Here is a 57,671-nt window from a genome sequence, read left to right as displayed (position 1 = left end):
AGTAATAATACCGCCTGCTTTGCGAATTGCTTCCACAAAATCGGCATTAGTGCGAGGTGCAACCAGAATATCCCCAGGATTAAAGTTACTCGCATCCATGCCAGTGTGAGCTACTCTGGCTCTACCGCTAACAGAACCTTGTCCGAGTCCAATTCCTTGACCGAGTACTGCTGTTACGACTTCTACCTTGATTAAATCTGTCGAGCCGGAAATGCCTTGCAGAGTACCTGCCGTCATTACCACCAAATCTCCCTCACATACCAGCTGATTCTCCAAAGCAACATTAATAGCTGCTTGGAAAGTCTGACCGGTAGAAGGCAATTCCAATACTAGTAGCGGTTTGACTCCCCATACCAATTGTAGTTGTCTGGCGACATTCACATGGGGTGTAACAGCCAAAATCGGCGTGTGGGGACGAAACTTAGAAACATTGCGGGCAGTGGCTCCAGTTTGTGTCAAGCTCATAATAGCTGCTGCTCCCAACTGTTCGGAAATTTGCCCGACTGCTTGGCTAATAGCGTTGGGAATAGAACGTTTACTGTCTTTTGCCTGACTGGCGTTTGTATTTTGTGCTGCTTCCTGCTCGATTCTTTCGGCAATACGCGCCATAGTTGCTACAGCTTCTACCGGGAACTTGCCCACAGCCGTTTCATTGGAGAGCATGACAGCATCAGTGCCATCGATAATCGCATTGGCTACATCCGATACCTCGGCACGTGTGGGACGGGGGTTGTTAACCATACTATCCAACATTTGGGTGGCGGTGATAATTGGAATCCCCAAGCGATTGGCAGTGGCTATTAGCTGTTTTTGCAATATGGGTACATCTTCGGCTGGAAGTTCTACGCCTAAATCCCCTCTGGCAACCATAACGCCATCACACAAAGCCAAAATTGCTTCCATTTGTTCAATGGCTTCGTGTTTTTCAATTTTGGCAATGACTGGCACTTGCTTACCTGTGCTGGAAATAAGTTCTTTGATTTCGATGACGTCTTGCGGATTGCGAACAAAGGAAAGTGCTACCCAGTCTACACCTTGATCTAAACCGAACATGAGATCCTCACGATCTTTGTCGGTCATGGCTTTGACAGAAAGATATACTCCGGGAAAGTTCACACCTTTATTGTTAGAAAGTGTCCCACCGACAGTGACACGACAATGCAAATCGCCTTTGTCTCGGTTCACCTCCTCTACCTGCATTTCTACTCGTCCATCATCAAGAAGGATTTTTGCTCCGGTGGGAACTTCGTCTGCTAGATATTCGTAGGTAACGCAGCTAATATCCTGTGTGCCAACGACTGGACGATTTGTTAAGGTAAAGCGATCGCCACGAACTACCACTATCGATCCATTTTCAAATTTCCCCAAGCGAATTTTCGGCCCTTGCAAATCTTGGAGAATACCGACTGGTTGATTCAATTCAAAGGCTATTTGCCGAATTAAACGAATATTGCGTTGATGATCGGCATGAGAACCGTGAGAAAAGTTTAGCCGCAACGTGGTGGCACCAGCTTCAATAATTGCTTTGAGCATTTCTGGGCTACTGGTGGCAGGGCCGATCGTGGCGACAATTTTTGTCCGACGTACAGAATCTCTTAGTTGCATAGGGGCTGAAACTTAGGAGCTACTCAGGGAATTATCGTAATTTGAAAGTCTACCTGTTGTCTGTGCCTGCTGAATCAGTCATTTCAGCTGACTGTTGCTTGGCATGGAGGGAATGTTGTAAGGAGACTGGTTGTACAGGTATCTGTGAGGAGGGGATGAGGGACAAAATCGAAAAATTATGGAAGGGGCTTTAAACCCCTCCCAAATTTTGCAACATTTCCCAGTACCCAGTACTGAGTACCCAGTCCCCTTTACACATCCGATTAATCAACAAAAGCTTAGAGTCTCGTCTGGAATCATACCTTTAATTAGCCCCTGATATGCGAAGATAATCGATAAATCTTGCTATACAAAACTTCAAATCTCTATAATCTTTCAGAGCGGATTGTAATTTATCTAAGGATGCGATCAAGATTGAATTTGTTTATTTGCAGCTATCATCTTTTCAGTAGAGTAGTTCAGACAGTCACTGCTGTTCTATATTATTGGCTGGTGAAGTTAATCTACTGTAAAGTTCAAGCGCTTGGGATCCCTGCAACCACCCATGGGGAACTCTACACAGTTCAATGGGCAGCTCTTGACCAAGAACCAATTGCCAAGGAGGATAACTATGTAGGGAAAATCAAGCGCAGGCTAATCAGAATTGCTTCTGAGTCGTCCATTTTTCTTGATGGCAATACTTCCCTAAATCATTGACTCCAAAGAAGTCATTAATCGGTTTATCCCACTTTCAGGGAAGCTGCGACTCTCACTGTCAGCTGCCTTCTAGGGATTTTACGTGTCTACGCCCTCACATTAATTAATCACATTTGAGTAAGTAAGGAGTTTGCGATGCTCGTGTCGGAGGCACGGAAGCCACTGACAGTCCCCCCAAAAGAATTATTAGCGCCTCCTGGTGGATTGAATCCAACACTGCTGATGTTTTTGGCGGCTGTGGGAATCGTTGTGCTATCTTGCTTGGGTTACTGGGTTTGGCATTGGCCGCACTGGTTATCTTTTGTCATGAACATTATTGCTTTACATATTTCTGGTACGGTGATTCATGATGCCTGCCACCAAGCTGCTCATCGCAATAAGGTAATTAACGCGATGCTAGGACATGGTAGTGCTTTGATGCTGGTTTTTGCCTTTCCGGTGTTTACACGGGTGCATTTACAGCATCATGCTCATGTTAATGATCCAAAAGATGATCCAGATCACTTTGTTTCTACAGGCGGCCCATTATGGCTAATAGCGGTACGTTTTTTCTATCATGAAATATTTTTCTTTAAACGCCGCCTTTGGCGAAAATATGAGCTTCTAGAATGGTTGGCAAGCCGCTTGTTTGTAGTGGCAATTGTCTATCTTTCAGTGCAATACCACTTTTTGGGTTATGTTCTGAACTTTTGGTTCGTGCCTTCTGGCATAGTTGGTTTAACACTAGGGTTATTTTTTGACTACTTGCCCCATCGTCCTTTTGTAGAGCGCGATCGCTGGAAAAATGCCCGTGTCTACGCAAACCCCATTCTCAACATCCTCATTCTCGGACAGAATTACCACTTAATTCATCATTTGTGGCCTTCTATTCCTTGGTATAATTACCAACCCACATACTATCTCATGAAGCCTCTTCTAGATGAAAAAGGTAGTTACCAATCGTTAGGGTTGCTACAAAAGAAAGACTTTTTTGCTTTCATTTATGACATTTTTTTAGGAATTCGTTTTCATCATAAAAAAATAGAGGAAAGTTAAAAGCAGACAAGACAGGCTAATGGCTAATTTAAAGACATAAGTAGAAGGCAGTCCCAATGAAACAAGTTTCACAAGCCTTGCATGAAAAACCCCACCCCGTCCTGTCGGACACCCCTCTCCTTAGCAAGGAGAGGGGCAGGGGGTGAGGTGACTTTCAAGGCAGAGGGCAGAAGTTGAAAAGCTTTTTCTATCTACTTATTTACCGAAGCATCTGCCAATTAGCCATTAGCAATCTTCACTATCACAATTTAGCGATTGCCTTCATAATTTCTAGGTTTGGTTATAAAAGCTTGGGGCAGACTCCAATCAGGGCGCAATTGGGCAGCATGACGCAAATATGTATGATAAATTGGTTCGGAGGCTGGCAGGTAAGCGTGAATTAACAACCGGATACAACGCTCCAAACTGCCTTGAACATACATTTGTTGTACATCTAGCATGGCGACGCAATCCCAATTAGGACGTTGGCGGGCGATCGCAGCTGGAAAAATTGCATCTAAATCTCGTGTCACCGTAAAAGTAACGCTAATAATATTGGATGGATGCAGTTGGTTGCGTTTTTCCAGCTCATCCATTAATTCCATCACAGCTTCTCGCATCGCTTCCAGCGTATTTTCCGAGGCTGTTGTTGCACCGCGAATCGCCCGCATTCGCCACTCCACTAATCAATCCTCCTTAAGATTCAGTCATTAAGTCATTATTCATTAGTTTGGGACTGCTGAATATAGAAAAATGACAAATGACGATTTAAGGTCTATATAACCACAAAGGTAAACCACTGGTAGACATTTCAAATTCCAGCCAATCAATGCCACTGGCTAATCCAGACGAAACCTGACGAGTTCCTGGCAATAAACGACTTAACAGGGGTTTACGTTCTTCTAGCGTAAAGACTTGTGTCTTTTCTGGATCAAGACCGACAAGTTCTGCTGCCCATCGACGCGCGTCTTCTTCGGTTCCTAATCTGTCTACAATACCCAATTCTAAAGCCTGCTGACCAGTAAAAATCCGACCATCGGCGAAACTTTTTACAGCTTCTACTGCTAGGTTTCTGCCCTCAGCCACTGTTTGCACGAACTGTTGGTAACTAGTATCAATCAATTCTTGTAAGATATTTTGCTCCGGCTCAGTTAGTTCTCGATCAAAAGCCAAAATGTCTTTATAGGGGCCAGATTTAATTACCTTAAAGGAGACACCAATTTTTTCTAGCAAGCGTTCCAAGTTATTGCCACGCAAAATCACACCAATACTACCGGTAATCGTGCCAGGATTAGCCATGATGTGTTGGGCGCCCATACCAATGTATACACCCCCAGAAGCAGAAATATTGCCGAAACTAGCTATTATTTTGACTTTTTCACGCAAACGCTTCAAGGCACTGTATATTTCTTGAGAATCTCCTACTGTACCGCCAGGGCTATCAATACGTAACAGTAGAGCCGGAAACTTTTTCTCTTCTACAGTTTTCAGAGCTTCTAAAACTCGCTTGCGAGTTGCACTACCGATCGCACCAGTAATTTCAATTCGAGCAATTTGTTTGCGAAACTTAGGCTTAAAAGGCCAAATCATGGGCAGTTAAAAATACCTCTAAATTTGAATCTCAAAAAAACACTTATTAAACCTGCTCTTTTGTTCAAAAGAAAATAAACAGGTTTAACACTCATACGAATTGTAATTTAATTTTTACAACTTGCGAATGTCTTTTTTATATGCTAACTTCCCTGCCGCTCGAACTGCTTGATAGAATTCTAGAGTAAAAAGTCAATACTAAACTTGAGTTAAATTAATCAAAATATTTTAGATTACAAAACTACAATAAATAATATTTTAGCTTTGCAAATCCGATTCTAGACAAGGATTTGCAATATTTTTTGACTTTATATAAACTAAACTTCTTGATCACAAAAATCAACAATCGAATCTTAGCTTTCTACATACTTAAATTAATCTATCGTAAAATTTGACACCGATAGTAAGCATAAGTATCAAACAGTCCTCCAACAAAACCGCAGGTCAAACTAATCACAAATAGTCCTCTGAAGGCAGTGCCACTACCAAAAACAACGAGAAACTGCAATATATGAGTAGCGATCGCCTCTGTTACACTTTGTAAGCCAGGGACATAACCAATGAGCGACAAGCTTAACAGTATAGCGCCGACAAGAAACATAGGGGCGACGAAACTAAGAATAATCGTAAGCAGTAGCGAGCGGAGAAAGTTCGTCAAAATCGTCATAACAGGTTTGGCTCCGTGGTTCAAGAGGACAATAGCCGTTTACCTTTAGTTGTCATTTTCTACAATAAGTGCGATCGCTCCGTAGTGGGCGAGATTTCAAAAATCTTAAGTTTTCATTAAAATACCTACACATAATTTCTCAACAGAGTTGTCAAATCTGGTCAAAGCATAACTCTGCTTAAGCCCCGCAAAATCAGGCTTGACGGGAGTATTCACTGTGATGTTTAAAGTAGAAGTGCTATGGATCGAAATATTAATTTCTGAGATGAGATTTAACCTAAGTTAACCAGGAAGGAACTAGGGAACAGGGAATAGGGAGCAGGAGAGAGAACTACTAACCACTGTACGGGCGGGTTTAAAAGATAAATTGTCGATTTCAGCGAAATATCATCCATAAAATCCGCACGCCAGGTGCTACAACGCGCTTATCCCGCAAGGGCGCAATGGCTCCGCAACGCACTGGCTCCCCTACTAAACAATGACAAATGACTATTGACTATTCACTAAATTCGCTATTCTTAATGCAGTTACCGAGTTAGATAGTGAACATTGAACGAGACTATATCTAAATCTAGTTTGGGGAAATGGGGTCAGCGGTTGCTGGCAGCAGTATTTTTGGGTGGACAAGTATTAGTTCACCTCCTCAGAGGCAAAATCCATAGACGCAATACCTTAGAGCAAATGGCAGCAGTAGGGCCAGATTCACTATTTATTGCCCTTTTGACAGCCATTTTTGTGGGTGCGGTATTTACTATTCAAGTAGCGCGGGAATTTATCACTTTTGGTGCAGGAAATCTCGTGGGTGGAGTCCTAGCAGTTGCGCTGACACGAGAACTATCCCCTGTACTGACAGCAGTAATTATAGCAGGGCGTGTTGGTTCGGCATTTGCGGCAGAAATCGGCACAATGCGTGTTACAGAACAAATTGATGCCTTATTAATGTTAAAAACAGATCCTGTAGATTACTTAGTTATTCCCCGCGTCATTGCTTGCTTTTTAATGATGCCAGTTTTAACCCTTTTATCTTTGGTGACAGGGATGCTAGGGGGATTATTTATTTCTATTAATGTATACAATCTCTCAGATACACAGTTTTTAGACTCAGCCCGTAACTTTCTTAATACTTGGGATATCTTGAGTGCCATAATCAAAGGGTGTTGCTTTGGGGTCTTAATTGCTGTTATCGGTTGTAGTTGGGGGTTGACAACAACTGGAGGAGCTAAAGGCGTAGGACAGTCAACCACAACTGCTGTTGTGACAGCCTTACTGATTATATTTATTAGTAACTTCTTTCTCTCTTGGTTAATGTTTCAAGGAGCGGGAAGTGCTTTGCTACAAGGATTTTAAATAGGGGCTAGGGGAATAATTAATGACAAATGACCAATGACTAACTCCTAAAAGATGAAGAATGTCGAAGAATGTCTACTCACAAAACAGGAATTGAGACTGTGACTACTTCAAAAGCGCCATTATCAACATCAACTGTCGAACTTAAGCCTAGTTACAACATACCTGTAGTGTTAGCGATCGCAGCCATTCCACTGCTATTTTTGCAACCTTGGGTAGGCGGTGCGATCGCAATTTTGGGGTTATTTCTGCTGTTGCAGGCAGTAACAATACGACTGCAATTTACTGCTACAGATTTAGACATCTACAGAGGCGAAAATTTAATTAGGCGCTTTCCTTATTTGGAATGGCAAAACTGGCGTATTTTTTGGGATAAAATTCCCATCTTATTTTATTTCAAAGAAGTTAAAAGCATTCACTTTCTACCTATTATATTTGACCCTAACACCCTGAAAAACTGCTTAGAAGAACGTTGTCCGCGTATTGAGTCCGGAACAAAATAAACAGCAATTTTCATAAATACTTTCAATCTGCGCAAAGCTCAATCATGCGCTTACACAAGCATTAGTTAGCGTGTGTTCTACAGCAGTGATAGTCTATGATAGCAATGTGACAGTTGCAAAATTAGCTGTTACGTGTATCATCTCCTCGTAAAGGGATGAGCTTTCAGACTTACCACAAGTTTTGCAAAATCAAGACTAGAGACTTTTATAGCTCGTAAATTGTATATTTTCTGAAAGTTATTTAATTGTGTCATCGTCATTACACTATAGTTTATGAATCCAGAGGAATATCAAGCCCCACAACCAACAGAAGAGTCTGTAGTGCAAAAAGAAGAACAAAGCCTTACAAGCGATCTACAAGAGAACTCATCTGTTGAACCAGTGGCGGAAGCAGCACAAAATTCTACTCTTGACACAGAAGTAAAAGACGACTTCACTTCTGATTCGCCCCTTATAAATGCAGAAGCAACAAGCCTTACAGACGAGTCGAAGCAAGAGTTATCTGCTGATGATATTGCCGTACCAGAACAAGAGGCAACACTCACCCTGGAATCACAAGTTAACGCAGAAGATGATCAGCTAAAAGTAGTTCAAAGAATCGCCGAACTGCAACAACAGGAACAAGCTCTCAAACAAGAAATTGCCAGCTTGCAAGCACAAATGCAACAAACGCAAACAGCAATGGGGAAGCTAGTGCAAGAAGCGCTTGCTGGGCTAGAACAACGCAAACAAGCATTGCAACTTTCAATAGAACAGCTAGAACGACGTCAAGAACGTATTCGTAACGAGATGCGAACCACATTTGCAGGTGCTTCTCAAGACTTAGCTATTAGAGTACAGGGTTTTAAGGACTATCTCACAGGTAGTTTACAGGATTTGGCGGTAGCAGCAGAACAGTTGCAACTAGTGCCGAAGACTAAGCCAGAACCAGAAAAATCGACAGTCAAAGAGGTTAAAGCAGCAGAAACTGAGTTAGGAACACCTCAATTTGCCCAACAGCAGTTTCAAGACACTACCAAACAAATTCGCCGTCTAATAGATCAATATCGCAACAAACCAGATTATTATGGCCCACCTTGGCAATTGCGCCGTACCTTTGAACCAGTTCACGCTGAACGAGTTTCCGACTGGTTTTTTAACCAAGGAGGAAGGGGTGCTTTGCGAACAATGGGAAGCAGATTGCAGAATATACTGATTAGTTCAGCAGTGATCTCGATATTGCACAAATTATATGGCGATCGCGTTCGCACTTTAGTATTAGCGAATACGCCGGAACGCTTAGGAGAGTGGCGGCGAGGCTTACAGGATTGTTTGGGTATTGGTCGTCCAGATTTTGGCCCCGATCGCGGAGTAACATTATTTGAGACACCAGAAGCTTTAGCCCAAAAAGCTGATCGCTTGCAGAAATCTAAGCTACTGCCTTTGATTATCATTGACGATTCCGAAGAGCAAATTAGTCTGGCACTACTGCAATTTCCTTTATGGTTAGCCTTTGCCCCCGATCCGAAAATGATGAGAAGCTATGATGATGATTTTTAGATAATGGTTAATGGTTAATGGCAATTAACTACTAACGACTAACTACCAACTACTAACTACCTAAAAATATGGCTATTTGGTTCAGTTTGTGTGGGGCAATTTTGGTTTTAGCCTATCTGCTAGGCTCAACTCCTACAGGCTACACAGTAGTGAGGATATTAAAAGGTATTGATATTCGCGAAGTTGGCTCTGGTTCTACAGGCGCAACTAATGTGCTAAGAACTTTAGGTAAAGGCCCTGGAGCATTTGTTTTAGGGATTGATTGTCTAAAAGGAGTTTTAGTAATTTTCCTTGTTTACTGGTTGTTCAATTTTGCCCAGACTCAAAACTGGATTTCCTCAACAGTAAATCTGGAAATATGGCTATCTTGGATGGTAACTTTAGCGGGTTTGTCAGCAATACTGGGACACAGTAAATCCATTTTTTTAGGATTTAGTGGCGGTAAATCGGTTGCAACTAGTTTGGGCGTTTTATTGGCAATGAATTGGCAGGTGGCATTGGCAACAGTAGGAGTGTTTGCTGTCGTCGTCGCCATATCACGGATAGTTTCCTTGAGTTCAATTGCTGGTGCGATCGCTGTTTCTATTTTCATGGTAATTTTGCACCAACCACTACCCTACATCTTGTTTGGCATTATAGGTGGATTGTACGTAGTATGGCGACATAGTAGTAATATTGAGCGTTTAGTTGCTGGTACAGAGCCAAAATTAGGACAAAAATTAGAACCAGCAGAACCAGAACAAACTGCATAATCTCAGCGTTGTTTCTGGTGCCAAAGATAATACAAGTTGCTCGTGCTGAATCTATCCCAGATTTAACAAAATTAATTAAACATTCTTTAAGCTGTTCCCTTTACCCTGTAACCTGTTCCCCGATCTCCACCCGTAATTTTAATTTTGCCTAACCACTTATCTACCACTTGGATTGGGAAGCTGGTTGACATTTCCCATAGTGTTCCCGCTGATGTCATGGGTAAACACCTTGCCATCAGAGTTGATCACCACTATTCTATTGCCCATAATTAGAACCCATTTGTCTTGCGGCTGTGCTGCTACACTCGGAATTGCAAGCTGTTGGGCGTTCCCCGCATTGTTGCGGTTGATGTCGTGAACAAACACCCTGCTATTTTTATCTACATCAGCTAGGGGACAGAGTCCATCATCACGCATATCAGATAAAGCTCTGGCTTGATCCTGTTCACTGATTGCCTTCACATTGTCCCACCCTCTGTCATACCTCTTATAGTGTGCCGGGCTTGTGAAACCACAAAATGCGTTGTTTCCATTTGAGTAAATAACTAATCCATCTGGAAAACTATATACACCTTCTTTTAATATCCCCCGATCCGCTCTCGCCCATATGCTATTCTCTGGTTGCTCCGGTACTGCTACTGCTGGTAAGGGCGGTTCTGTTAGTATAAGATTCGCCTCATTACCTAGTTCCTCTACATTATTTTGAAAATTGTTATTGCTTAGATTGGGCTGAGTGGGAGTGCTTGCTATTTGTCCATACTCACTATTATTTTGTAGATTATTTTGAAAAGTGTTATTGCCTAGATTTAGCTGAGTGGGAGTGCTTGCTATTTGACCATTTTGACTGTTATTTTCTAGATTATTTTGAAAAGTATTATTGCCTAGATTTGGCTGAGTGGGAGTGCTTGCTATTTGACCATTTTGACTGTTATTTTCTAGATTATTTTGCAAGTTATTATTGCTTACATTTGATTGAGCTTGAGCGATCGCTATTTGACTGTTTTGACTATTGTTTTCAACGAAATTAGCCTGCAAATTTGGACGCGCCTTCTCCGTTACTACCACGCCACTTCTGCTGCCTCGAATCTGGTTATTGACTACTGAGGGGTTAGAAGAGCCACCGATCGCTAAACCGAAACCGTTTTTTTGAAATACATTTCCCCGGATTTCGCCTTTGGCTGTTCCAGTTACAGAAATTCCATTGGCATCGTTATTAATAAATTGATTGTTCTGGATTTTGGGATCGGCAGTGCCAGTGACAAAAACACCTTCTCGCTTGTTGTTGGCGAAGGTATTGTTACGAATAGTCGGATTGGCAGATTCTACCCAGATGCCAGTGCCGCGCGTATTTGGATTGGTAATAGTCACACCGATAACTTGACTATCTGGGGCAGCTAAGAGAGTGATATTTTGGCGGGCAAAGATACGGCTGAGATAGTCACCCCCACCAATGATCGCAATTCCCTGCCCCTGCTGGAATTCGTTACCTTTGAGAATGACTCCTGGTTTAAGTTTAATTGGAAAAGTTTCCCCAACCTGGTACTGTCCAGGGGCTAACTGAATGACTGTGCCAGATTCTGCTTGTTGCAAAGCATAGGTAATTGTCTTCAAAGGAGTCAACTGACTTTTGCCAGCATTAGGAGCGTCTGTGCCTTGCTGAGGGTTGACATACAAAATGCGTTGCTGTACAAATTCCACTGTCTGTGTAGTCGTCCCTTGATGTTCAACTGGTGGAGCGGCTTGAACTGTTAGGGGTAAAACACAAGAAAAAGCAACAGTGGCTACCAATACTCGATATCTGTACTGGATCATGACGACACCACCGATGGAGAGATGAATCTAAATTTAGATTAGAAAATAAATCAGTTAATAGTGATGTATTTTACAAATTTTATAATTATTCGTTTATGAAGTTCCAAATATTAAACTTTGAGTTCTAAACACGAAACTTCGAGTTCTGAGCTTGAAAATTTGACTTCTGAACTTGGAACTTCAAGCTTTGAGCTTCAACGCAGTGTCCTCCTCTATGTTCTCTGCGGTAAAAAATACTATATTTCCTTATCACACTCCTTCAAGTTGCAAAAAATTAACCCTTCCCGATACTTCTTTGGCAACAATTGTTAAGCGAAAGCAAGCGATCGCTCAACTCAAGCTTCAGCCCATAAATAGTTCAAGTCTCAAACACGATAAACAAAGGACTAGTCCAGACTTTAGCATCATCGATTTGACGACCGGAAATATAGATAGGCAGAAAACCGTATTGACTGTGCTGAGGTTCCAGTATAAAACTGTCACTGATATCTCTTGGCATTGGAGTTGCACTTATCCTTTCTACTGCGATGAAAAGCTCTGCTCCTCCTAGTTTTTGCCGAAGTATTCCGTGGTTAATTAGCTCTTTGCCAGTGAAATTCCAACTAAATTCTGGACAATGAATATACGGATTGCGTTGTAGTGGATTTCCGACTTTGATATAACTATCGATTTGCACCTCAAGTCGAAACTGAGCGTGGAGCAAATCAGAAACTTCCAGTTCAATTGCATCAGAATCTCCGTGGGTATCCGAGTGAAATTCTAATTGCAGTGGTCCATTTCGTCTTACATACTCCTCAGAATGTTCAAAACCATAAGCTTGATAGCGCTGAACTATTGTATTAGAAAATTCTAATACTCCACGCCATTCAGCCCAACGATAGCGGTCTTTAATTCGTGAGCCACCCCAGCGTAGACGAATTTTGTTTGGAGCATAACCTGCTTCAGCTTGAAGATTGCGATGCCATAGCAAACCATTATGAGTATATGCCGCAATTTCATCCCAACCATTTGTACCGAGCAATCGATAGTTAATTGTAACTGCTTCAGATGTAGTAAATTCATCTCCTTGAATATGTTCCCCCGACCACAACAAAGCAACAAGACGCTCACCAGTTGTTGCCCAGGTATGACGAAAACGCAAGGCGTGATTGATATCCGATTTGGTAAGCGAGGGGGCAATAATTCCTGTAACTCCACCATTGACACCAAAAACTGCTGTACCTGGAACCCCACCGCCACAACGTCCCCGATGTTCATCGCCATTAGCCGACACACCGACTTTATATCCACGACTGATGGCATCTTGATAAAACCAAGGAAAATGTCCCCAAGCAGAACCGATTTCTATAAGACGTTCTAGTTTGGGGTGATGCCAGTCTAAAATAGCACGCCGCCCGCCAATGTGAGGAATGAGTAGGTACTGCTCTGGATTGTGAATGTAGGCTGCGTAAAGCCGATCCACAGGCCAAGCTCCAGGTAGTAATTGCTTACCTTTCATGTCTTCATTCCACTCAAACGAGCGTACCTGTTTGCCCTGGCGATCATAAGGAAACAAGACTTCATTACCCAAGAAAATAACATTGCGATCGCCTCCCGCAGCTGAGTTACCACACCATTCTGTACCCGGATAGCAGAGAAACTCGCCCTCCTGCGTTACTTCTCGGCAGAGTTTCACGTCTTGCTGCCAGTGTTCCTCAGTAATATTGAAATCATTAGCTGTATAACCTAGAACGTCTAGCCCTGCAACATCCCGACCATAGGCAAAATTATACTCTGTACTATTTGTTCCAACAGTGTTGTTAGAGTGTACGTGGAGGTCGGCAAAAAATGCTCGTGGAAAGGCAATGTTACTTTCAGATGCGATCGGAGTTGGAGTGCTTTGCAGTTCAGTTCCTACTAAAGTAGCCTGAAGTATAATTTCTGCATTTGTATCTAGAGTAAATTTTGTTTTTGCTACTGCCCAACCTTGCTCTGGTAAATTAAGTAGCTGCTCTTGTAGAATTTTGCCTAAACTATAACTTGTTAAGTGCACCTTTCCTCCTAGTCCCCAGCAAGTGTTACCCCAAGCATCTTCTGCTCTTACCCGTACAGGGAAGCCAACGTTTGTCTTAACAAGTCGCGGAGTCACAATTGCCAGTTTGGCAGGTAATCCTGGCACAATATCAATCACCACATCACCGGGAATTTCAGCAAAGCGAGAAGTGCCAACCGGATCGATATAAGCCCGGAATCGGAAGCCTTGTTCCACAAAGGTTTGCACTCGCGTTCCCGGACTACCAGCGCGGCGATCGCCTAACCGAATCAAAATGTGGTCTCCTGGTTTGAGGTAACCATCTATGATGTCTACAATAATTGCCTTTTGATAAGGACGTTCATGCCCCTTCTGATCGAATCGGACTTTCAGTGACTGCACCGTTGCCGGACTTTCACCAACCAGAGGAGGACGAGCCTGGTATTCGGCAGAAATATAGTTAGCAGCCTTGGGATCTTCCGTTTGAAATAACGCCCAATCTGAGTAAAATTTAAACGTTACCTTCAACCAGGCACCATCGGCAATTCCAGAAGCACCAACTTCATAGTCCAAGAGAATTTCTTGCCAACTTCCAGCCTCAATCTGTCGGGTTGAACAGTGCAAACGACCCAGAAACGGTAAAGTGCTGACATATTCTAGATATCCTTGAGGATGAGTATATTCTCCCAGTGATTTATCAAGTATTTCTTCTGGCATATTTTTTAAATAAAGTAAATTTTAAAACTAAAATTAATTAAGTAAGACAATTCTCGAACTCTTACTCCTGCGCGTTCTCAATGTCTCCATGGTTTGATTATTAAGTGAATCGTGCGTAAGTACTGACTAAATCTGATTTAATCTCCTGATTGAGAGTATTGTGACAAAACGAACTTTCATTGTTTGTCCTTTGTTCGTAGCAATTCCTGTCCAACCAAACTTAAAAGTCCCATTACTGCTAGAAGCGATGCGCAGGCAAAGGCTGCAACAGTTTGGTATTCGGTATATACTTGTTCGACATGCAATGTCAAAGTGTTTGTTTGTCCGATCAGCTTGCCGGAGACAACCGAAACTGCGCCAAACTCTCCGATCGCCCTAGATGTACAGATCAGTACTCCGTAAAGCAAAGCCCAACGAATAGAAGGGAAAGTCACTCGCCAAAAAGTCTGCCAGGAATTTGCTCCCAACGTTTTAGCTGCTTCCTCCTCTTCCAGCCCCATATTTTGCAGTGCTGGTAATACCTCTCGCGCTACAAATGGGAAAGTTACAAACAAAGTCGTTAAAATCATCCCTGGCAGGGCAAAAATTACATCAATGTTGGCTGTTTCTAACCAGGAACCAAAGATACCTGCTGTGTGACTGAACAGAAGAATGAACATCAAACCTACAACAGTAGGTGAAATAGCTAATGGCAAGTCAATAATTCCTAGCAACAGCACCTTACCGGGAAACGAGTGTCGCGCCAAAATCCAAGCAAGCAATACTCCAAACCCGATATTAATAGGAAGTGAAACTAAAGCGATCGCCACAGTTAAAAAGATGGCATGACGTGCTTCGGGTGTCGTGACTCCAGCCCAATAAGCTTCAATACCATTAGCGAATGCTTGATAAAAGATATTTAGTAGGGGAAATACAACGGCGATCGCTAAGAAAGAAAGACCGAAAGTAATTAATAGATAGCGTCCCCAAGGCAGCGATTGTAAGGTTGCCTTAACTTGCTTGATAAAGAATTTCATTACGATCCAAAATACTTTTCGTCACTAACTGCAATCTTGTTTTTATCTGGCGATAAATATGCCGTATTAAAACTTAGTAGGAATGGAAATTTCATATCGCCGACTCCACCAATACAACAAATTAGTACATATCAAAATCACTAAAGAAAACATCAACAACACAATCGCCACAGCTGTTGCACCACTATAGTCATACTGTTCCAATCGACGGTAGATGTAGACTGAGCTAATCATTGTCTCAAAAGGAATATTGCCAGAAATCATCACTACTACACCGTACTCTCCGACAGCACGGGCAAAAGCAAGAGTAAACCCTGTCAAGATTGCAGGTAATAATTGGGGAAAAATAACTCTCCAAAATGTTTGCCAAGAGTTTGCTCCAAGACTGTGCGCTGCTTCCTCAACCTCCGGCTCAATCTCCATCAACACAGGTTGTACGGTTCTCACAACAAAAGGAAGGGTAACAAAGATCTTTGCAAAAACAACTCCGACTACAGATGAAGTCAAGTTAACCTGCTCAATACCAAGTTGCCGCAAGCAATTCCCTAAAAATGTTCCAGAGTCAAAGTACTGTCCAACTACTCCACCAGATCCGTATAGAGACACTAAAGCAATCCCGGCAACTACTGCTGGCATAGCAAAGGGCAAATCAACCAAACCGTCTGCGAGCTTTCGGCCAGGAAAGTTGTAACGTACTAAAATCCAGGCGAGTATGACTCCAAAAACGCTGTTAATTAGGGCAGCCAACAGCGCAGCAGAAAAAGAAAGTTTATATGCCTCTACAGCAACTGGAGCAGTAACAACTAGCCCCAATTCCTGCCAAGAGCTTTTAGAAGCTTGTAGAAAGATTGCTCCCAAAGGTAGCAGAATGATAAAACTAACATAGGTAAGGGCTAAACCTTGCAAAAGAGCCTGATGAAAGCGCTGTGTAGAGGGTGTTACAGAGATAGCTGACATTGCAATTATCGAGTTCGGGTTGCTTGGGCAGAATCAAATAACGCTCCATCGGCAAAAAGCTTTTGGTTAACCTGTTTCCAACCACCAAAATCTGCAATTTTATAAAGAGTCTTTACAGACTTGTAAAGTTTGGCATATTTTTGATATGCCTGTTGCTCAATGGGACGATAGCCTGATTGAGCATAGATTTCCTGACCTTTGGGTGAAAACAAAAACTTAGTAAATGCTTCTGCAACTTCGCGGGTTCCCTTTTTATCTACAATCTTGTCAACGACAGTGACTGGAAAATCAACCTGAATATTAGTCGTCGGCACAATGTAGGGATAATCTTCAGGAATGGAGTTATTAGTGAAGATAATCTCGTTTTCAAATGTGATTAATACATCTCCAATTTTGTTTTTTACAAATGCATCCGTTGCCTCTCGCCCACTGCTCACCAATGTCTTAATATTCTTCACAAAGCCTTTGAGAAAATCATCAGCCGCCTGCTCTCCTTGAGACTTGAGAACAGAACCATACCCTGCTAAGATACCCCACCGAGCGTTACCAGAAGTTTGTGGATTAATCGCCACAATAGACAGATTTTCGCGAGCTAAATCCCTCCAATCTCGAATTTGCATGGGATTTCCAGGTCTTGTTACTAAAACCATAACCGTGTTAGCAGGGGAAGCTTGATTGGGCAATCGTTGGCTCCACTGTTGACTCACAAAATCCTTTTCCACTAAAGGATCAATGTTGCTCTGCAGATTTTGAACCAGGATGTCAGCTTGCAAACCACCCAGGATTGCTCTAGTTTGTGCTCCAGATGCACCATAGGATTCCTTAAAGATCGCATCTTGACCTGTTTTCGCCTTCCACTCTTGTTGAAATGCCGGAATGATTTTGGAGAAAAGCGATTTAGCCACTCCATAACCAACCAATGTTAGTTCCACTGACTTTGATTTTTGTACATTAGTAACTGCTTGGGTTTGACTCGTTGATGCTTCGTTTTGAGTGGAATTTTGTGTCTGAGTACAGGCAGGTATTAACAATCCTGCCGTAAATAGTAAGGCGCGTAATGCAGAACGCCTCTTCATAGTTAGCTCCCAATCTTTAAATTAAAAAACAGAAGGTTGATTTAGCAATTTCACCACAGGCTAGGAAAAATACTCCTAAAATTTGATAGATAAACCGCAGTTAAAATCATACCAATTTCCCCTGTCTTTGCAAAATATCCAACAGACCTTTCAACAAATTGCAGTGAGAATTCTCTTGCGAGGACTTTTATACGGCAAAACCAGTCTGCTTAAGTCGGGAACCATGCACAGCATTTCCTCCTGAAGAGTCCGCTGATTGATTACAACGCGGCTAGTTAGCCAATACCCAGTCCCTATAAATTAGGAGAGCATAGAAACATGAAAGTTAATGTTTCCTTCGGCAGACATCGTAGCCCATACTAGCTCGGTATAGTTGGAGGAAATAAAATGATTTTGCGATTAAACCCCTGCCTGTTAATACGCTTCCATAGAAGCCTGCCGTAAGATACTAAAGTTGATAATCTACGACAACAAATCTACCTGTGGTTAAACAAGAAGAGAACGCCCTCCCCCTATATAAAACACCTCTATATTTCCTTGCCCAAGAACTAAAAGCACGGCTTACCAGCTTTGGTGGTTGGGAAATGCCCGTACAATTTAGCGGTATTACCAACGAACATGAGGCAGTAAGAAATGCTGCTGGAATGTTCGATATTTCCCATATGGGTAAATTTACCTTTCAAGGGAAAAACTTGATTACCAAACTTCAGTATTTAGTTCCTTCCGACTTAAGTAGATTACAACCTGGTCAAGCTCAATACACAGTCTTGTTAAATCCAGAAGGCGGTATTATTGACGACATTATTTTCTACTACCAGGGCGAAAATTCTTCTGGCGAACAACAGGGAGTGATAATTGTCAATGCTGCCACTACTAGCAAAGACAAAGCATGGTTATTACAGCATATTGATGCCAACGAATTAAATTTTCAAGACCTTTCTAAAGGAAAAATCTTAATTGCCGTCCAAGGGCCAAAAGCTGTTGAATACCTTCAGCCCTTTGTGCAATCAGATTTGAGCCAGGTTAAAGCATTTGGTCACTTAGAAGCACCTGTATTAGGCAAAACCGCTTTCCTTGCCCGTACTGGTTACACCGGAGAAGATGGATTTGAAGTTATGTTAGATCCAGAAGAGGGTGTCAAGTTATGGCGTAGTCTTGTTGATGCTGGTGTTATCCCTTGCGGATTGGGTGCCAGAGATACTCTCCGGCTAGAAGCAGCAATGGCACTTTATGGACAAGATATCGATGACACCACCACCCCCTTAGAAGCTGGTTTGGGTTGGCTAGTGCATCTTGATACCAAAGGTGATTTTATTGGGCGTCCGATATTAGAACGGCAAAAAACTGCTGGAGTACAGCGCCGACTCGTAGGCATACAGATGCAAGGGCGTAACATTGCCCGTCACGGCTACCAAGTACTTTCAGCAGGTACTGTAGTAGGAGAAGTTACTAGTGGTACACTATCTCCTACGCTCGGTTATCCGATCGCTCTAGCCTATGTTCCCACCCAGTTAGCAACTGTTGGTCAGCAGCTAGAAGTGGAAATTCGCGGTAAAACTTACCCGGCGGTAGTGGTTAAAAAACCTTTTTACCGTTCAAAAGCTCGCGTTGCAAACAGCTAATAATGTCTTTACCATTAGCCATTAGCTAAACCATTAACCATCTTGATTTTTGCCATTGTGGAAAAGGAAGCAATATGTCTTTGGAATATCCTGGAGATTTAAAGTACTTAGATACCCATGAATACGTGCGTTTAGAGGGGGAAATCGCTACAATTGGCATTACCGCCTTTGCTGTCGATCAATTAGGAGATATTGTATTTTTAGAATTGCCAGAAGTTGGTGATGCGATTACTAAAGGAGAAACTTTTGGCACCGTTGAATCAGTAAAAGCTGTTGAAGACTTAAACTCACCAATTACTGGTACTGTTATAGACCGTAATGAACCCCTGCTAGATGCTCCCGAACAAGTTGCAGACGATCCCTACGGTGAAGGATGGTTTATTAAAGTGCGGGTTAACGATCCTGGTGAAATTGATGACGCATTAACCGCAGATGAGTATAGCGCCCAAGTAGAAGGGTAGTCGGGAAGTAGTGGGAGATGGAGGAGATGGGGAAGATAGGGAGAGGGGGAGACAAGGGGACAAGGGGAGTAATTGTACAGACGCGATAAATCGCGTCTGTGCTAACCAATGACCAATGACTAACCACTCTCAAGAAAAATTTTATTAATTTTACATAAACTGAGAGTTTTGCTCCACGCCTCCAATATACTTATTGCAAAATATGAAATAGTAACGTCTGGAGAAGCTCTTTGTGGTAATATCCGCTCCTCGTCCTCAGTCAGGCGATCGCAAAACGCCGGGCGAAGACAATCAGAAGTCAAGTGATTTTCAGCAGCGACACATCGGCCCGAATGCCAATGAGATCCAGCAAATGCTTGCGGAAATGGGTTTTTCTTCCTTAGATGCCCTGATTGAAAAAACAGTACCGCAGTCGATTCGGTTATCTCGTCGATTAGATTTGCCAGCAGCACTTAGTGAGTACGCAGCACTTGCAAAGTTAAAAGAAATAGCTTTAAAAAACCGAATCTTTCGCTCGTTTATCGGTATGGGATATTACGACAGTATTACCCCACCAGTAATTGGGCGTAATATTCTAGAAAACCCTGGTTGGTATACTGCTTACACTCCCTACCAGCCAGAAATTGCCCAAGGGCGACTGGAAGCGCTATTGAATTTCCAAACAATGATTATAGACCTGACAGGTTTGGAAATTGCTAACGCTTCATTGTTGGATGAAGCTACGGCTGCGGCAGAAGCTATGAGCATGAGCTATGGTTTTTGCAAGAACAAGGCCAATACCTACTTTGTATCCCAAGACTGCCATCCCCAAACTATCGATGTCCTACAAACACGAGCCAAGCCTTTAGGGATAAATATTATAGTCGGCGATCATCAAACCTTTGATTTTTCAGAACCGATTTTTGGGGCAATTGTGCAATATCCTGCCAGTGATGGCACGATTTACGACTACCGCGCTTTTGTAGAAAAAGCCCATGCTGTGGGGGCATTGGTAACGGTAGCAGCAGATCCCTTAAGCTTGGCACTGTTGACACCTCCTGGTGAATTTGGGGCTGATATCGCCGTCGGCAGTACTCAACGCTTCGGTATTCCCTTGGGCTATGGTGGCCCTCATGCGGCTTATTTTGCTACTAAAGAAGAATACAAGCGACAAGTTCCAGGACGAATTGTAGGTATATCGAAAGATGCTCAAGGTAAACCTGCATTACGTCTAGCTTTGCAAACCCGTGAACAGCACATCCGCCGCGAAAAAGCAACTAGCAATATTTGTACGGCACAGGTGTTGCTAGCGGTGATGGCAAGTATGTATGCTGTCTATCACGGCCCCGATGGACTCAAAAGAATTGCCGAGAATATTCATACACTAACTGTAATTTTGGCAGAAGGACTGAAACTTCTGGGTTATAAGATTAGTTCCGAATATTTCTTTGATACTTTACGGGTAGAATTAGGAACACGCAGTTTAAAAGATATTCTTGCAGCTTGCGAACAAAAGAAAATTAACCTGCGAGTTTTTGATGAAACTGCTGTAGGCATTTCACTGGACGAAACTACGACAATTGCGGATGTAAAAGACCTACTAGCAATTTTTGCAGGCAAGGATGAATTACCTTTTAGTTTAGAAGAATTATCCCCCAATCCTGTCTCTGCCAATCTTTCCCGCACCAGTAGTTACCTCACCCATCCCATTTTCAATCGCTATCACTCAGAAACTGAGTTGTTACGCTACTTACACAGGCTAGAAACTAAAGACTTGTCGCTCACTACATCGATGATTCCTTTGGGTTCATGTACGATGAAGTTGAACGCGACGGCAGAGATGATACCCGTAAGTTGGGCAGAATTCGCTAAGATTCATCCCTTTGCCCCCCAGTCGCAAACCCAAGGTTATCAAATTCTGTTCCAGCAGCTTGAAGAATGGTTGGCGGAAATTACTGGCTTTGCTGGAATTTCCCTGCAACCCAATGCTGGCTCTCAAGGTGAATATGCTGGACTTTTAGTCATTCGTCGATATCACGAAAGTCGTGGTGAAAAACACCGCAATGTTTGTCTGATTCCTACATCTGCCCACGGGACAAACCCAGCTAGTGCGGTGATGTGCGGAATGAAGGTAGTAGCTGTTGCCTGCGACGACCAAGGTAATATTGACTTAAACGATTTAAAGGCGAAAGCACAAAAGCACAGTCAAGAACTCGCTGCTTTGATGGTGACTTATCCTTCAACACACGGTGTGTTTGAGGAACAAATTCAAGAAATTTGTGCTGTTGTTCATGCCCACGGCGGACAAGTTTACATGGATGGGGCGAATATGAACGCCCAAGTGGGGCTGTGCCGTCCAGGAGATATTGGCGCAGATGTCTGTCATTTGAACTTGCACAAAACTTTCTGTATCCCTCATGGTGGGGGTGGCCCTGGTATGGGGCCAATTGGCGTTGCCAAGCATCTTGTGCCTTTTGTTCCCGGCAACCCCGTTGTCAAAATGGGAGGTGAGCAAAGCATTGGAGCTGTTTCAGCCGCACCTTGGGGTAGTGCCAGCATCCTGGTAATCTCTTGGATGTACATCGCGATGATGGGTGCTACGGGTTTGACGGAAGCAACGAAAGTAGCAATTCTCAATGCTAATTACATCGCCAAGCGACTTGAGACGTACTATCCAGTTTTGTACCAAGGTAAAAATGGGTTTGTCGCCCATGAGTGCATTTTAGATTTGCGATCGCTCAAAAAATCTGCGGCTATCGAAATTGATGATGTTGCCAAGCGTCTAATGGACTACGGCTTCCACGCACCGACGGTTTCTTGGCCTGTAGCAGGTACAATTATGGTCGAACCCACTGAAAGCGAATCGAAAGAAGAATTGGATCGTTTTTGCGATGCAATGATTGCTATTCGTCAAGAAATTGCCGAGATTGAATCTGGCAAAGCAGATATCCAAAATAATGTTCTCAAGAATGCACCCCACACTGCTGAAAGTTTAATCACGGGCGAGTGGAATCATCCTTACTCCCGCGAACAAGCTGCTTACCCCGCACCTTGGACGCGCGAACACAAGTTCTGGCCTGCTGTCGGTCGCATTGATGCTGCCTTTGGCGATCGGAATTTTGTTTGTTCTTGTCTGTCAATGGACGCTTATTCGCAATAGAATCTCACCCCTAACCCCTCTCCAAACTCCTGGAGAGGGGAAAATACTGTGATTAGATGCAAATATGTTCTAGTTTTTACTTGGTGAGAAAGGCGATCGCAAGTTATTAGGACTTACGCAGTGATACACGGGAAAAAACCACAAAGAGCACAAAGTACACAAAGGTAAGGGGGTTGCATAAAAATTTGGCGTAAGTCCTGGTTATAACTGGGTTTCCTCCTGGTTAAATTTCTGCTACAGCCCGTTCAATCAAACGACGTGCTAGGGTTTGAATACCAGTATGTCTGTAGTATTTGACACTCACATCTAAAAATGCACCCAAGTAATCTAATTTGTCTTTTGAGAACTGAACAAAGTTTGAAAGGTTGTCAACTACTTTAGTTTGAGTCAATTGCTTGGAAGATACAAAGTTGTCCATCCAACTTTTAGTAGAATCGAAGCTTTCGGTAATAAATCCTAGTTGCCCAGCAGCATTCTCGCCTGGAATTAAGTCTCTGACTCCCTTAAAGGTTTGATTGTGTTCTAGATCAGACGGACTCATTCCTTTCAATACAGATAATGCTTGATCTGTAAAGCCTGCACCTAAGGGGATTAAGCCGTCAAAGGAAACCAAAGCTGTCATTCGGATTAAGGATTCACCACTATAATCTTTTAGAGCAGCCAAGAAATCACCAATGCTATCGCCTGGAATGCCGTTGATTTGGCAAAAGGCTACCAGTTCTGTCACCAATTTAACGCATAAGTCAATACTTTGCGCTCGCTCTGGTTTGGGAGTAAGGTTCTTCAGAAATCCCAAAAACGTATCTTGCCCAATTCGGTTCATCAGGGCGGCTGTACCCAGAAAACCTGAGGCAGAATCAACAGTCTCATACAGCCACAGAGCACGTTGATAACCTTGGGATTTGTCATTGAATAGGGTAACTGCACGTTCACCAATTTGTTGAATTAGTGCTTCGTCTGTTTCTCCAGTCACGACACGAATTGTATTGACAAAGCCAACTAGATTGTTCCACTGTCCGGGAACGACAAAATCCAAGGAATTCAATGCTGCTACAGTTAGTCCCCCCTTAGGTAACTCATCAACCAACTCATATATCGGTTTGCTCATATTAGACTCCGGCTCTGAAATTGTGGAAGACTCAGTAAGTCAAAAAATTCTGCTTTGAAACACTTAACATTTAGGTAGCTGGTTGAGGAGACAAAACACGTGGAAGCTTGGGTGCTGAATTAGAGTTTACGGGGATTTTCAAGGATTGAGGAACGTTTGAAGATGCAGTAGTAGACTCTAGCTTTGCTAGTCCTCTCAAGTCAAATTTCTGCAACCAAGCAACTCGATCATCTCTAGTAAAAGATGGATCGCGAGAAAGCACTTTAACTTGATAGCGATCGCTTATCAAAAGTCCTGTGGCTGTATTTCCTTGATCGATGATTGGGTAATTAGCAAGTACTTCAGTGCTGTTTTTGTATTTGGCTGCGGCGGCAGGAACACTGAGTGTATCGCTAATTGACAGCATGGCAACTGTCTTACCGTCTTTATTCACTTTGTATTCAGCAAAGCCCTTTTTCTCTTGAGCAGGAATAACATTATAAGTTCCTGTTGAGCCGGGGAAAAATTTGTTAAAGGTAGAGCCTTGTTCTGCTGTTTTCACAACAGCTGGAGGTGCGCCTCTACGAGTTGTTTCCTTTTGAATCTGGGAGTAGCGAGATGGTGGGTTGGAGGCACAAGCAGTGACAAATAAAAGCAGGCAAAAGAACGTAAGGATAAATATCCTCAGCCAGCGAGCGGAAATCATTTTTTATCCTCAAAATAGAGCAAAATATCTCGCAATCAAGAAAATAGGCAAACTATAAATTAGAAGTTTGCGTGAACTTAGACTTTACAAAAGCATCAGCAAAGTTATTAGACACTAAGTACCGCTTTGAGTTTTGTCAGAGTGGCTGCTTCTTGGGGACTTACTCTGGGGTTACCAGTACCGAACAGTCCACTCCCAGCAGCGTTAGCAACTGCATCAGCACAAGAGTAGATAAATTCTTTGAATTCGCTAATTTCCTCTGGCGTGGCTTTCCCATTCACAACTTCTACAGCAGTGTTTACAGCAGCAATTGCCTTATCCGTCACCATCCCAGATTGAATTTCTTCTGGCTTAATGTCAGGCTTTGTGACTTTGAAGGCATTACTTCTGAGCACTTCTTCAGCAAAGGCAGATTGAATAATTGAATTGTTAGGATATTTCTTGGCAGCTCCAGCAATTTCTTTAGACATCGCAGCTGCCTCGATCGCTGTTGACACAATACCCATATCAGCCATAGCAACTGCCATACCAACCATCATGGGTGCTTCAGCAATTTTACTTAATTCATTCGCAGTGTAATTTGTAGCCATTTTTCTACTCCTATTAGGTAAAAACTAATCCTAAACTGGGCATTTAGTGTGTATATTGAGCATTGGTTTCAACGTATTGCAAAGGAATCCAGCCCCCATCTGCAAGTTCCGCCCAATTGTTGTTGTAACGACCAGACAAAATGACTCGCTGACCATTGCGCAGATTACCAGTAATTCGGTAAGTAGTACCCGGCCCAGAATGAATTTCCAGGCGATCGCTCCTGATTCTGATGATTCCTTCAGAGCGACGATCTTGGTCTTTGCGAGTGTAGCGATCGTATTTATCAGAACCTCGACTTCTTGTCCACAACCACAGCAATCCCAGTCCAACTAGCGGCAAGACTAATCCTAATAACCAAGGATTAATTAATGGTTGATATTTATACGTAGTACTATTAGTATCCTCATATACACTTGTGCCACTAGCTTTGTTGTAGTTACACGTTAATTTGTATTGTTGTCCATTCTGAGTTAAATTCAGGACAACCCTCACAGTATCCGCATTTGCAGATTCAACGCTCACAACATTCTCAAGGCTAAATCCCTTAGCTCTGGCTTGCTCGACGCATGCATCTTGAGCACGAATAGCTACGTTTGCAGGAAGTTTAGATTGTGCATGAGTTGGGGAGGAGGTTAACCAAGCTATAGCTGCAATAGTGAAGGCTACGGAACTTGATACCTTGATAGAAGATTTCCAAGTTTTCATGTTTTTTACTCTAAATTTAATCAGCACGAAACGGTTGCTGGGTACAAAAGCAGAACAATAGTTATGCAAAAATTTGACAATGCAATTACTATTGCAATCTCACCTTTGCTAAAAGTTCACTGCCGCATCTAATAATCAATGCCCTAGATTACTATTCGCGTTACCAGCGCCTTTGTGAATCACCCGGATCGCCGTAGGGATCTTCGCTAGCTGGATGGATATTGCCATATTGTCCGTAATCTGCTGGATCACCGTAGGGATCTTCGCTAGCTGGACGGATGTTGCCATATTGTCCGTAATCTGCTGGATCGCCATAGGGATCTTCGCTAGCTGGACGGATGTTACCGTACTGCCCTTGGGATCTACCTCCTTCCATCAACTTCTTGACAGCCAGAGCGGCGATACCAGCCATTGCCCCCTTTAGTAGAGGATTAAAGGCATTACCACCGCTCATAGAACCAAGTAGATCTGGTTGTCGTTGGTGAAGACGACCTGTTGCCCTGGCAAGATAATTAGAATCCTGCAGTCGGTCATCTATTCCATCTTGATTTTTGTCAATAAAGTCAAGATTCTGCTGCCGCGTCTGCTCTCGAAGATACTGACCCAACTGCATCCGCTCTTGCGGTGACATACGGTTAAAAGCCTCTTGAGCAGACTCTTGATAGATATAGTCAGGTAATTGCCGGGATACTTGCCGATAGCGGTTTATAACTTCCTCATCTGAGTATCCTTCATGAGGCAAACCCTGCTCATATCGATGAATAAAATCATCGTAGTCATTCTCTGCTCCTTGGCCACCACCAAGTATGGTTTGTAAAAAATTCATTCAAACCTCCTTGAATTAAGTTGAATAAAAGATTACTGCACTTGTTCTTTTACAGCGATGAGCCTGGCTGCAAGTCAGTTAAGTCACGACCTGTAGGTCTACCGTTATAACCCTGAAAGTCACGATATTGGCGTGCTTCAGCTTCTGGTACTCGAATTCCTTCTGGAGGTGGCGTTACCCAATGTGCTCGCCCCTGGGCATCACGATAGTATACGCGCCCATTTTTCGACAGGTAGTACTTTCCTTGCGGCCCTTGGTTTTGGGAATTTTTATGCTTGTTGTACAGGTAGTAAAGTGCAGCAGCACCAGCTAAAATAGCTACTTTCTGAGTATTCGATAGTCCCTTCTTGGTTTGAGATCGTTGGACGGGGGGAGGAGGAGAAACTCTGCCACCACGTATATCCTCAACAGGAGGCGGCGGCGTAGCAGTTTGCGAGCTACCACAACCAGTAAAAAGCGAGAGCGTTAGTAATCCTGTCAATAACAGTGATACTGGAGATGACGCTCTTTTTCCTTTCGGGTATATGATGTTCATCTAAAATCTCTTCTTCGCCTTAATTACAAGAGAGCGCATTTCGGCTTGGTAGAGAAAATTGTGCCGTCATCAGCTATGCATATAAGCTAAAAAATGTTTTATCCAATTGTGACTTGGTTAGTATCAACACCTGTTGCACCATTAACTTTCTGAGCAACAGAAACCATTTGAGACAAAATTTGCTGATTAGAAACTTTCCCTTTTAAGACCACGGTACTACCTGTTTGAGCAACGTATAAAGTGTCAATATCAGTTAAAGAGGGATCTTCATCAAATGCTAAAGCAACTCGCTTTGCTAATCCACTTTGGTCATATTCTCCATTTAACCCCATACGTTCTGGAGGAATAGATTCAGTAGAAGATTGAGCTGGACTAGGATTTACTTGTGCCTTTTGAGGTTTTTCTTGTCCAAAAAGTCTTTTTAACCAACCCATAGTTGCTTGCGCTCCATAAAAAGTGAAAAAGGTTAGACTTAAAAAAATAAACTGCTATGGCAAAATGTTAGACTCATCATGATTTGACAAGCCGAAACTGTTTAGAAATGAAGCTTTATTACTTAGGAAAATCCTTCAGAATAATACAATTTAACTTTTATCCTTTTAACTACCAAAAGGAATAATTTCTATAAATAGAATAATTTAATTAATTCTTATTTGAATCAAATACTATTTAAGTTTTTAAATGATAAGTTAGAACAAAAATAATTAAAAATAAATGTGTTTAACTCAAATGAAATTGCTATATTTTAGCTATATTTTAAATATACAAATATTATAAAGTTATATATTCTTAACTTATATAAGTTTTATATAAGAAGTCTGAAATATACTTGAAACAAATTATTTAGAACTAAATACAATACTATTAGTTCAGGAGTATCTTTTATAGGAGTGGCAGCAAGAGAATAAAAAATAGACTGATTTGAAATTTTATCAAGCTATTATTAGCTAGTTAATATAACCCTTGTTACCAAGTTCAATCTAGTAATGAAAACTAAAGCCTCTAGATTGTTGAATGAGTGATACAAGATATCAGTCAAACTAAAACCGTATAAATTAATTAAGATGCGATCGCATAAAATTAACTATTTATCTTTCTTCAATATTTACTATTCTCAATAGTAATAATATATGTGATATTTATATATTTTTAATATGTATTTTTCAAAAATTAAATTATTGCTGCGATTGGCTTTTTGCTATTGCTTCTAATTCTTGCTGTAACGACAAAGGTTGATAACCTAATTCAAAAGCTTTAGAGCTATCTAAAGAAACATCACTCGGTCTTGGAGCGGCCATTTTTACATCTTTTTGATAACCAGCTTTCAGTCCAGCCAAGGGAAGCTGAAATACTTCAACTAGTAGACGTCCAAAATCATAACGAGAAATTCTTTCTTTTCCTCCTAGATGAATCAGCCCATTAACTTTTTCTAATGCTAATAATAATCCTTTTGCCGCAGTTGTACCACTGACAGGTGTACGAAATTCATCTATAAATAAATTTAATTCTTTTCCTTGTTGCAGAGTTTGTATGAATGGTTGCATAAAGCTGGTGGCGGTAGGTGTTGCTGCGCCAAACATTAAGGGCATTCGACACACAGCAGCTTTGGGATAACGTACTAACATTTCCTGTTCAGCTATAACTTTTTGCTCACCATATAAATTGACAGGAGATACGGAATCAGTTTCTTTATAGGGAGCATTTAAGCCGTCAAAAACTAAGTCAGTGGAAGTAAAAACACAAGGAATTAAATAGTCTGCACACAACCCTGCAATATTACCAGAAGCCGTGACATTAATCGCATGGGATTGTTTAGGATAACTTTGACAGTAATTTGGTTGTGATAGAGCGGCTGTATGAATTACTGCTTGTGGCTGAATTTCACTAAATATCTGTTTAAGTTCTTGAAAGTTAGTCAAGTTAACTTTCAGCATATTTACATTGGGAATTTCTATAGGATGAGAAAAATATGTTCCATAAACTTCCCAATTTTGCTTTGCTAGTTGACAAAGATGCCAACCTAAAAATCCGCTAGCTCCGGTGATTAAGAGTTTTTGCATATCATTGGTTTCAGGATTTCACGGCAAAAAACTTCCATGATCACCAGATATATTAGCGGTAAATATAGCTTGATTACACTGTATTATTTATATTTTTTGATAACCATCTTTCAAAAAAACGATAAGAATCCAGAATACTCAGAGATAATGCTGGATTTTGACTCATTTTATTCAATTAATTCTTGAAAGCGCTCCTCGCCACGGACTTTATTAAAGTCTGGATCTGTTTTTGCTAATTTTTCGTATTTGTTAGGAACTAGCTTGATTGCCTTTTGCAAGTTCTCAACTGCTAACTCCACGTTATTCTGTAAGGCATACGTGCAAGCTTTATTGTAGTATGCCAAATCTTTGTTAGGTTTAATAGCGATCGCTTTGTCATATGACGCTATTGCTTCTTGGTAGCGCTGCAATTTTGTCAGTGCAATTCCTCGGTTAATCCAAGCTTCATACTTGTCAGGCTTGAGAGCGATCGCTTTGTCGTATGAGGCGATTGCTTCTTGGTAGCGCTGCAATTTACTGAGGATATTGCCCCGGTTATACCAGGCTTCATCTCTATTAGGTTTAATGGCGATCGCTTTGTCGTATGAGGCAATTGCTTCTTGGTAGCGTTCCAGAGCTGTTAAAGCATTGCCTCGATTAATCCAAGCTTCTACAAGTTGGGGTTTAATGGCTAGCGCTTTGTCAAAAGTTAATGTAGCTTCAACGTAGCGATGAGAATTTAATAAATTATTACCTTCGTTATAAAAATATTCTGCTTCTTTTGCAGTCTGTGCTTCTGAGATGAACTGAGCTACATTGATTTCTTGTACAGCTTGCTTGTTATCTTTATCAGCTGAGTTTGCTAAACCACCGCAGCCCGAAATCAATAAAGTGATGCAGCTAGAGGCAAAAAACCAACGCCAACAGATCATGCTTTACTAAACTCACTCTCTCATGCTTACAAGTCCTAGTTTTAAGTATTGTAAAACAATATTCACTTTTTTATCAATTAGCTTAGATTAATCATTGTAATCATCTATAAATATCTTTTGCAGAATAAAAATATTCGTTGAATTATATCACATTATTCTTTTATAAAAAAAATTATAATTGTTACTTGTTAGCTTTTTTATAAGGTAATTTTGAGAAGAATATAGCAAATATACTGGCTTTATTATGTTAATAAAGTATATAACTTAAATAAAAAGAATATCCGTATTGAATAAATAATATTTAATTGAGTATTAGCTCTTTTTTGTCAAAACTGTGTATTGAATTAGCAATTTGAGGTAAAAATTAGTAGGGTGTTTCCGAGTCTGCTCGGCAAGGAGTTGATCTGTGGGTGTCTTTGCTCCTACAACTCGCTATGAAGTTATTGCTTCTAATTTGCGACAGCTAAGATAAAACAGCTGTCGATTAGAGAATGCTGGTGCCAAAATATAACCATGTCAATTGATTCCAATTCTTCCCAAGTTCCGAATCCAGAATCCGTTCCCGAACAAAACTTGCAACCAGATGACTTTGAGGAAACGCCTGTTAATGGTTTAACTCCTCATGAACTGGCTGCACAGCAAGCCTTAGCCACAATTACCTCACTGCAATCTCCACAAAACGCTGTCGCTTTACAGCAAGCACGTCCTCATGTCAAGCATCGTTTGAGTCAAGCTGTGAGCGTTAAACCTAGAGCATTGTTGCTAATCCTGGTAGCGATCGCCATTACTTTTACAGGAATTGCCATCAATAACTGGATTGTCGGCATTGTCGGAACAATAGTTGCTCTACTAATATCTTTGGCAATAATTTTGCCTTGGTGGCAAGAAGTTGTAGACGAGTGGTTTGCTCCTCAAGAGCGAGCGTTGGTAGTTGCGTTTTTGGGAATTTTAGCAGCAATCATCGGCTCTATTAGATTTACTGGCGTAGGCGATCGCTTGTTGGCAATTGGACGCGGAATTAACTGGGAAGCTTTCGGAACACTAGCAGAATGGGTTGGTGCTTTAGGACAAATTCTCATTGCCATCATTGCTGTTTATATTGCCTGGCGACAGTACGTTATTTCCAAGGACTTGACGATTCAGCAAAACTTGCTTACAGTCCAACAAAATTTAATTACCCAGCAGCAGACAATTGATTCCTATTTTCAAGGCATTTCCGACTTAGTATTGGATGAAGAGGGATTACTCGAAGATTGGCCTCAAGAAAGGCTACTGGCAGAAGGTCGTACAGCTGCAATTTTGAGTAGTGTAGATGGTAGTGGTAAAGCGAAAATACTCCGCTTTCTTTCCCGTTCCAAATTGCTTACACCTCTAAAACGCGATCGCCTACTCGGTCGAGCTATTCTTGATGGGATTGGTGGTTATTGTGAAGATCGTGTCTATGGTGTCCGTGTCATTGATTTGGGAGTAATGCTGGCAGGAGCAGAGCTTTCTGGCACCGATTTGCGGTGGACTGACTTGAGTGAAGCTAATCTTGTTCGTGCAAATCTCAGCAATTGTGACTTAGTCAAAGCCAACCTCTCGCGTACCATTTTATATGAGGCTAATTTCAGCAATGCTGACCTTAATGGTGCCATCTTATTTTATGGAAGTCCAGAAACGGCTTCACCTCGTAGTCGCAAGCACCCACCTAACTACAAAACAGGCGAACAAACCGGCGCTGTAGTCGAAGATGCAAATTTTAGTAATGTTCAGCGAATGTCAGACGCCAATCGTTATTATTGCTGCGCTTGGTGTGGCGAAAAAACCAGAGGTACAGTTCCCGGTGGTTGTGAAGGTATTCCCAACAAGTTGGGGAGATAGTTGAGATAGAGGACACTCAGACATAACAACCCCCAGAATACTCCAATCATACATTGAGTGAAAGGAGAAGGAAAATGAATACACGCAGCCAAGAGCAAGTAGATCTACAAAGAGAAGAACTCGCAATTCGGCGGGCTGCCGTCACGGCCCTATTCCTTTGCCTGCTGTGTTTTGCTGTCGGTTATTTCACTTTGCCCGTCTTTTTCGATTTCCCGACTGAGCTTGTAGATCGTCTGGCATTCGCAGTACAAGCGAGTGTATTTGTCTTGATCTGGGTGCTAGTGGGTGTAGGTATGGTCTCGTGGGGCAGGCGTCACTCAGTTGCCGATATCGGTGGTTCTGCATCAGAGCCGCCGAGTTCCCGGATCGCAATTCAAGCCGCATTTCTTCAAAACACACTTGAACAGGCAGTGCTGGCAGTTGGAGCATACCTCGCCTTGGCAAGCCTGATCGGTGGTGCTTGGCTTTCCTTGATTGTGATTGCTATTATTATCTTTGCGGTGGGTCGGGTGTTATTCCTGTTCGGCTATCGCAGGTATCCCACTGTTGCTCGCGGACGTGCTTTGGGTATGGCGCTAACAGTAATACCAACTCTGGCAGGATACGTGCTAGCGATCGCGCTCATAGCTGTGCAATCCTAACAAATTTGAGTAAACTCGTTGAGTCGGATATGTCTTAGAATGCGAACAGCGAGCGATCGCTTTTGTGAGTAGAGACGCGTGCGCAGCAGGCGTTCCCGGAGGGTAATTTCGCGTCTCTACAATGAAATGAAGCAAAAGGGAGCAGTATTATGGCTACCTTAATTGTTTTGTTAGCTACCTTTGCATTTGCGATTTTGATCAGACTTGTCTTCTTCAGGCAACAGCCTATTAACTATCGTCTCTGTGGACGAATTGCTTTAGCTGGTATGTTCCTGTTTACCGGAGTAAGTCACTTCTTACTAGACGATGGCATGGTGCAAATGCTGCCTGAATTTGTTCCTTTTCGGTATTTCATCATCTATGTGACTGGTATTATCGAATTATTTTTTGCATTCGGCTTACTGCTTCGCCAGTACTACAGATTAACAGGAATACTCGTAATTGCTTTTTTAATCTGTGTTTTTCCCTCCAATGTCTATGCAGCCTTGAATTCAGTAGATTTTGGTGGTAACGTTTACGGGCCGATTTATCTGCTGTTCCGCGTCCCCCTGCAAGTATTCTTAATTGCATGGGCTTGGATTGTAGCAGTGCGACAACCAAGGCAGACGATGGCTTCACGAAATTCAGATCGTTCTCAACATCATTGATGGTTTTACGCTTGGTAGGCGTGAGACTTCTTGCTGTTTCAGCTAAGTTCCTTGAGAACCTTTATCAAGCTTTCAATACCGAGTTCAAATGCTTCCTCTAAATTTCCACCCAATCGGAACGCTCCGATCAATTCCATATCCACAAAGCCATGAGTAAAAGCAACTACGATGCGAGCAGCACTCAGGGATTTTTCTTTGCCCACCCACTGTTCTACTGTTTTCAACAAAGGTGCAACGGCTGCTGCACTTACTCCAACATTAGGCTGCATCTCTGATGAAAGATTAGAGTACAGCAACGGATAGAGCGTCGAATGCTCGTGGGCAAATTTTCGGTAAGCGATCGCCATCGCTCGTAAATCGGCACTGGGGTTATTTCCCTGAACTGCGTTTGCCAAAGCTTCACCCAGTTCAGCTAGTAGGTGTTCTAAAACGGCACGCACGAGCTGCGATTTGTTTTCCACGTGCTTGTATAGCGAGGGCGCACGAATTTCCAAAGCATTTGCCAGCGTTTGCATTGACAGGTTTTCTAATCCTTGAGTTTCGAGCAAATACTGTGCTGTGCGGATGATTTCTGAATAGGATGTTTTAGCACGAGCTGGACTCATGATGAACCTGTCAGAGAAGATGAATGCAATCGCAGGGTTTTATGGGCAAACTGAAGTAAACGGGGCAAAATGCGCTCTGGTTGTTCTCTATGGGGATAGTGTCCCAAGCCTTCAAGTAGATGAACTTCAGCCTGCGGGATTGTAGATGTTAACCAATCTACCTCGGATTGTGGATCTTCATAATCGGGATCTGCCATACCAATAAAGTCGAGAACTGGTACACGGATTGTTTTGAGATGAGCAGAATCGCGCCCAGTCAACAGCATGGATTTGAAGGCAGCAAAGCGCCCTGGTTCGCGTAGCTTTGCTTTTAAAGCAGCAATGTAAGTATCTAAATCATCAGGCGGAAAGCTGGGATAAAGTGAGCGATAATATATGCCCCATACTTCGACACCCCAAGGTTTTGCAAACATCCCTGACAAAATCCAGGGCATAAAGATTGCTTTTAAACCGGTAAACGGTACACGACGGATTGGGCAGATTCCCACTACCCCTGCCACTCGCTCTGGATGTTGAGCGGCAAAATATGCAGTACTGGCACCGGAAATGGAGCAACCAATCAAAAATGCTTTCTCTGCTTTTTCAGCATCAAGCAACCGTTCGATGTCACTCGCCAGTGCTACGACATCAAATGATTGCCACCCCACTGAAGTATCGCCATGTCCGCGTAGATCTGCAACCATCACTCGAAAGCCTGCTTTTACTAATTGAGGTGCGAGGCGATCGTACTCTTGACGCAAGTCCCCTACTCCTGGCAAGCAGAGAATCAGCGCTCCATCACCCGCTATTTCGTAAGCCAGTGTTTCGGTGTTGACTCGAATTGTTTTAAGTTCAAAATTCGGAATCATTGAGGACTACCTCCTTTAGCTAATAACATTAGCCTTCAAGGTTAATGTTATTAGCCTTGAATCTACTTGTCCCTGATTGCAATATTTCTTAACTTTTTAGGAAGTATTGGTTAATTGCCCTCAACCACCAACATTTACTTTCTTCGCTAACCCCATAGCCTGTAAGATTTTAATTGCCCACCAAGTCATATCCACTTCCCACCAACTTAATCCGGCTTTGGCTACATTTGGGTGAGCATGGTGGTTGTTGTGCCAACCTTCTCCGTAAGTTAGAAGTGCTGCCCACCAAAGATTGCGAGAATTGTCTTTCACGTTAAAACGACGATCGCCGCGCAGGTGAGTCGCAGAGTTAATTAGCCAAGTAGTATGCCAAAGCAATACTGCCCTAAGGAAGACACCATAGATCACAAAAGACCATCCGCCCAAAGCATACAGTAGGATAGCAACAGGGATTTGCAGCAGCAAGAAGTAGCGATTTAGCCAGCGATAGAACGGTTCACGCTCTAAATCAGGAGCAAATTTTTTGTAAATTTCGTAGTCAAAAAACTCTGGTTGTGGGTAAAAAATCCACAGCATATGACTCCACCAAAAACCACGCTGGGAAGAGTAGGGATCTTTGTCTTTGTCTTCTGTATAAACATGATGCATCCGATGTCCTGCTACCCAAAAAATTGGCCCTCCTTGCATAGCAAGAGCACCTAAGGTAGCGATCGCATATTCTAACCATTTCGGCACCTGTAAACTTCGGTGAGTTAGAAGTCGGTGATACCCTAAACAAATCCCAATACTGCCAAATAACCAGTGCAGAAATATAGTAACTCCTAATGCAGACCAAGAAAAACACCAGGGAGAAAGCATTGCTAAGGCGTGAAATGTACCAAAAAATGCCACATTCGTCCAGCTTAAAGCTAGCGGTTGCTTATCAACAGCCGCAGTTGAGTGCATATTCATAAATTTTCCTTTAACGCGAGTACTGTAAATAAACCAGTGCAAAGACTGTACTGGTTACCACATCCTCTATATAAATTGACAAAGACAGCTAAAGTAGGAATAAAGGATGCAAGTGCTACTTACATTCTTGAGCTTAACAAAGAAAAATTTGATTTGCAAGTGTTACTTGCATTTTTAACTTATGTCTGGTCAAATAATTTCAACTCGACAGCGACTGATTAATGCAGCGATGTCGTTATTTGCTGCACAAGGAATCACCGAGACGACAACAAAAGCAGTTGCAGAATCAGCACAAGTTAATGAAGTGACGTTATTCCGACATTTTGGCAACAAGTACGGATTGCTTTTGGCAGTAATTTCCGAATCGCCAGTGTTTCAAGAATTGGGTGAATCGTTAAAAATGCAAGCAAGTCAAACTACCAGTGCCTACCAAGCTCTGAAAGATTATTGCGATCACCGTTTACAGGCTTTAGAAACAGTTCCAGATCTGGTGCGTTCTTTAGTCGGTGAGGCAGGAAAGTATCCAGTAGAAAATCGTCAAGCACTAGGACGAAGTTTGAATCAAGCCAATCATTCTGTTGCTGAATATTTGGCAACAGTCATGGAGCATGAGCAATTACACACCCATTTACCAGTCGAGAAGTTAGCAAGTTTACTCAATAGTCTGTTATTGGGGTATGCCGTGATTCAGTTTACTAGTGAATTCCACGAACTTTGGCATGACAGAGATGAGTTTTTAGAAAGCTTGGTAGCGTTGTTTTTAGACAGTGCTACAAACTCTACAGGAGCAGGAAAATATGAGTCTATTGCTACACAGAAGGTGATAGATTTACCAGCAAATGTAGTCCATTTGATTTTGCAACGAGCTAAGAAATCAGGATTGCGAGATTATGCCCTGATGTATGTTTTGTTTGGAGCAGGTTTATCAACTACAGAAATTGTTAATTTAGAGCGATCGCACCAAATCATCGATACTAATCAGCACCTATTGCAAATTACTCAAGGCTCGATTCGACAAGTTCCTATTAATCAGTGGATTTTGGGTAAGCGATATGGCTCCCATACTCGCAATCCATTAAATCAATGGCTAAAAAGTCGTAAAGATAAACATTCGGCATTATTTCTCAACGATAGTGGAATGCCAATATCAAAAGCAGAAATAGAGGAGCGCTGGCAGATATTAGCAGAGGGATTATTGACACCAGAAGGACAACAGCCTGCCATTGAGCAAGCTCAACAGACGTGGTGTACAGAAATGTTGATGAAGGGAATGAATTTAGAAGATATGAGTATTATTACTGGCTGGAATTTGACTAAATTACAACCCTACGCTCGTAGAGCTAAAGAAAAATTAGCTCTAGAGCAAGCTATTCGTCTGGATCGTAATTGAAGTTGTTTTCTGTGGGCGATCGCTTAAAAGGGAAGGGGATAGGGGATAGGGAACAGAGAAATGAATATTTTCCTGCTACAAATGAAACAAATAAGTCAAATCCTCTTTCCTTCTGCCTACCTACGGTAGGCGCGAAGCGACTTCTGAAAGTAGCCGCTTGCGCGTCTACTGCCCTCTGCCTCCTGCCTTATTTCTTCAGAGCGTGCCAATATCTGTAGCGGGTTGTATGAGCCTTGCTGCTTTGTTTTGCTACCATCGTAGCTCAATAGGATGATAATCAAGGCAGGTATGGGGAATGGTGCGCTTAAAGCTTTGGCAATGGATCGTATTGGCAATTCCGATCACTTTTATCATCGGTTTCTTGCTAGTGTCGGCAGGATTACAGATCCACGAATGGGGTATTAACTGGATCTGGGGCGTGTTCACCCTTGTATTCGTGGGTTGGCGTTGGCTGCTAGTAAAATGGACTCGACCGCAGTTCGAGCAGTTTGAAACTGTAGTGGCAGAAGTCAGCAAAGAACTGGAATCTGTTACAGACGAGACAATGCCTAATGTGGGAACTGATGCGACTAAACAAGCAGAAGTCGCACTCCAAGGAATTCTGAGCGCCGCACAAAGCGATCCTCCAATTTGGGAAGACTGGCAAACTTTTTGGCAGCGTTGTCAGGATCTCGTTGTCGCCATTGCCAACATTTATCATCCGGAAGTGAAGTATCCGCTTTTGAACATTTACGTTCCTCAAGCTTACGGGTTGATTCGGGGAACAGTAGACGATCTAGATCAGTGGGTGCAAAAATTATCTCCTGCTCTCAATCAGGTGACGGTTGGGCAAGCATATCAAGCATACGAAGTTTATCAGAGCTTAGAACCATCTGCTCGCAAGCTTTGGCGAGCTTGGAGTTGGGCGCAATGGCTTTTTAATCCTGTGGCGGCGGTGGCAAGCAAAGCTAGTCAGCGTTCTAGTAACCAAGCCAATCAGCAACTACTGGTGAACTTGAGTCAAATGCTTCGAGAAGCAACTCTGCGAAACTTATGCAGGCAAGTAATGATTCTCTATGGAGGTAACACATTACCAGGTTTAGTTTCCTCCCCTCCTGCACCAACGATTCCCAAAGCCAAAACTCAAACTCTGCGAGAAATTTTGGCACAAGCCGAATCCACCGAAGTAGTTGAACAAAAACCCATTAATATCCTGTTAACAGGAAGAACTGGAGCAGGAAAAAGCAGTCTAATTAACACGCTGTTTCAAGCAGAAAAAGCCGCGGTAGATATTTTGCCCAGCACCGATCGCATTCAAAATTATCATTGGCAAACTGGAAGCGGTGAAGAACTGACGCTCTGGGATACGCCTGGTTACGAACAAGCCAACCGCGCTGATTTGAGAGAACTTGTGCTTGACTATGCTAAAACCGCAGATTTACTGCTGTTGGTGACTCCTGCTCTCGATCCGGCTCTACAAATGGATGTGGACTTTCTCCAAGATATGAAGGCAGAAGTAGCAGACTTGCCAGCGATCGCGGTGGTAACTCAAGTGGATCGTCTTCGTCCGATTCGGGAATGGAATCCTCCTTATGATTGGGAATGGGGCGAGCTTCCTAAGGAAATTGCAATTCGCCAAGCAACTGAGTATCGCGCTCAACTGCTAGATGACTTCTGCGATTTAGTTTTGCCTGTCGTCACTGCTGATGTGAAAACAAATCGAACTGCTTGGGGAGTGGATGTTCTATCTTTGGCATTAGTGGAGGCGATCGCACCTACCAAGCAACTAAGGCTGGCTCGGTTTTTGCGTAATCTGGAAGCTCGTACTGTTGCTGCTGCCAAAATCATCGATCGCTACACCTTTCAGATGACAACAACCCAAGGATTAACTGCATTTCTCAAAAGTCCTGTTCTCCAGTTTATTTCTACACTGGCAACCGGATCTCCAACTTTGGCTTATCTATTGGCAGAACAAATTCCTGTGGAACAGCTACCCATCGTCATAGGTAAATTGCAAATGGCTTATGACCTTTTTTCGCTGTTAAATACGAGCGACAATCCTCTGAACTTTGACTTGCTCTCTCTTTGGCCATTACTATTAGATAATTCTACCTCAGCTGAGCGTAATGCATGGGCATTTGGTCATTCTTTAGTCGAGTACTGGACTCAGAATCTGACAGTTGAACAACTCCAGGAAAGATTTGAGTATTATTTGCAGCAAAGTTGAATTAGTCATTAGTCATTTATTCATTCAATAACTGAGGACTAAAGTCCTCACTACGAGCAAACATTTTTATTCAGTTTGATTAACCGGACATGATATCATACGTGAATTTTGCATTTTGATTTTTCAATTGGTATAGTATCTAGCTTCGTTATTATCCCGTCAGAAAATTAATTCTCTGGCTAATGGCTCAAGTCTACTGAAGGTAGACTCAAAAAAATTTCAGTCCTAGAAGTGGACTTTGGCTATTAGCCCAGTAGACGCCCTTTGGGCGGCTAATTGCGCTTATCCACTACGTGTCTACCCGTAGGATACTTCAATTCTGGGTGCGATGATGAGAGTACGATACTATGAAAATCCAGGGGATGAGCTTAAGATTTTTTCTACTCCCTGCTTACTTTTGTTGGGTTTGTAACAATAGAAATAGAACAAATGTTTTAGGTAGGGTAATGAAATCTTTTACTTCATTAGTTCTGACAACTGTCTTTGCTGCGATCACAAGTGTAACTTTTGCTCAAAGTGCTAAAGCTCAGTCTATTCGTCCTGGCGCTCAATATTCTGGAGGTTATAAAGACTACCGAACTTATCATCCTCGTAATAGTTACTCTAGCTATCCACTTAATCGTTTGAATGATAGGTGTTGGCGTTGTTTTAACCGCCCTGCCAATATTTTTTCAACCAATGGGCAAAACAATCGACTTAATCACGGAAAAGGCTATTCAGTCTATGATAATATCCGCTATCGTCCTCCTCAACACGATCGCAGTTATTAGATAGCTCAATTGAGACTTTACTGGAGCAGATTTGTGAAATTACGAGTCTTTAGGCATAAGGCGATCGCTTTTTTCAAAGAAATACTGCTATTTACCGTACAACAATGATTTTATGTGTATGCAAAGCTAGTAGTAATTATATGAATAACACTGCTACCAACTAAAAATGTACATCTGTGTAGCAGATGAGGGTGTGATATCAAATTTAAAATCAGGGCGAACGATGGGACTCGAACCCACGAGTGGAGGAACCACAATCCTCTGCCTTAACCACTTGGCTACGCTCGCCATTTTTCTATTGCGTTTCTTATGATAGCACTTTTGCAGCAAAATGGTCTAGTGTTTTTCACTAAGGAACGTACTTAGGTAATCTGAAGTCTAAAGACCACAGTAAATCACTATCTAGAAAATGAAAGTCTCAAATATTATGGCATATGTGGGAGTGATAGGACTAATTGTCCTGGGTGTCGTAATGACGCAGACAAATCCCACTCAAGTTGAATATGAGGAGTATGCCGAGCAACGATTAACAAATTATTTAAAGACTAATGTTTGCAAAAAAACTCCAAAAATATTAGAAAATTTAATCCGATTTAATTGTAAGAAAGTAGTAGATTCAGCTAGACCACAAATACGAGAACTAATTGCAGAAAATACCGCTCGTCAAGATTTTGTAATTTTTAGTATTTATCGTACAGACTTAAGTCTAAATTCTGTGACACCTGGAGTTAATCTAGATTCTCTATTGCCTTCTACACCTGGTTATCAATTTGAGACGTTAGGAGCTTTTGATCAGTTTTATACTTACAAAGCTGAACAGCTTTAGACTCAACATCAGATACTTAGACTCTGAAACAGAGAATTTAGTCTCTGGCGGAAAATGGGGTAGGTACAAGTATCAGAGATAATACCAACGGCTGATTAGCTACTGTATTAATATTAGCTGCTTACATCCGTAAAGCCATGAAGAAACCAGCATTGACAGTAGTTTTGGTGAATTAATGATTATTCAAAGTCCCTAATTGCCTCCTTCAGCCTCTGGCAGCAGGAGGTTTTGAGGTGTGGTAGCGGTATAAGATCTTAATTTTAATTAGAATCTGCGAAAACAAAAATAGAGCTTTAGTTAGAAATTATCAAACACTAAGTCTTTCTTTTGGGGAAGGTTAATATTTAGTCGGATGTCTAGAATTTTTAATGGAGTTAGCTTTTAAATTCTTGCGAGTAATTATTTAAATTTAATTATTTGCATGAAGATAAAATTTACTACTTAATAGAGAGGAAACCGACTGATGTTCTTTCATAAAAAAGAACCAATTCATGTTGTTAACGTTAAAGAAGCAAATCCACGTTTTGCTCAACTACTTTTAGAGCAATTTGGTGGTGCTACAGGTGAACTAACAGCAGCTTTGCAATACTGGACTCAGTCCTTCCACTGCGAAAATCCCGGTATTCGGGATATGTTACAAGATATTGCCATAGAAGAGTTTGGTCATTTAGAAATGGTGGGTAAGCTGATTGAAGCACACACCAAAAATGTTGATCAAACTGATGCTTATAAGAGCACTTTATTTGCAGTGCGCGGTATGGGGCCACACCTATTAGATAGTCAAGGTAATGCTTGGTCTGCTAATTACGTGAATGAGGGTGGTGATGTAGTGCGCGATTTGCGAGCTAATATTGGTGCTGAGGCAGGTGCGCGTCAAACTTACGAAGAATTAATTAAGTTAGCGCCTGATGAAGGTACTAAAAATACTCTCGTTCATTTATTGACACGAGAAATATCCCACACCCAGATGTTTATGAAGGCGCTGGATTCTTTAGGTAAACTAACCGATCCTTTCTTCGGTAACATCCAACCTGATAGCACTGTAGATATTTACTATAACCTGTCTACAAATGGTAAGGACGAACGAGGCCCTTGGAATTCTGAACCAACTTTCCGTTATATTGCCGATCCTATGGCGGAAAAACAGTCCTAATTAATGTATGATACAGCTCCCCGACTTCTCACAAAAGTCGGGGAGCTTGTTTGGATTTGCTAATATATTCCCAGTAAAAATTTAAAGTTGTACTTTTGCTAATGTCATCTGCGTATCTACTAGTATCCCACGGAAGTCGAGATCCACGACCGGAAATTGCTATGCAACAGTTGGCAAGACTAGTATCCAACAAAGCGCAAGATAACTTAGCTAGGGTTGCTGGTAGTCATATTACCTCTGTCTCGGTGTGTGAAACTTTAGTCGGTACAGCAAACTTAGAACTAAATCCAAAACCTTTACATCAACAAATTATTGACTTTGCTATAAATACTATTAGTCTGTCTGCTTTACAACCAACTTGCCTCAAAATCGTACCTTTATTTCTGATGCCGGGAGTACACGTAATGGAAGACATTCCTCGTGAAGTTGCTCTGGCACAGCAATCTCTTGGTCAAGATATCCTCATAGAATTACAACCATATTTAGGTAGCCACTCAGGTTTAGAGCGGTTGTGGGTAAAACAGTTTGCAGCAACAACAGCAAGCGCCAGGATTGTTTTAGCCCACGGTAGCCGTCGCTGGGGTTCGCAACAACCAGTGGAAGCGATCGCCAAAAAATTAGGTGCAGTGACTGCTTATTGGGCTGTGGCTCCTAGTTTAGAGTTGCAAGTCCAACAGTTAATTGCTGCTGGATACAAACAAATTGCAATTCTGCCATACTTCTTATTCGCTGGTGGCATAACTGATGCGATCGCTCAAGCAACAAAAAAGTTACAATTACATTTTCCTAAGGTAACTTTTCAACTGGCGGAGCCTTTGGGAGCAAGTGCAGAATTGGCTGATTTAGTTTGGGATTTGTTGAAGTAATGAACCGCAACGGCACAAAGAAAGAGGGGAGGACTTGTTTGGGAAAGGTTTATTTGGTTGGTGCTGGGCCTGGAGATCCAGGATTGATGACACTTAAGGGTAAGGGATTGTTAGAATGTGCGGATGTTGTCATTTATGATGCTTTGGTAAGTCCGGCAGTTCTGGCGATGATTAATCCCGTGGCGCAGAAGATTGATGCTGGGAAGCGACGGGGGCGTCATTCCTTGATTCAAGAGGAAACGACGCAGTTGCTAATTGAAAAAGCGCAAGAATATGCGATTGTAGTGCGCTTGAAGGGAGGCGATCCGTTTGTTTTTGGTCGTGGCGGCGAGGAGATGGAAGAATTATTGAATGCTGGAGTAGCAGTAGAAGTAGTGCCAGGTATCACATCGGGCATTGCTGCTCCAGCCTATGCTGGTATTCCTTTAACGCATCGGTTATATAGCTCTTCAGTAACTTTTGTAACTGGACACGAAGCAGTAGGTAAGTATAAACCGTCAGTCAATTGGCAGGCGATCGCTCACGGTTCGGAAACAATTGTGATTTATATGGGAATTCACAATTTAGCTTACATTGTGGAACAGCTAACGATAGCAGGGTTGAGTAACGAAACTCCAATTGCTTTGGTGCGTTGGGGTACGCGAGCAGAGCAAGAAGAATTAATTGGTAAGTTGGGGACGATTGTGGAGAAAGTTGAGAAGGCTGGATTTGGTGCGCCAGCGATCGTGGTGATTGGTGCGGTGGTTAATATGCACGAGATCCTTTCTGCTTGTCGCCCGTTGTCGAGCTAAAGTTTGCAGTAATCCTCGCTCATTTGCAGTAGCTCACCAACGCTCAACAGTGGCACTATCCGACCATCATCCAAAATAGTATAGTTCCTGTAATAAGGTATATTACCTTCAACTTGATGAATAGAAACTTTTCTTTCACCCCAACAGCGATCTATTTGCACAGCTAATGAGCGATCGCCTGCTTTGACAATTAATATACCAGCAGTCTCGATTTGGGGTGGAGTTTCTAAAGCTGATGTGAGTGGATAGAGGTAATTAAATTGTAAGTAATTCTCTAGACGAATTAGTTGTAATGTCGAATTGTGCCAGTTGAAAACTTCGCTACCTCTTACCAACGAAACTTGTTCTGGATTGAGCGAGCATATTTCTTCAACTGTATCTATGGAAAATCCTAAAAGCATGCGATCGCTTTCGACGAGAAGTACCCGCTCTAATGAAAGGTCAATAGGAGTTTGTGTGATAGACTGTTGCAGATCCTGAGCCGTTTTATTCAATAAACGACTGACTTGATTTGTATCTGCAAGGCTAAGTTCAATCTCGTTTGCGATTTCTTGAATTTTTGCAATTGTTTCTATTACTGTCTGAGATGTAATTTCTAATTCTGGACAATTATCTATTGATGTATTCTGTTTATTAATATGCTGGCAATTTCCATTTTGGAATTGTATTTGAGTCAAAGTAGATATTTTAGTTGCAAACTTATCATACGTCAGGCGCAACTCGTTATTATCTATCTCTAGCTTTTTTACCCGGAGGCTGAGATTACGAATGAGTTTGTTTAATTTATCAATTTGCATTTCAAGACTATCATGCTGGATACTAAGTTCCTTCATTAAATCATCAACATTTTCTACTCTTTTGGCAAGAGTTTTCGTTATTGTTTCTTGATTTTCATTCCGATTACTAGATATTAATAATTCCTGGGATCTTTCTAAATTTATTGCCTTAGTATCTGGCAATCTTGGAATTAAATTTGATTTTTTTTGATTAGTAACTTCTGATTCCAATGAAATAATACTCGTAGGTATACTATCAAGCTGATTTGACAGAATTAATGCTTGCGATCGCCGCCATGCTGATAATGCAAGTTGAGTAATTTCTACGACATTTTCATCAGAATCAATGTTTTCTAAGTGTTGCAGAATCGACTGACAAAGCTGGACAAATGTGTTTAACTGAAGTATTTCTCCTAAACTAGCTAATTCAGTGGCTATCATCATGCCTTCTGATTTTAAAGCAGATTTTTTGCCACTAGCGAATAAAGATTCTAGACGTTGCAAGTCTTCCTCTACTTCTGTTCTAAACAGAAAGTTTATCATGTCTTGCATTCCCTCTGTGGGAGACAAAATACTTATGTTTTTATCAACATTGTGAAAGGATATATGCTTTTGTAACTCCTCAAAGAGTGGATAACAAAATGTTGCTAACCATTGCTCATCCATCATACAGCCAATTGAAATTGATTCCACTATTTGACGCAGCCAATCAACTACTGATGCAAGTAAACTGTGTAAATCTGTATCAATTTTTAGAGAATTAGATTGTACTTTTAAAACTTGCAATGAATCTTCCAAATGTTGGGCAAAATTTCCCAAAATACTCAATCCCATCATTCCAGCACCACATTTAATAGAATGAGTCGCTTGGAGTGCTGTATCGATTTTTGGTATAGAAAGTTGATAGTTAGGTTGTATTTCTAATAAAACAGTCTCCAGGGTATGCAAACTATGATTAGCTGCATCCAGAAATTGCATCTGGGTTTCGAGTTCCCTGTCTTTTAACATAAGTTGATTTTTTTGTACCAAATTGATGAGATACAATGGTTTTTTTGGCAGGCAATTGCCGATAATAAATTATTAAATTATAGATTATGAATTATAGAAAATTTTGTAACTTCTATTTCAAAAAGAGATTATTTATATTATTCATATTTCTTTATTTGAGAGTAATTACATTAAATAAAAAATAAAAAACACACGGATGATTTTTCCGATTTCATCTGTGTGCATTTATATTCACAATGTAAATTTGAACAATTTTTTCTCTTTCCCTGCCTCCAGGCAAGGAAAGAATTGATTGAGTATCTATCTTATGAAAAGAAGACAGAGCCTTAAGTTTTCATTACTATGCAGAGCATGGTGATGAGAAATTATCTGTCACTTATAGATGAGTAAAATCAAAGAATTTTTTGTATTAAACAACAATTAGATTAACTAAGTTTGAAGTTTCTAACTGTTGCTTGTAATTGCTGGTAAATTTCTACTGTTTTTTGCAAGGATGCATAAATTTTGCGAGAGGAACTGCTAGTAAATTCCGATACTTTGGCAATTTCTTTGATAAAATCGATAACTTCTTTGGTATTATGCACTTGCAATCCGGTAGCGGTAGAAATTGATTGCACTAAATCATCAATTTGGCGACAGACATCTAGCATTTGATTTAAACTATGTTTGCTATCTTCCACTAGACGAGTTACTTCCATTACTTGGGCGCTTCCCAATTCCATCACCTTAACTACTTCGATAACTTCTAGTTGGATATTGGCAACCATTCCTTCTATTTCACCAGTTACTCCGGCACTTTCGACTGCGAGTGCAGCAACTTCTTCAGAAAAGGAGGCAAAACCTTGATTATCTCCACCAACACGAGCCGCCTCAATACCAGCGTTAATGGCTAATAAATTAGTTTGTAGGGCAATTTTGTGAATGGAGGAAGTCAAGCGAGAAATATTTTGCGAGTATTCTCCAAGACGCTTAAGTTTTTTTGCTGTTTCTCCCATTGCCTCTCGCAAACTTAAGATATTTTCTACTGTCAGATCCATTGCCGTGTCGCCGATTTCTGCGGTGGGAGAGGCAGCACGAGCTACTGCTGTGGCAAGTCTGGCATTTTTGGCTACGCCTTTCATTGAAAGTCTAATTTGATCGACAGCATCAAGGGTACGGCTGATTTCTTGTTGCTGCTTAAATGCGTCAATTGCTAATTGAGCGATCGCACCAGAGTTTTCTGCAACTGTGCCATTCAATTGGTTTGCAGCTGCTTTGACTTGAATTGCAACATCTTGCAAGTTTTCCACCATTGAGTTACAAAAGTCAGCGATCGCGCCTACTTCTCCTTTTGTAACTTCCACACGTACTGTCAGATCGCCTTTTTTAGCTCCAGCAAGATTATCTATTAGTTTGAGCAGCTGCTGTTGTAATTGTTCTGTTTGCTGACGTTGGAGCAGGGAAGCTTTTTCGCTTTGCTCCAAAAGATTAGCTCGCTCTAAAGCTAATCCTACAAGTCTTGTGAATTGCTCAAATAAATCAATTTCTGCCTGCTGCCATACGCGGGTTCTTGTACACTGATGGGCAATCAACAATCCCAGCACGTTACCTCCAGATAAAATAGGTGCTTCTAGATGAGCTTTGACTGCCAATGATTCGAGTTGTTTGATGTAAGACTCAGCAAAACCTGCTTGGTAAATGTTATTGGTTACCAGCACATCACCTTGCCGATACTTGTCTGCATAATCTTGTAAACCAGATAATTTTGTTTCTAAAGCACAAGGTAAACCCTCTACTGCGGATTCGGCTAAAATATTGCCTTGCCACTTCTCGTCAAATTGACAAATGACAACTCGATCCACCTTTAAAGCTTTACGGATTCCTTGAACTGCTAAACTGTAGATTTCTTGGCTGTTGAGATTTCCAGATAAGTAAATGGCAAAGTCTTTCAATGCCTGGCTCACCTCTAGTAAACTCACTCTTTCTAAAGCAAGCCCAACTTGCACTGCTAACTGCCTTAAGAAATTAATTTCAAAGGGTTGCCAAACATGAGGCGCCCAGCAGTAATGAGCCATCAGGAAACCAAAGATTTGATTATCTTTGAGAATTGGTGTTGCCAAAATCGCTTTGACTTCCAATTGTTCCATTAATTTGAGATACTCAGGGGCAAAATCCATCTCAAAAATATTATTGGCAACTAACACCCCACCGATTGAGTATGCTTCCATTAGCTGCCTGGCAATTGAGCCATCTTCAATCGTGTCTCCCAAAGTCACAGGCAAACTTGGAGCAACAGACTCAGCTACCACTTGCCCGCGCCCGTGAGCATTAAAGTGATAGACAACAACTCGATGCGCTCCTAGTGCTTGTCGAGCTTCTGTAACTGTTATGTTAAATAAATCTTCGCAATTGAGTGACTGACGAATTGTGGCAGAGATGTTTGTGAACAACTTTAAGCGTTCAGCTTCTGCTTTTTGCTTGTTTAACAAGTCTTGCAGTTGATCTGCCATGCGGTTAATACTGGCTCCCAAAGTCGCAAACTCATCTTCACCACGAACGGTAATTCGAGTATCAAAGTTACCTCTAGCCAGTTTTTTTACTACCATCGTTGCATTTTGAATCGGTAGGGTAAGACGGGTAGCTAAAATCGCAGCGATCGCACCTACCAGTACAGCTGTAACGATGATGCCAATTGTTAATATCAGCAATATTTGTCTTTGAGTTGCCAAAGCAATGGCTTTATCTGTACTTAAAACTAAGCTCCAATTTAAGTCTGGTAAACCTTCTGTTGTTTGCCAGGGAACGTAGGTTGTTAAGTCTTCAGCATGGCCTTTTTTATCAGGTAATATGCGTGTTAATATCTGATTTGCATTTTGCAATTCCTCCCAACTAGGAATTACTTTTTGAGCATCTTTACCAACATCACTCTTGTTCTTTGCCAAAAAAACCTTTCCAGTCTCATCTATGAGATGATATTCATCTCGAATTCCCGGCAGTTTGTTGAGTGTTTGTGCTAAAGATTGCACAGGTATCACAACCTGAAGAATATAAATAGTTTTATCTGTGACATTATCTTTCACAGGTACAGCTAACAGTATTTTTGGCTGTTCTGCATTTTTTGTTGTAAATGGTTGACTAATATAAGGTTGGCTGGTTTTGAGGATTGCTTGAAAATATTCTTGATTTTTTTGATTAGGAATTGATTGTCCTTGGGTTTGTAAATATACTTCTCCATCTAGTTTTAAAATTGCGATGCTTTCATAGAACTGATAAATTTCTTTCCAATTGTTTATCCTTGCTTCTTTATCTAGAAAATTTGTATTATTTCTCTGCTTAGAGTTAGTAAGAAAAGTTTGACTGGCAAATAACTGAACTTCTCCAGTTCGTGCTAGCATGAACTGTTGAATATTGTGCGATAAATCAATAGCACTAGCTTGTTTTATCTTACTTATTTCTTTTGTCAAAGATTGATTAACTAAGTAATAAGTAAATGCTCCAATTCCTAATATTGGTAGGGTAGAGATAGCAACAGCAAAAGCAGTTGCTTTAGTACGTAAGCTCGCCTGCTTTACCCATAGAATTACACTACGAATAGGAGAATATGGAGAATAACTTCTCGGTTGTAATACAGTTACAGTTTCTGATGGAACTGTGAATGAATTTTGTGTGAAATTACGATTTTTTTTGTTGACATCAATTCTATTAGTCATTAAGTATTTCTCTATACTCTAATGTTTGTCAATTTCCAACAAGTGATACACTTTGTCTTACTCTAAGCTTGAAAATTTATAGAATTGCAAACCACAAATCTCAACATCCATATTTTGGTTCTAATTTAGCTTACTGTCTTTGCTAAATTAATCAATATATTGAAAGAGAATTTTGATTAAATCAGCTTGAGAAAAAGGCTTATTCAAAAAATCTGAAGCTCCGACAATTTTAGCTCTAGCTTTATCTATAAAACTTGTTCTGCCAGTAATCATAATTATAGGTGTTTCTTTAAAAGAAGAATGATTGCGTACTAAAGAACACAGTTCATAACCATCTATGTTTGGCATCTCAATGTCTAGTAGAATTATGTCTGGTTGAAGACGAATAATATGTACTAAACCTTTCAATGACTCATTAATACCAACGATAGAAAAAATTTGCTCATCTAAAAATCTTTGAATAGTATTAACTACTATTGGACTGTCATCAATACATAAGACTTTGTGAACTTTTTTCTCAGTAGGTGTTTGGAGAATAAATCGACTATTTTGGTTTTCGGTGACAATACGGTGAGTCAAAACCTTATTGGTACTTGGTTTTGATAATGTCGGTTTCGACTGAGCAGGATTTGCAGTCGTATTCACATTGATAGCACTAAATCTTGTCGATTTTGTATTGTTACTAAATAAGCTACTTTGTGATGATTTATTTTCCAGATGTTGCCGCGATCGCTTTTGACAGCATTCAACAAGTAAACGTATATCTAGATGACAGTACTTTGGCATCTCATCAAGAAAACTATAGGAAGTAAATTCATAACTTCCCTCTTTTAAGTTCAAAAAAGGCTCTAAAACTTCTAGCGCCAACTGTTCTATCAAAATTCCAGCTTGAGCAGGTGTAAGATACTTTTGCTTAACTAACCAACAAATAGCTAAATAATCTGGATTCGGTATTGCTTGATTTTCAATCCCAGTTTCAAATATTGCTTGCAGGTGTTCTTTAATTCCATGATGGAGAGTGGGAATTTTTTGACTTAAATGCTGTAAGTGCTTGTAAAGGATTTCAAACATTTTCTCTGTACAGCAGGCATAAATTAATTTTCCCTCCCGTACATAGATTAACCAAGAGGCTGAAGCTGTAAAAACTTGCAAACAACCAGTAGTTGATTTACTAGTAATTTTTTTGAGGAGAAATAGTGGTTGTAGTGATTGATAAAATCTGTATCTATTTATAGGAAGTACCTTCATGGCTATGGCTCTCAAATGAAATCAAGGTTTACAAATTCAATTCGGTAAGTATCCTTGCTATTGCCAAACACCAAAATGGCTCTAATTGTTGCCATGAAACGAGTGTCTGTATTCGGTACTAGCGATCAGGAATCGGGTATTAAGGTATCAACAAGCAGTTTCCCTTAAAAGTTCACTGTCTCTAGTACTCGATCTACCGACAATACTGTTGTGTGAAGCTCTGTTTTCAATAACAGCAAAATCTTCGCTGGCACGACACTAATAACTAACTCCCATTATGTAGTTGCTAAGTAGATGCTTAACTCAGCAACAAAAAAGTACAAGGTGCAACTTTTATTTGCCTAGAAGAAGAAACTTTCTTCATATGTAACGAAAACAACTTTTCAAGTTTAGTCCTGATGATTTGGAGAATTGCCCTAATGATCTGGATGATGATTCACCCTAGAAAATATATCTGCTCAATTTATTAGTTTTGAGCTAAATAAACAAGTGCAGTGCATACTCAAAATAAAAGCTTATTACTAACTTTTAGATTACTATACTTTAACAAAAAAACTTACGATATGCATTAAAAATATTAGATTCGATTAAATAAAACATGAAAACTTTTTATTTTAATTATTATAGTAAAGACAATAATAAATTTACTCTTTATCGCTTCGATTTGTACAAAAATAACAAAAAAGTATAGAATCCGATGATTCTATCTTTGTTAAAGAGTAATGATAAATGCATTGACACAAAATAAATTATTAGAAATATCTAATTTTTATATAAATCTGAATAATTTGATGTCTTCATAGTTGCTATTACTCCAGTAACTATCAGTAATAAATATCGCTATTGGTTCTAGTTTTCTGCTCTTACCTTTTTTCACATTTGTGTGACTAAGCATTAGGTAAGTTTACTAGAAAGCATAAGCAACAGTAAAAATACTATTATCTTTACTACTGAAATAAATATTCAAAGAATCTGATTTGAATCCGGATAAAATATAAATCAGAATAAAAAATACTCAAATTAAGTTGGTTCTGAGTTAGTAATAACTCAATAAATGGCTAATAGTTAATATATTATACAGGCAGGAAAGATAGTAAATATCAATACTTTGACAATATCTACTTATTTAATCACAGACTACACATAAGGAGAAATATTTTAATAAAAAACTTGATAATCACAAAAAAGTTCTAATTGTTTTTATGTTAAAATTTTCCGGTTTTGAGTTTGAAAATAATGTATTATTTACAGCAATACTTAATAACTAAATAAAACACCGATACATCAAAATTATTGTGTTTGAATATCAAAATATTGATGTATTTTGTGTAGTAAATTACAGATGAAAAGAGTTTGTTACATAAAAAACAATATTCTTGTGTAACGACGGTAAACTTTTAATACCAATTTAATGTTTGGTATAAGCTTGAAAATGATAATGGATATCAGCCAGTATTGCTACTATTGTTCAAGCTTTCTGTGCTGTGTATCTAAATTCATTCGTTAAAATAGTAAAGTTACTAGTCTAAAACTTGTGATAGTCGAAACATGATCTATATCTGAGTTAGGCTGGTTGAATGTCTTGATGGCAGACTGTTGACGTTATCGGCAGCACTAACAGAAACTACAAAAACTGAAAATTCAATCAACGCAACTGTGAGCGAAATTAGTTTACAAGTAGAAGAACAAGGAGAACGTCTAGATCGCTACCTTGCCGGAAAATTAACAGATTTATCTCGTTCTCGTATTCAACAGTTAATTGAACAAGGTAACATCCAAGTTAACGGCAAAGTCTGCACGTCTAAAAAGGCAAACGTTAAAGTAGGCGATCGCATCACGCTAGAAATTCCTGCTGCTGAACCCCTCAAACTGCAAGCAGAAGATATTCCCCTAGACATCCTCTACGAAGACGATCAACTGCTGATTCTCAACAAAGCTGCGGGGTTAGTAGTTCATCCTGCACCTGGTCATCCTGATGGTACCTTGGTTAATGCGATTTTAGCTCATTGTCCCAACCTACCAGGAATTGGTGGAGTACAGCGTCCGGGAATTGTCCACAGGTTAGACAAGGATACAACAGGAGCGATCGCTATTGCCAAAACCGAATTGGCTCATCAACACCTACAAGCACAACTCAAAGCTAAAACTGCACGCCGAGAATACTTAGGCATTGTCTACGGTGCGCCGAAAACAGAAAGTGGTACTGTTGATTTTGCGATCGGCCGTCATCCTGTAGATCGCAAAAAAATGGCTATCCTGCCCGTAGAACAAGGAGGACGTTCTGCGGTAACCCATTGGCGAGTATTAGAACGCCTGGGTAACTATACATTGATGCATTTTCAACTCGAAACCGGACGTACCCATCAAATTCGCGTCCATAGTTCACATATTGGTCATCCTATTGTCGGCGATCCTGTTTATAGTTCAGGTCGTTCTATCGGTGTAAATTTACCAGGGCAAGCACTCCATGCTTGGCGATTAAGATTACAGCATCCGTTATCTGGAGACTGGGTTGAAGTCACTGCGCCTGTTCCACAAACATTCACAACTCTACTCGAAGTTTTACGGCGACGAGTTGGCATCTCTCCTTGGAGCTAAAAATGAGAAATTTTTCCGAATTTTCTTAACTCATCTTTACAGAACTTTACACGATCCCCAGTATCAAAGTTATAGTCAAACCGGGAAATATCTGAATTCTGTCATGATGGTTTCAGTAAATTAAGGTTTTAGAGTTTTAAGTATTTTGACTCAGTAAAGAAGGGAATAAAAGAGTTACATAAAATACAGAATTTTTTGAGAGAGCAAGATGTGCTAAATCTGACTAGACTTTATTAATGTCAAATAAGTTTAGCTTATTTGTTATTTTTATTACAAAATATTTTACAGCCAAATTATATTAACTTAAATAAACAAAAGTATTCAATTGTAAATGTGCGCTCAAATTAATATAGCTAAAAGCTTGATGCTTCAATAAATTGTGGGTAATTAGCTAGGGTTTTACACTTATTAAATAAAGTTCACAAAAAAAGAATACAAGCAATATATAAAATACGAACAAGGTTTGAAAGTAATTCCTAATATCAAGACAAACGTAAAAATTTTTGGGCAAACTATTGCATATATTCATGATATTTCATGAGTATAGATGCGTACTTATTGCCAGTTTTATATTGCCTCACTGTCTTGAAAAAACAATTACTTTTGACCGACACAAAGCTAACTATAACAGTTTGAAATAGCTGCCATAAAATCGAGGAGAAAATTAAAGATGCTTGACGCTTTTTCTAGAGTCGTTGAACAAGCTGATAAAAAAGGTGCTTACCTGAGTGGTGATGAAATTAATGCTCTCCAGGCAGTAGTTGCTGATAGCAATAAGCGCTTGGATGTAGTCAACCGACTCACTAGCAATGCTTCCTCCATTGTGGCGAATGCTTATCGTGCTTTAGTAGCAGAACGTCCGCAAGTATTTAATCCTGGCGGTGCTTGCTTCCACCATCGCAACCAAGCTGCTTGCATCCGCGATCTGGGATTCATTCTGCGTTATGTAACTTATTCCGTACTAGCAGGCGATACCAGTGCTATGGACGATCGCTGCTTGAACGGTTTGCGTGAAACATATCAAGCTCTTGGTACTCCTGGCGATGCTGTCGCTTCTGGAATTCAAAAAATGAAAGAAGCTGCACTTCAAATTGCTAACGATCCTAACGGAATTACCAGAGGCGATTGTAGTCAATTAATGTCTGAAGTAGCTAGTTATTTTGACCGTGCTGCTGCTGCTGTTGCTTAATATGTTTTTGTCGTACATTGCGCTTTTTTGAAAATGTCCTTTGTCATTACGAAGGACATAGCAATGAAAATTAAGTGTGCGACATTTGAAGCAAAGATTTTTCAAATTTTTTAGTAGTTAGTTGACAAGTTTTCGGAGATTAAGCAAATTATGAAAACCCCATTGACTGAAGCGATCGCCGCCGCAGATGTTCGCGGTTCTTACCTAAGCAACACTGAATTACAAGCAGTATTTGGTCGTTTTAATCGTGCTCGTGCTGGCTTAGAAGCCGCCAGAGCATTTGCTCAAAATGGTAAAAAATGGGCGGAAGCTGCAGCCAATCACGTTTATCAAAAATTCCCTTACACTACCCAAATGCAAGGGCCACAATACGCTTCTACTCCAGAAGGTAAATCAAAGTGTGTACGTGATATTGACCACTATTTGCGTACAATTAGCTACTGTTGTGTAGTTGGTGGTACTGGCCCCTTGGATGATTATGTAGTTGCAGGCTTGAAGGAATTCAACAACGCTCTTGGTTTATCTCCTAGCTGGTACATAGCTGCTCTTGAATTTGTCCGCGACAATCATGGTTTGTCTGGTGACGTTGCTGGTGAAGCTAATACCTACATTAATTATGCGATTAACGCATTGAGCTAATCCCAAATAGCTAGTGTCTTTGTCCTTGCTTAATGGCTAATGGTTAATGGCTGATGGTTAATAGCTAATAGCTGATGAAAAATACAATTAGCATTTAGCAATTAACAATTAGCAATTGGCAATTAGCCATTAATCGTGTTTTAAAAAGAAACGAAATAGAATGGAGCGATTGTCAAGATGACTACTTCAGTCGCAGAACGCTTTGGAATTAGAGACGAAATCGGCAACAAAGTTGAATTGCGCTCAAATTGGAGCGAAGATGAACTGCAATTGATATTTCGTGCAGCCTACGAGCAAGTTTTTGGGCGTCAAGGAGTATATGCCAGTCAAAGATTTATAAGCGCCGAAGCTTTATTACGCAACGGTAAAATCAGCGTCAAACAATTTGTTGAGCTTTTAGCTAAATCCGAGTTTTACAAAGAGTGCTTCTTTTACAAGAATTCTCAAGTGCGGTTCATTGAATTGAACTATAAGCACTTGCTAGGACGTGCACCCTACGATCAATCAGAGATTGCATTCCACGTAGATCTTTATGCTTCTGGTGGTTACGACGCCGAAATAGAATCTTACATTTACAGCCCAGAATACGACAACGCCTTCGGTAATTTTGTCGTTCCCTATTTCCGTGGCTTTCAGTCAATTCCTGGGATGAAAACCGTAGGATACAACCGTATTTTCGAGCTTTACCGTGGCAGAGGTAATAGCGATAACGCCCAGTTTGGTAGCAAAAGTTCGCGGCTGCGGTCAAAAATTTCGATGAATATGGCAAATATGATTGTGCCACCTTCATCACCAGCTGCTGGCTTTGCATCAGCCGCACCGACATTAATCAGTTCTCCTGCATTAGGAGATTCTCGGATGTTTGTTGTCGAAGCGATCACTGGTACATTAAACACCAAAGTAGCAGTACGTCGCAGCAGACAAATTTACACTGTGCCTTACGAGCGACTTTCAGCCACATACCAAGAAATACACAAGCGTGGTGGCAAGATAGTTAAAATTACGCCAGCCTCGTAAAAGAGGAGGGGGAGAGTGGAAGAGCAACAGATGAGGGGGATAGAGAAGATGGGGAAGAATTTACTCTTATCACTTCCTTACCTCCCTCGCCTCCTTATCCTTTTCTTCCCGATCCCCAATCCAAAATCACGCCACTTGCTACAACGGAGGGAACCTCCGCAACGCAGTGGCTCCAAAATCTAAAATCCAAAATCGTATGACTGCTGCTTATTCTGCCGAACCAATTCTTTCTCCAGAAGCAGCGATCGCGGCATTAAGTGGTGAAGATAATCAAATCCGCTATTACGCTGCTTGGTGGTTGGGAAAGCATCAGGTACAAGCAGGTTGTACGGCATTGTGTGAAGCTCTGTTTGATGATGGTTATCGCATCCCATCAGGAGGTTATCCCCTACGTCGTCAAGCTGCACGAGCATTAGGGCAACTCAAAAATCCGCAAGCAGTACCAGCGTTAGTTAAAGCGTTGGAATGTGATGAGGACATGGGCTTGCGAGAAGCGGTGATTCAGGCTTTAGCAGCTATTGGTGACAAGCACGCTGTTAATCCTTTACTGAATCTGTTGCAATCGAGTCAACAGCAGCCTTATGAAGCTCTAATTGAAGCGCTAGCCACTTTGCAAGTATGGTCTGCTCGTCCCCTGGTAGAATCTTATCTCAATCATTCTTCTGAGCGAGTACAATGTGCTGCGGCGCGATATTTGTATCTTTTAACTCAAGAACCTCAATATATTGAACGTATTGTCAAAAATCTTAACCATGACAATATGTATTTACGCTGGGCAGCAATATTTGATTTGGGAGCTGTTGGGCATCGCCAAGCTGTAGATGCAATTCTGGCAGCTCCGGTTGCCAACAGTTTAAAGCTGTTAAATTTGAAACGCATTCTCGAAGCTTTGTTAAATAGCGATCGCCCTTGTGAGGATGGCGGTGGATACAATACATCCAAGAAAGACTCTGACAAGGAAATAACACAGTTACTGTTCCAAGCAATTGATGATTTGTTAATTCAGTTGTGAAGTGGCTGGGGATTGGGTATAGGGGATTAGTGATTGGGAAGACTTTTTCCTAATCTTTAGAGCGTATTTTCAGACTCCAAACGCCTTCAGGTTTTAGCCTGAGGCTGCACAAACAAAGCCTGCCAAAAGCAGGCTCAAAATCTTAATTTCTTATAGTCCGCCTCGGCGGACTTTGTTCATATAGCCGCGCTCTTGAGGTGTCGGCTAGTTTGAAAACAGGCTCTAGTCATCTAATCCCCAATCCCTAGTACCTAGTCCCTTTTTTTATATCTGCACTATTTATCTAGCAACAATGAATACACTGAAATTTACAGATAGCCAGCAACTCATTTCCCAATTAAACTCTGCTTCATTGCCAGCAGATGCAGTTTCTGCAATTGCTGCCATAGCTGCTAGTGAAACTACGGAAACAGCAGCGATTTCTGCTTTGATTCAAGCTTTAAGTCATCATCATCCTTCTGTGAGTGCAGCAGCAGTTGAAGTTCTAGTAAAGCTGGCACCTGCGACCGTAGAACCACTAATTAGTAATTACTATAACTCTCGCGATCAAGGTTTACAAGCACATATCATTCAAGCTTTAGCTCAAATAGGCGATCGCACAGCATCTGATTTATTCGCGGAGGTAGTCGGTACAGAAGTCGCCAATCATTGTCAGGGCAATGTCCGCCGTATTGCCGCACGTGGGTTGGGGAAAATAGGCAGCACGACAAAAGATGCAGAAACTATCTGCCGTGTTGTCCAAAAACTGACTTGGGCATTGCTCACGCCAGACGATTGGGGACTGCGTTATGCAGCTGCTGTTTCTTTGCAGGAAATTGCTACGTCAGAAGCTCACTCTGCTTTAATGGCAGCACTTGATCGAGAACCGGATCAAGTTGTGCGATCGCGAATTGCAGCAGCTTTAGAAAAAATTCTGCTATAGAAGTTACAGACAACAGAATCAAAATATGAGCAGGATTGGGAGACATAAATACTTTTGTCTTCTCCCCTCTT

At 41.1% G+C, this 57,671-nt stretch carries 48 protein-coding genes and 1 tRNA gene (1 of these 49 cut by a window edge); 24 read left to right on the top strand and 25 right to left on the bottom strand.

Features of this window, described 5'->3' with window-relative positions; genetic code table 11:
• Positions 1-1,605 carry the 5' portion of a pyruvate kinase gene (pyk, locus tag QUB80_RS27840; RefSeq protein ID WP_289792708.1) on the bottom strand. It extends 165 nt beyond the left edge of the window, so 1,605 of the gene's 1,770 nt are visible here — the first part of the coding sequence; it begins with the start codon at positions 1,603-1,605; its stop codon lies beyond the left edge, outside the window.
• Between the two features lie 831 nt (positions 1,606-2,436).
• On the opposite strand from pyk, the gene crtR reads away from it, so the two are divergent.
• Entirely contained in the window at positions 2,437-3,336 is a 900-nt protein-coding gene (gene crtR, locus QUB80_RS27835) for a beta-carotene hydroxylase (protein WP_289792707.1), read from the top strand.
• 248 nt (positions 3,337-3,584) lie between these two features.
• Here the strand turns inward: crtR and aroH are convergent, their stop codons facing one another.
• The 3 genes from aroH to QUB80_RS27820 all read right to left on the bottom strand — a co-directional run bounded on the left by aroH (position 3,585) and on the right by QUB80_RS27820 (position 5,572).
• Complete coding sequence (aroH, locus tag QUB80_RS27830; RefSeq protein WP_289792783.1) at positions 3,585-3,986, bottom strand: chorismate mutase; 402 nt, start codon at positions 3,984-3,986, stop codon at positions 3,585-3,587.
• Between the two features lie 97 nt (positions 3,987-4,083).
• A complete protein-coding gene (sppA, locus tag QUB80_RS27825; protein WP_289792706.1) occupies positions 4,084-4,905 on the bottom strand; it encodes a signal peptide peptidase SppA in 822 nt (273 codons plus the stop codon).
• Between the two features lie 379 nt (positions 4,906-5,284).
• The gene (locus QUB80_RS27820) at positions 5,285-5,572 is read right to left on the bottom strand and encodes a hypothetical protein (protein ID WP_289792705.1); all 288 of its coding nucleotides are present in this window, start codon (positions 5,570-5,572) and stop codon (positions 5,285-5,287) included.
• 549 nt (positions 5,573-6,121) lie between these two features.
• Here QUB80_RS27820 and QUB80_RS27815 point away from each other — a divergent pair.
• From QUB80_RS27815 to plsY, 4 genes are all read left to right on the top strand, one after another.
• Positions 6,122-6,919, top strand: a complete 798-nt coding sequence (locus QUB80_RS27815; RefSeq protein ID WP_289792704.1) for an MlaE family lipid ABC transporter permease subunit — start codon at positions 6,122-6,124, stop codon at positions 6,917-6,919.
• A 71-nt stretch (positions 6,920-6,990) separates the two neighbouring features.
• Positions 6,991-7,422: a DUF3119 family protein gene (locus QUB80_RS27810; protein ID WP_289792703.1), complete on the top strand. Its 432-nt coding sequence runs from the start codon at positions 6,991-6,993 to the stop codon at positions 7,420-7,422.
• A 273-nt stretch (positions 7,423-7,695) separates the two neighbouring features.
• Entirely contained in the window at positions 7,696-8,961 is a 1,266-nt protein-coding gene (locus QUB80_RS27805; RefSeq protein ID WP_289792702.1) for a DUF3086 domain-containing protein, read from the top strand.
• Positions 8,962-9,029: 68 nt separating this feature from the next.
• Entirely contained in the window at positions 9,030-9,713 is a 684-nt protein-coding gene (gene plsY, locus QUB80_RS27800; protein WP_289792701.1) for a glycerol-3-phosphate 1-O-acyltransferase PlsY, read from the top strand.
• Positions 9,714-9,869: 156 nt separating this feature from the next.
• Here the strand turns inward: plsY and QUB80_RS27795 are convergent, their stop codons facing one another.
• From QUB80_RS27795 to QUB80_RS27775, 5 genes are all read right to left on the bottom strand, one after another.
• The gene (locus tag QUB80_RS27795; protein WP_289792700.1) at positions 9,870-11,525 is read right to left on the bottom strand and encodes a DUF1565 domain-containing protein; all 1,656 of its coding nucleotides are present in this window, start codon (positions 11,523-11,525) and stop codon (positions 9,870-9,872) included.
• A 358-nt stretch (positions 11,526-11,883) separates the two neighbouring features.
• Complete coding sequence (locus QUB80_RS27790) at positions 11,884-14,253, bottom strand: hypothetical protein (protein WP_289792699.1); 2,370 nt, start codon at positions 14,251-14,253, stop codon at positions 11,884-11,886.
• 176 nt (positions 14,254-14,429) lie between these two features.
• Entirely contained in the window at positions 14,430-15,269 is an 840-nt protein-coding gene (cysW, locus tag QUB80_RS27785) for a sulfate ABC transporter permease subunit CysW (RefSeq protein ID WP_289792698.1), read from the bottom strand.
• A 66-nt stretch (positions 15,270-15,335) separates the two neighbouring features.
• Positions 15,336-16,226, bottom strand: coding sequence for a sulfate ABC transporter permease subunit CysT (cysT, locus tag QUB80_RS27780; protein ID WP_289792697.1), 891 nt, complete (start codon positions 16,224-16,226; stop codon positions 15,336-15,338).
• Between the two features lie 5 nt (positions 16,227-16,231).
• Positions 16,232-17,302, bottom strand: coding sequence for a sulfate ABC transporter substrate-binding protein (locus QUB80_RS27775; protein ID WP_289792696.1), 1,071 nt, complete (start codon positions 17,300-17,302; stop codon positions 16,232-16,234).
• A gap of 482 nt (positions 17,303-17,784) precedes the next feature.
• On the opposite strand from QUB80_RS27775, the gene gcvT reads away from it, so the two are divergent.
• The 3 genes from gcvT (at position 17,785) to gcvP (ending at position 22,524) form a co-directional block, all read left to right on the top strand.
• A complete protein-coding gene (gcvT, locus tag QUB80_RS27770; RefSeq protein ID WP_289792695.1) occupies positions 17,785-18,924 on the top strand; it encodes a glycine cleavage system aminomethyltransferase GcvT in 1,140 nt (379 codons plus the stop codon).
• 74 nt (positions 18,925-18,998) lie between these two features.
• Entirely contained in the window at positions 18,999-19,385 is a 387-nt protein-coding gene (gene gcvH, locus QUB80_RS27765) for a glycine cleavage system protein GcvH (RefSeq protein WP_289792694.1), read from the top strand.
• Positions 19,386-19,617: 232 nt separating this feature from the next.
• Positions 19,618-22,524, top strand: coding sequence for an aminomethyl-transferring glycine dehydrogenase (gene gcvP, locus QUB80_RS27760; protein WP_289792693.1), 2,907 nt, complete (start codon positions 19,618-19,620; stop codon positions 22,522-22,524).
• Between the two features lie 223 nt (positions 22,525-22,747).
• Here the strand turns inward: gcvP and QUB80_RS27755 are convergent, their stop codons facing one another.
• The 9 genes from QUB80_RS27755 to QUB80_RS27715 all read right to left on the bottom strand — a co-directional run bounded on the left by QUB80_RS27755 (position 22,748) and on the right by QUB80_RS27715 (position 29,945).
• Positions 22,748-23,632, bottom strand: coding sequence for a hypothetical protein (locus QUB80_RS27755; protein ID WP_289792692.1), 885 nt, complete (start codon positions 23,630-23,632; stop codon positions 22,748-22,750).
• 70 nt (positions 23,633-23,702) lie between these two features.
• Positions 23,703-24,317, bottom strand: coding sequence for a hypothetical protein (locus tag QUB80_RS27750; RefSeq protein ID WP_336622358.1), 615 nt, complete (start codon positions 24,315-24,317; stop codon positions 23,703-23,705).
• A gap of 107 nt (positions 24,318-24,424) precedes the next feature.
• On the bottom strand, positions 24,425-24,907 hold the full coding sequence (locus QUB80_RS27745) for a hypothetical protein (protein ID WP_289792691.1): 483 nt from the start codon (positions 24,905-24,907) through the stop codon (positions 24,425-24,427).
• Between the two features lie 43 nt (positions 24,908-24,950).
• Entirely contained in the window at positions 24,951-25,613 is a 663-nt protein-coding gene (locus QUB80_RS27740) for an SH3 domain-containing protein (protein ID WP_289792690.1), read from the bottom strand.
• A gap of 160 nt (positions 25,614-25,773) precedes the next feature.
• Positions 25,774-26,439, bottom strand: a complete 666-nt coding sequence (locus tag QUB80_RS27735; protein WP_289792689.1) for a hypothetical protein — start codon at positions 26,437-26,439, stop codon at positions 25,774-25,776.
• Positions 26,440-26,488: 49 nt separating this feature from the next.
• Entirely contained in the window at positions 26,489-26,974 is a 486-nt protein-coding gene (locus QUB80_RS27730; protein WP_289792688.1) for a hypothetical protein, read from the bottom strand.
• A gap of 98 nt (positions 26,975-27,072) precedes the next feature.
• A complete protein-coding gene (locus tag QUB80_RS27725) occupies positions 27,073-27,408 on the bottom strand; it encodes a BON domain-containing protein (RefSeq protein WP_289792687.1) in 336 nt (111 codons plus the stop codon).
• A 741-nt stretch (positions 27,409-28,149) separates the two neighbouring features.
• The gene (locus tag QUB80_RS27720) at positions 28,150-29,034 is read right to left on the bottom strand and encodes an SDR family oxidoreductase (protein ID WP_289792686.1); all 885 of its coding nucleotides are present in this window, start codon (positions 29,032-29,034) and stop codon (positions 28,150-28,152) included.
• A gap of 167 nt (positions 29,035-29,201) precedes the next feature.
• Positions 29,202-29,945, bottom strand: coding sequence for a tetratricopeptide repeat protein (locus QUB80_RS27715; RefSeq protein ID WP_289792685.1), 744 nt, complete (start codon positions 29,943-29,945; stop codon positions 29,202-29,204).
• 513 nt (positions 29,946-30,458) lie between these two features.
• On the opposite strand from QUB80_RS27715, the gene QUB80_RS27710 reads away from it, so the two are divergent.
• The 3 genes from QUB80_RS27710 (at position 30,459) to QUB80_RS27700 (ending at position 33,096) form a co-directional block, all read left to right on the top strand.
• Positions 30,459-31,808 carry a pentapeptide repeat-containing protein gene (locus QUB80_RS27710; RefSeq protein ID WP_289792684.1) on the top strand — a complete coding sequence of 450 codons (1,350 nt, stop codon included), beginning with the start codon at positions 30,459-30,461 and terminating at the stop codon, positions 31,806-31,808.
• 74 nt (positions 31,809-31,882) lie between these two features.
• On the top strand, positions 31,883-32,449 hold the full coding sequence (locus QUB80_RS27705; RefSeq protein ID WP_289792683.1) for an MAPEG family protein: 567 nt from the start codon (positions 31,883-31,885) through the stop codon (positions 32,447-32,449).
• Between the two features lie 149 nt (positions 32,450-32,598).
• Positions 32,599-33,096 carry a DoxX family protein gene (locus QUB80_RS27700; RefSeq protein ID WP_289792682.1) on the top strand — a complete coding sequence of 166 codons (498 nt, stop codon included), beginning with the start codon at positions 32,599-32,601 and terminating at the stop codon, positions 33,094-33,096.
• A gap of 38 nt (positions 33,097-33,134) precedes the next feature.
• Here QUB80_RS27700 and QUB80_RS27695 read toward each other — a convergent pair whose 3' ends face one another.
• The 3 genes from QUB80_RS27695 to QUB80_RS27685 all read right to left on the bottom strand — a co-directional run bounded on the left by QUB80_RS27695 (position 33,135) and on the right by QUB80_RS27685 (position 35,500).
• Positions 33,135-33,701, bottom strand: a complete 567-nt coding sequence (locus tag QUB80_RS27695; RefSeq protein ID WP_289792681.1) for a TetR/AcrR family transcriptional regulator — start codon at positions 33,699-33,701, stop codon at positions 33,135-33,137.
• Positions 33,698-34,549 (bottom strand): alpha/beta fold hydrolase, encoded by an 852-nt coding sequence (locus tag QUB80_RS27690; protein ID WP_289792680.1) that lies wholly within the window; start codon positions 34,547-34,549, stop codon positions 33,698-33,700. The genes QUB80_RS27695 and QUB80_RS27690 overlap by 4 nt, the downstream gene beginning before the upstream one ends.
• Positions 34,550-34,669: 120 nt before the next feature.
• Positions 34,670-35,500 (bottom strand): acyl-CoA desaturase, encoded by an 831-nt coding sequence (locus QUB80_RS27685; protein ID WP_289792679.1) that lies wholly within the window; start codon positions 35,498-35,500, stop codon positions 34,670-34,672.
• Positions 35,501-35,681: 181 nt separating this feature from the next.
• Here QUB80_RS27685 and QUB80_RS27680 point away from each other — a divergent pair, with 181 nt between their 5' ends.
• The 3 genes from QUB80_RS27680 to QUB80_RS27670 all read left to right on the top strand — a co-directional run bounded on the left by QUB80_RS27680 (position 35,682) and on the right by QUB80_RS27670 (position 39,866).
• On the top strand, positions 35,682-36,890 hold the full coding sequence (locus tag QUB80_RS27680; protein ID WP_289792678.1) for a TetR family transcriptional regulator: 1,209 nt from the start codon (positions 35,682-35,684) through the stop codon (positions 36,888-36,890).
• Positions 36,891-37,185: 295 nt separating this feature from the next.
• On the top strand, positions 37,186-39,096 hold the full coding sequence (locus QUB80_RS27675) for a GTPase family protein (protein WP_289792677.1): 1,911 nt from the start codon (positions 37,186-37,188) through the stop codon (positions 39,094-39,096).
• A gap of 446 nt (positions 39,097-39,542) precedes the next feature.
• On the top strand, positions 39,543-39,866 hold the full coding sequence (locus QUB80_RS27670; protein WP_289792676.1) for a hypothetical protein: 324 nt from the start codon (positions 39,543-39,545) through the stop codon (positions 39,864-39,866).
• A 215-nt stretch (positions 39,867-40,081) separates the two neighbouring features.
• Here QUB80_RS27670 and QUB80_RS27665 read toward each other — a convergent pair.
• Positions 40,082-40,154 (bottom strand) — tRNA-His (locus QUB80_RS27665).
• A 121-nt stretch (positions 40,155-40,275) separates the two neighbouring features.
• On the opposite strand from QUB80_RS27665, the gene QUB80_RS27660 reads away from it, so the two are divergent.
• The 4 genes from QUB80_RS27660 to cobA all read left to right on the top strand — a co-directional run bounded on the left by QUB80_RS27660 (position 40,276) and on the right by cobA (position 43,502).
• The gene (locus QUB80_RS27660) at positions 40,276-40,692 is read left to right on the top strand and encodes a DUF4359 domain-containing protein (RefSeq protein ID WP_289792675.1); all 417 of its coding nucleotides are present in this window, start codon (positions 40,276-40,278) and stop codon (positions 40,690-40,692) included.
• A 463-nt stretch (positions 40,693-41,155) separates the two neighbouring features.
• Positions 41,156-41,845, top strand: coding sequence for a manganese catalase family protein (locus QUB80_RS27655; RefSeq protein WP_289792674.1), 690 nt, complete (start codon positions 41,156-41,158; stop codon positions 41,843-41,845).
• 101 nt (positions 41,846-41,946) lie between these two features.
• A complete protein-coding gene (locus tag QUB80_RS27650) occupies positions 41,947-42,711 on the top strand; it encodes a sirohydrochlorin chelatase (RefSeq protein WP_289792673.1) in 765 nt (254 codons plus the stop codon).
• Positions 42,711-43,502, top strand: a complete 792-nt coding sequence (cobA, locus tag QUB80_RS27645; protein WP_289792782.1) for a uroporphyrinogen-III C-methyltransferase — start codon at positions 42,711-42,713, stop codon at positions 43,500-43,502. Before QUB80_RS27650 ends, cobA begins: the two co-directional genes overlap by 1 nt.
• On the opposite strand, the gene QUB80_RS27640 is transcribed toward cobA, so the two are convergent.
• The 3 genes from QUB80_RS27640 to QUB80_RS27630 form a co-directional block, all read right to left on the bottom strand.
• Positions 43,499-45,286, bottom strand: a complete 1,788-nt coding sequence (locus tag QUB80_RS27640) for a chemotaxis protein CheW (protein WP_289792672.1) — start codon at positions 45,284-45,286, stop codon at positions 43,499-43,501. The two genes, cobA and QUB80_RS27640, sit on opposite strands and share 4 nt — an antisense overlap.
• Before the next feature lie 425 nt (positions 45,287-45,711).
• The gene (locus tag QUB80_RS27635) at positions 45,712-48,975 is read right to left on the bottom strand and encodes a GAF domain-containing protein (protein ID WP_289792671.1); all 3,264 of its coding nucleotides are present in this window, start codon (positions 48,973-48,975) and stop codon (positions 45,712-45,714) included.
• Positions 48,976-49,122: 147 nt separating this feature from the next.
• The gene (locus QUB80_RS27630) at positions 49,123-50,223 is read right to left on the bottom strand and encodes a response regulator (RefSeq protein ID WP_289792670.1); all 1,101 of its coding nucleotides are present in this window, start codon (positions 50,221-50,223) and stop codon (positions 49,123-49,125) included.
• Positions 50,224-51,879: 1,656 nt separating this feature from the next.
• Between QUB80_RS27630 and QUB80_RS27625 the strand changes: the two genes are divergently transcribed.
• The 6 genes from QUB80_RS27625 to QUB80_RS27600 all read left to right on the top strand — a co-directional run bounded on the left by QUB80_RS27625 (position 51,880) and on the right by QUB80_RS27600 (position 57,600).
• On the top strand, positions 51,880-52,821 hold the full coding sequence (locus QUB80_RS27625) for an RluA family pseudouridine synthase (RefSeq protein ID WP_289792669.1): 942 nt from the start codon (positions 51,880-51,882) through the stop codon (positions 52,819-52,821).
• Positions 52,822-53,491: 670 nt separating this feature from the next.
• The gene (locus QUB80_RS27620) at positions 53,492-54,010 is read left to right on the top strand and encodes a phycocyanin/phycoerythrocyanin subunit beta (protein WP_289792668.1); all 519 of its coding nucleotides are present in this window, start codon (positions 53,492-53,494) and stop codon (positions 54,008-54,010) included.
• Between the two features lie 150 nt (positions 54,011-54,160).
• A complete protein-coding gene (locus QUB80_RS27615) occupies positions 54,161-54,649 on the top strand; it encodes a phycocyanin alpha subunit (RefSeq protein ID WP_016874691.1) in 489 nt (162 codons plus the stop codon).
• A 177-nt stretch (positions 54,650-54,826) separates the two neighbouring features.
• Complete coding sequence (locus QUB80_RS27610; protein ID WP_289792667.1) at positions 54,827-55,666, top strand: phycobilisome linker polypeptide; 840 nt, start codon at positions 54,827-54,829, stop codon at positions 55,664-55,666.
• A 196-nt stretch (positions 55,667-55,862) separates the two neighbouring features.
• On the top strand, positions 55,863-56,678 hold the full coding sequence (locus QUB80_RS27605) for a HEAT repeat domain-containing protein (RefSeq protein WP_289792781.1): 816 nt from the start codon (positions 55,863-55,865) through the stop codon (positions 56,676-56,678).
• Positions 56,679-56,970: 292 nt separating this feature from the next.
• Positions 56,971-57,600: a HEAT repeat domain-containing protein gene (locus tag QUB80_RS27600; RefSeq protein ID WP_289792666.1), complete on the top strand. Its 630-nt coding sequence runs from the start codon at positions 56,971-56,973 to the stop codon at positions 57,598-57,600.
• Positions 57,601-57,671: the final 71 nt, after the last annotated feature.

Origin of the sequence: Chlorogloeopsis sp. ULAP01, from assembly GCF_030381805.1 — a bacterium.
Taxonomy (GTDB): Bacteria; Cyanobacteriota; Cyanobacteriia; order Cyanobacteriales; family Nostocaceae; genus Chlorogloeopsis.
Note: the sequence above shows the minus strand (reverse complement) of the source record. Positions and strands in the feature narration are given on the sequence as shown.

Excerpts from the sequence above, each read along its gene's own strand:
- crtR (WP_289792707.1), top strand. The coding sequence starts at position 2,437 with ATGCTCGTGTCGGAGGCACGGAAGCCACTGACAGTCCCCCCAAAAGAA.
- aroH (WP_289792783.1), bottom strand. The coding sequence starts at position 3,986 with ATGCGGGCGATTCGCGGTGCAACAACAGCCTCGGAAAATACGCTGGAA.
- sppA (WP_289792706.1), bottom strand. The coding sequence starts at position 4,905 with ATGATTTGGCCTTTTAAGCCTAAGTTTCGCAAACAAATTGCTCGAATT.
- QUB80_RS27820 (WP_289792705.1), bottom strand. The coding sequence starts at position 5,572 with ATGACGATTTTGACGAACTTTCTCCGCTCGCTACTGCTTACGATTATT.
- QUB80_RS27810 (WP_289792703.1), top strand. The coding sequence starts at position 6,991 with ATGTCTACTCACAAAACAGGAATTGAGACTGTGACTACTTCAAAAGCG.
- QUB80_RS27805 (WP_289792702.1), top strand. The coding sequence starts at position 7,696 with ATGAATCCAGAGGAATATCAAGCCCCACAACCAACAGAAGAGTCTGTA.
- plsY (WP_289792701.1), top strand. The coding sequence starts at position 9,030 with ATGGCTATTTGGTTCAGTTTGTGTGGGGCAATTTTGGTTTTAGCCTAT.
- QUB80_RS27795 (WP_289792700.1), bottom strand. The coding sequence starts at position 11,525 with ATGATCCAGTACAGATATCGAGTATTGGTAGCCACTGTTGCTTTTTCT.
- QUB80_RS27790 (WP_289792699.1), bottom strand. The coding sequence starts at position 14,253 with ATGCCAGAAGAAATACTTGATAAATCACTGGGAGAATATACTCATCCT.
- cysW (WP_289792698.1), bottom strand. The coding sequence starts at position 15,269 with ATGAAATTCTTTATCAAGCAAGTTAAGGCAACCTTACAATCGCTGCCT.
- cysT (WP_289792697.1), bottom strand. The coding sequence starts at position 16,226 with ATGTCAGCTATCTCTGTAACACCCTCTACACAGCGCTTTCATCAGGCT.
- QUB80_RS27775 (WP_289792696.1), bottom strand. The coding sequence starts at position 17,302 with ATGAAGAGGCGTTCTGCATTACGCGCCTTACTATTTACGGCAGGATTG.
- gcvH (WP_289792694.1), top strand. The coding sequence starts at position 18,999 with ATGTCTTTGGAATATCCTGGAGATTTAAAGTACTTAGATACCCATGAA.
- QUB80_RS27755 (WP_289792692.1), bottom strand. The coding sequence starts at position 23,632 with ATGAGCAAACCGATATATGAGTTGGTTGATGAGTTACCTAAGGGGGGA.
- QUB80_RS27750 (WP_336622358.1), bottom strand. The coding sequence starts at position 24,317 with ATGATTTCCGCTCGCTGGCTGAGGATATTTATCCTTACGTTCTTTTGC.
- QUB80_RS27745 (WP_289792691.1), bottom strand. The coding sequence starts at position 24,907 with ATGGCTACAAATTACACTGCGAATGAATTAAGTAAAATTGCTGAAGCA.
- QUB80_RS27740 (WP_289792690.1), bottom strand. The coding sequence starts at position 25,613 with ATGAAAACTTGGAAATCTTCTATCAAGGTATCAAGTTCCGTAGCCTTC.
- QUB80_RS27735 (WP_289792689.1), bottom strand. The coding sequence starts at position 26,439 with ATGAATTTTTTACAAACCATACTTGGTGGTGGCCAAGGAGCAGAGAAT.
- QUB80_RS27730 (WP_289792688.1), bottom strand. The coding sequence starts at position 26,974 with ATGAACATCATATACCCGAAAGGAAAAAGAGCGTCATCTCCAGTATCA.
- QUB80_RS27725 (WP_289792687.1), bottom strand. The coding sequence starts at position 27,408 with ATGGGTTGGTTAAAAAGACTTTTTGGACAAGAAAAACCTCAAAAGGCA.
- QUB80_RS27720 (WP_289792686.1), bottom strand. The coding sequence starts at position 29,034 with ATGCAAAAACTCTTAATCACCGGAGCTAGCGGATTTTTAGGTTGGCAT.
- QUB80_RS27715 (WP_289792685.1), bottom strand. The coding sequence starts at position 29,945 with ATGATCTGTTGGCGTTGGTTTTTTGCCTCTAGCTGCATCACTTTATTG.
- QUB80_RS27710 (WP_289792684.1), top strand. The coding sequence starts at position 30,459 with ATGTCAATTGATTCCAATTCTTCCCAAGTTCCGAATCCAGAATCCGTT.
- QUB80_RS27705 (WP_289792683.1), top strand. The coding sequence starts at position 31,883 with ATGAATACACGCAGCCAAGAGCAAGTAGATCTACAAAGAGAAGAACTC.
- QUB80_RS27700 (WP_289792682.1), top strand. The coding sequence starts at position 32,599 with ATGGCTACCTTAATTGTTTTGTTAGCTACCTTTGCATTTGCGATTTTG.
- QUB80_RS27695 (WP_289792681.1), bottom strand. The coding sequence starts at position 33,701 with ATGAGTCCAGCTCGTGCTAAAACATCCTATTCAGAAATCATCCGCACA.
- QUB80_RS27690 (WP_289792680.1), bottom strand. The coding sequence starts at position 34,549 with ATGATTCCGAATTTTGAACTTAAAACAATTCGAGTCAACACCGAAACA.
- QUB80_RS27685 (WP_289792679.1), bottom strand. The coding sequence starts at position 35,500 with ATGAATATGCACTCAACTGCGGCTGTTGATAAGCAACCGCTAGCTTTA.
- QUB80_RS27680 (WP_289792678.1), top strand. The coding sequence starts at position 35,682 with ATGTCTGGTCAAATAATTTCAACTCGACAGCGACTGATTAATGCAGCG.
- QUB80_RS27675 (WP_289792677.1), top strand. The coding sequence starts at position 37,186 with ATGGTGCGCTTAAAGCTTTGGCAATGGATCGTATTGGCAATTCCGATC.
- QUB80_RS27670 (WP_289792676.1), top strand. The coding sequence starts at position 39,543 with ATGAAATCTTTTACTTCATTAGTTCTGACAACTGTCTTTGCTGCGATC.
- QUB80_RS27660 (WP_289792675.1), top strand. The coding sequence starts at position 40,276 with ATGAAAGTCTCAAATATTATGGCATATGTGGGAGTGATAGGACTAATT.
- QUB80_RS27655 (WP_289792674.1), top strand. The coding sequence starts at position 41,156 with ATGTTCTTTCATAAAAAAGAACCAATTCATGTTGTTAACGTTAAAGAA.
- QUB80_RS27650 (WP_289792673.1), top strand. The coding sequence starts at position 41,947 with ATGTCATCTGCGTATCTACTAGTATCCCACGGAAGTCGAGATCCACGA.
- cobA (WP_289792782.1), top strand. The coding sequence starts at position 42,711 with ATGAACCGCAACGGCACAAAGAAAGAGGGGAGGACTTGTTTGGGAAAG.
- QUB80_RS27640 (WP_289792672.1), bottom strand. The coding sequence starts at position 45,286 with ATGTTAAAAGACAGGGAACTCGAAACCCAGATGCAATTTCTGGATGCA.
- QUB80_RS27635 (WP_289792671.1), bottom strand. The coding sequence starts at position 48,975 with ATGACTAATAGAATTGATGTCAACAAAAAAAATCGTAATTTCACACAA.
- QUB80_RS27630 (WP_289792670.1), bottom strand. The coding sequence starts at position 50,223 with ATGAAGGTACTTCCTATAAATAGATACAGATTTTATCAATCACTACAA.
- QUB80_RS27620 (WP_289792668.1), top strand. The coding sequence starts at position 53,492 with ATGCTTGACGCTTTTTCTAGAGTCGTTGAACAAGCTGATAAAAAAGGT.
- QUB80_RS27615 (WP_016874691.1), top strand. The coding sequence starts at position 54,161 with ATGAAAACCCCATTGACTGAAGCGATCGCCGCCGCAGATGTTCGCGGT.
- QUB80_RS27610 (WP_289792667.1), top strand. The coding sequence starts at position 54,827 with ATGACTACTTCAGTCGCAGAACGCTTTGGAATTAGAGACGAAATCGGC.
- QUB80_RS27605 (WP_289792781.1), top strand. The coding sequence starts at position 55,863 with ATGACTGCTGCTTATTCTGCCGAACCAATTCTTTCTCCAGAAGCAGCG.
- QUB80_RS27600 (WP_289792666.1), top strand. The coding sequence starts at position 56,971 with ATGAATACACTGAAATTTACAGATAGCCAGCAACTCATTTCCCAATTA.